We start from the raw sequence: 55,315 nt of genomic DNA on the forward strand, positions 1-55,315 counted from the left end.
TTTTTTCATCACTTAACAGGTGAAAACAAAAAAAGTTTATTTAGACTGCCGTTAGGCAGTTTCAAACGCTTTAAAGAAAAAGTATGAATTATTCAGGAATTATATAATATGCGCCAAAGTATTAAGATTACTTAAAGCGACTTACCATCTTTTGTTTAACTTAGGTAGGCTATTGAATAGGCTAGTGATCAATAGTACGATGCCCATCCCTATCGCTATGAAAAGATAGCTTCTTGTGGCATAAAAATAAGCTTCAAATGCGCGGCCTTCATCCAAGGCTATTCCTCCCTGATAAAGAAGCTGTCCTAAACATACGAGCAGTAGTACACTCGCTAACAATTGAAGCCAAATTAATTTAGTCATATTTAATCTCCTTGAACAATTAGTTTATAAACCTGTATGTCATTACTCACAGTGAAACGTCAAGTCGCTTAGTAAACGATAGCTAATAGAACAGAAGTGAACAGTAGCAAAATAATAGTGACTAAAAAATTTACACCCAGCACACTCAAGTAAAACGAATCTGTCTTTTTTGAAATAGCCAGTTTATTTACAATGTAATAGGCAATAGAAAAGCCAATCACTGACATGGCGATTAAGTAATAATAAAGCGGACTAACATCCGAAAAGACGCCTCCTGCATTATAAAGTTCCCGGAATAAAGGGAATAGATTCCCAGCAGTAGCAATTATGAACACACTGAAGAGATTCCATTTGGGAGAATATTTTTTCCTCGTTTTTTCACTCATCTTTAGTCCTCGTTCCAATGCTTGACATTTAGTTAAATAATAACATATATATTAGGACCTATATACATTTAGAAATAACTAAAAACGGTAAGCAGTTCTATACTGCCTACCGTTTTTGCATAGTTTAAAAGTAAGTGATGAGCTAACTTAATCCTGCACTTCTGTTTTAGTAATTAAGAGATAATAAAGTCCAAGCATTCCAGCCATTAGTAAAGCAACGAATATTGCCTGGTAGTCTATGATGAACGAGACTAGATTCATGATTGTATCATTAATTGCTGAATTTCCCGCTGAATCTCCCAACGAACGAAATGCTAGAATGGGTCCAACTGTTATGAATATAAAGAAGGCGATGATGCCGATGATAAATGCCTTTAACTTGAATCGGTAAACGCCTAGAGCCAAGAGAACAAACAGCAGACCTCTTATAAATTGATTGACTATATAGCCTATCGTTAAGTAGTTTGCGCTGATAGTTGAAAAATAACTCGATACGGAATTAGACCATTCAACTTCCGTGAGTCCTGTAGCAAATGCATATAAAAAAGAGAGTATAAGATAAATAATGACTTGGTTGAAGAAGTATTGCTTTCTTGATATCCCAAATCTTAGAGACGTGTCAAAAAACATGAGTCCATCCATAAATGCATATAAAGCTAAAGCAAACGTAAAAGGGATGCTTATGATAGAAATAAGTGCAAGCCACACGGGCTGGTTAAACATAAGCGAGTCAATGTTTGGATTCATTGAGCCGGACACGAAAAATACTAAAAGTAATACTAGTCCCATAATTCCGTAAGCAATCAAAGCTGAGTAAAAAAATGTCTTTTTTAAATTTGATAATTGAAATTTTATCGTACGTTCCATAATATCCTCCTTAGTGAGTTGAGTGTTCAACTAATGCGTTAAAAAGATTTTGTAAATCCAGTGGTTTCACTTCTCCACCGTTCACCTTAATCTGTTGTCTCTCTTCTTCTGATAACTCATCATAAATGACCTGTTCGACACGGCTACCCAAAGCATTTTCACGCACAACCTCTTTATCTTTTAAAGCATAGTTTGTGATGAGGTGGGATTTTGACTGAATGTTTTCCAGCGTATCATCAATCAGCACTTTTGTGTCTTTTAAAATAATGACATCGGTTAAGTAATTTTCCACTTCCTGAATTAAGTGAGTCGATAACATAAACAGACGGGGATGTTTTGCATAATCCTCCATCATGAAACGGAAGAAGTTTTGACGATTGACCGAATCCAATCCATTTGTCGGCTCATCCAAAATAGTAATAGGCGCTCGCGTGGCTAACCCTATTGTATTTTGCACCAAGGTTTTATTCCCGGTAGATAATTTTGAAAACTTATTTTTACCCTTAATATCGAAGCTAGCCAGCATACTTTCGGCATACTCTCTATCAAAAGACTCATACATATTGGTGTATGCTTTAAGTAAGTCTTTTATCTTCCCTTGGAAAAGGCCATTGTATTTATTGACTTCTCCGCCGACATATACGATATGCTTCAGAGCCTCCGTGTTATTTTTAACGTTCTCACCATTTAGTTCGATTTCGCCTTCGTAGCGGGTAATCATATTAAAAATCATTTTCATCAATGTCGTTTTTCCTACACCATTACGTCCTAAAATCCCGTAAACACCTTCTGTATTCTTAAAGTCTAAATCGACACCATCCAGCACTAAATTCTTTCCGTATGCCTTTGTCACATTATCTAGTTTAATCATCGTACTCACTTCCTATCCATTGGATTAATTCTTCCTTACTAATGTTCAGTTGCTTCGCTTCATACAAAAATTCTGGCAGTAATTTATCTTCAAACTGTTTTCTTCGCTTGTCTATCAGGATACTTTTGGCTTCTGGTGTCACGAACATCCCCAGGCCTCTTTTTTTATATAAAATCCCCTGATCAACCAATGCGTTTAGCCCCTTTCCTGCAGTAGCCGGGTTCACATTCAGCTTTTTTGAAAATTCATTCGTTGACGGCACTTTGTCTTCAGCAGTCAAGCGGTTGCTGATTACCTCATTTTCAATGAACTGTGATATTTGTAAGTAAATCGGGATTGATGAATCCAATAAAAGACCTCCTTTAACCGCTTATGTCGATTGGTTAATTAGTTGACTAACTAACTACTTAACGTCAGTATAAGGCCTAACCATTTTTATTGCAAGCTTTTCCATCAAAAAAGATCCAGCTAGATATAAGCCTGGATCTTTCCACTTTATTCAACTGTGACTCACAGATACTCGATACCCTCCGGCAGGGGACCCCTGTCTACTGCATACAAGTCATAGGCCGAAGTTGTTGCCGTCTTGACTCCTTTCAGAGTCAGCTCTGCCCGTTCATTTGCCAGTACACCATAACTTCAGGCGCTGTGCTTGCGATTTTTGTACTGACGGTTATACTTTATACATTCAGCCCACATATCCTGCTGATCCATCAAGTATTCTCCTTCATTCACTGTTTATCTTTTGACGCTCTCCCATCACGGGAAGCTTTGTCTGAGCTGACTTGTATGACCCCCTGAACCAGCTGGCTTATCCCAAAAATGAAAAAGAATACACCCAGTGCACTACTCAGTGAGGGGGTACTGAGCAGTAGGATTCCAATTATTAAACTAACCAAGCCAAATACTAAGCGTTTCATCGCTTCACGTCCCTTCTCTTTATATTTAACTCCAGATTAACATAAAATAAAGAGCTTTCTCTATTCATCCACTGACTTTATGCAAAAGGAGTATAAAAAAAGACCCCCGTTCAGCTGAACAAGGACCTTTCTGCTGGCTTATGGATTTACATCAGCAAACTTAAACTCTGACTGCCTGATAGTCTTCAGAACGGCAAAAGCGGTCTGCTTTTTCATCGTAGACAGAGACGCTGCCTGACTTGATGTCGAAATACCAGCCTTCGATTTCCAACTCGCCTTTTTTCAGTTTCTCCTGAACGATCGGGTAACTTTTCAGATGCTTTACCTGTTCGATTACATTCATCTTTTCCATCAGCCTGGCTTTGGCTTTGGCGTCAGTAATTTCAGGCTCTGCTTCGATTTTTTCCTTTACACAGGCCAGCGGCTTCAAGTACTGCTGGGTAAACGGCAGCTTGTCTAGCTTGCTGCTTTGACCCATTGCGGCTGCACAGCCCCCGCAATTGGAATGCCCGCAGATGACGACTTCCTCGACCCCAAGCACCTCAATAGCGTACTCGATCGACGATACCGTCGGCAAATCATTTTGGCTATTCTCGTAGGCCGGGACAGTATTGGCGATGTTGCGTACCGTAAACACTTCTCCCGGATCACTGTCCAAAAGGATATCCGGACTTACTCTGGAATCTGAACAGCCGATAAAAAGCGTATGCGGATCTTGCGTTGCTTCCAAATCACGGTAAATATGTTCGTACCGCTTATAGGTCACTTCTCTGAATGTTTTTAGGCCCGTCTTTAATCGTTCAAGCATAACATTTTCCTCCGATATAAATCATTAGCCAAACCCCATAATAATAATAAAAGTTACCCATATAAAACCAGTCAACAGCAATAAACTAGAAAGAATATGTACGGCTATATAAAAAAGATTGATTTTGTTGCTCTTAATCGATGCAATCAAAAAAAACCACCCCAATAGCCCCACCAGGTAAGTAGCCATTGCCCCACCCCAATACCAATACAAACTTTCACCCCAGTAAGCCATTCTTTGAAACACGATACTGAGCATATAAACACTTACACCACTAAATAAAGAAATATATAAATACATGCTTGCTTTTGAAATCATTTTTATATTCATTTTATATACCTTCTCACCCTTAAGAGTTTAGACCTGTGCATTCACTAAGTCATTTAGTATGCGCCTTTAATCGTTCAAGCATAACATTTTCCTCCGATATAAATCATTAGCTCTTACTATACCACAACTTCATCCCTTTAAACCAACGGGTGTTTGTTTTAATTTACCTTTTTAAATAGTTTATGTAATTAAGACTATTCAAACATTGACTAGCTATCTTTATCTTTGTTAAGTTGGTGACAGGCAGACTAAAACGGTGTGAAGGAGTCTTTGAATGAGTCGAAAAAGTCCCACGTTCTGGAAAATGTTTTTGGTAGCTATGATTCCGGCAGTCATTTTTGCTCTTTTAGGTGAACAGTCCAATCTATTTGTATTCTTTGGTGTTTTGCTTCTGGTCACTGTCATTGAATCGTCTATCTACCAAGCAGACAAAGAAAAATAAACATGAGCTTATCCCTGATTTATCTACAGGGACAGGCTCACGTTTTATTTATACCCAAACATTGTCGGCAGAGTGCGACGTGAACTCAGTATCAATCGCTGGACACGGACTCGGGTTTATCTATATGGATGTGACGGAATACTATCAAAACACAATATATATTCTTTTCTTAAGTCTATCTTTTGCAGCATAATAGATACAAAGATACGATAAGGAGAGTTTTACATGCTTTATGATAATGGAGTGACTCATGCAGGGAGTTATATAATCAGAAAATCAGGCAACAACGACATTACAACTATTCCAAAGCAAGTGAAAGAGGCACTGGCTCTAGAAACGGGTGATCAGATTGAGTATATTATCGATGCCAAGGGAAATGTCAGCATAAAAAAAAGGTAGAGCAACACGACATTGATGCGTTCATTGAAGAAAGCGTCTCACAGTATTATACTTTACTTAAAGATTTGGTTGATAAGTAATGAAAAACCTTACAGCAGAAGACATCATAAAAATCAACGTATACGTCATCAAAACATTTTCCCCAAAAGAACCTATTAGCGTGAAAGATGCAAGCGCCCTGCAGATGTCGGTAAACCAATTAGATCAGGAAGTATTTGGCAAAGAGTTATTTCCTCCCGTACTGGAAAAAGCTTCTATACTGCTTATCAACTTGACAAAGAGACATCCATTTCATAATGGAAAAAAGCGTACAGCATGGGTTATGACGGATTTGTTTTTAAAAATGGATGGATAGAAAACGTCTTTTCCAACCGAAGCTGGTGTTGATTTTATTCAGAAGGTCACAACATCCAATGAACCTTTTGATGACTTGAAAGAATTCACAGTAGACTACCTCAAAAATAGTGGGTATGTAGTGCAGGGTTAAAAGAATATTAATGAAAAAGGACTATTCTTTATGGATAGTCCTTTTTATTTGTCCATATGTATGATATAGTTTGCATTAAGTTAACTTATTTATTCATTGTGGAGGACTACTATGGGCAAAAACCTTAAAATGAAAGCTGCCAGAGCGGGACTGGACATGTCTCAAAAAGAACTGGCCGATGCTGTTGATGTGACGCGTCAGACCATCAGCGCTATTGAGCGAGGAGACTATAACCCCTCCATCAAACTCTGCATCCGTATCTGTCAAGCTCTTCATGTGACACTAAACGACTTATTTTGGGAGGAAAACTAAATGGATCCATTTGATGAGTACCAGAAATCTCTGCGTCACAAATACGGCTACCATTCTTTTCTAATTATTCTTGTTTTAGGAATAATCAACTTTAACCTTCACCTCTTTTTTGACTTTCAATGGGGTGAGACACAAAGTTTGGAGTTTGTTCTCTTGTTATTTTTCGGCATTGCTTACTTTATAGTCATGAACGTCTATAACGGAGCCTATTTTCCTAAAAAGCAAAAGGCTCTAAGCTTAACTTTACTGTTCGGTTTTGCAGGTATATCTAACATTTATCTTTCTTTTTCACCGCATTCCCCTTTGATAATTAATGGATTACTTACAACAAACAGCTTCATGCTCGTAAGTGGACTAGTCTGGCTGTCTATTCCATCAGCTTATTTTACACGAATACTGATGGAGAAAAGGCGGGAGCGCGAAGAAAACTAATATGTCAAAAGTATACGACTAAACAAAAACATATGCAGGATGATCAACTGATGATATTTAAAAAGAAACCGACAATGCTGGACTTAAAAGTGGGCTATTATTCTTATCAAGTACTGGCTGTTGTACTCATAGTAAACATTGCCCTGAACCTGGGTTTTAATTTCCAGTGGGCAGAAACAGCTACAACTGAATATTTTATTATTCTTATAGCATCTGTAGGTATCACGATGATAGTCGATACATATAATGAGGCTCTGCATCAAACCAGCTCACTTTACGGCTTCTATGTATTTGGACGGATCTTGCTTGGTACATATTTTGTCTATCAGTCCTTTGCTTACGAAAGTCCTTTCGTCGTCAATGGACTCCTGACTGTTTCGGTCGCAATTCTACTCCTCGGTTTGATGTTTATTCTTTTAGCGGTAACTGATTATGTCCGGTCACTGGTAGATAAAGTAACAGGAAACTAAAATCAGCTTTTATGCAATCATGATAAAGTGAAACTGACCACCTTTTAGGAGGAATTCACATGATGAATCAATACGATGAATACCAGAAGTACTTAAACTACAAACACGGTTCACACTCTTTCAACATTCTGATGCTGTCTATCCTTATCAATTCATCATTAGCAACGTTTGACATTCAGTGGGCTGAGACAAGAGAGTTGGAATACGCTTTGCTTGTCTTCCCAGCGCTTTATTATTGCCTATTGATGAACATTTACAAAGGAAGTTACTATAAAAAAAACAATTTATCCATCCTGAACTCTTTCTTTCTTGGCTTATGGGGAGTGATTTTTAGTCTCTGGATTATCTTCATGGGTCCAGATATCTTATCATCCAGTGGACAGGTTACGTCTGGTGTTGTTCCACTTTTATTAGGTCTGATGTGGGTTTGCGGGGCGAGTGTACATGCTATTGCATCACTAATCGAAAATAAGAAAGACTAGGATTTTGTCAGACAAGACCACTACCTTAACTAGGAGGAATTCACATGATGAATCAATACGATGAATACCAAAAACATATGCGCTATAAATACGACTCTTATGCTTTCATGCTGTTGCTTGTTTTGGTTTTTGCCAATTTTGCGCTTACTTTTTTCACTGACTTTCAATGGGCAGACCCTGTCGGCCTGGAATACTTGATGCTGTGTTTTATTGCCGTGGCTTATTCTGTTTTGATGTATGTTTACCGCGGTGCATACTTCACTAAACGTCAGAATGGCAAACTCTATGCCGGACTCTTCTTTAGCGTTGGACTGTTGAATCTCTATACCAGCTTTTCCCCCTCTTCTCCGGCAATCATTGATGACGGAAAACTGACCTTTAATGTGGTCATGCCCTTTGCAGGACTGCTATTCATCCTGATTTCTCTTTCTTATGTCGTTAAGCTGCTGAGTGAAAAACGTAAAGATCAGCAAATGGATGACTCAAAAGACTGAGAGCTGCTAGTTTAATAAAATAGCTATAAAAAACGGTTAGTTGCACAAACATACAAAACACTCGTCCCTGACAAGAAAGGACTGTTTATGAAACACTTAGATGAATACCAGCGTATGAAGCGCTACAAATTGGGATACCATACACTCATTCTGATTGTTGTTTTACAGGCAGTGAATTACTTTTTGAATATAGGCTGGGCAGAAGACCCGCGTTTTGAGTCAGTCTTTATTTTACTGATAGCCAGCTTATACTTTACTGTCACGGCCGTCTATTCCGGGGCTTTTTTCGCCAAATGGGAAAATCCCTTCTTTGCTTCTTTTTTCCATATCCTGTCCGGCACACTCATGCTGTTGTCCACCAATGTGAGTCAGACGCCGCTGGTCGAGAATGGACAAATAACCTGGCAGGCAATTAATATACTTAGTGCCCTGCATCTTTTCTCTATTCCACTGACTTACCTGGTTAGAATGACCGTAGATAAGCGCAGGGATGTAAAGGAAGACAAGCTAGAAATTAAGTAGCAGTTGCCACTTAATTTCTGCTGACTAATACACACTACACCTTAAGATGAAATCTATTGAAGGAGGAATACTTTATGGAAAAATTTGATGAATACCAGAGACACCTCAGGTATAAGTACGGCTCACATGCATTCGCACTCCTTACTTTTCTTAACTTTTTAAATTATATGCTCAGCAGGTTTACTGATTTTCAATGGGTAGAATCAAGAGAAATGGAGTTTATACTGATAAATTTCATAGCCATTTCCTATGCCATTACGATGTATGTCTATCATGGAGCTTACTTTAAAAAACATCAAAGCGGAATGCTTTATGCTTTCGGTTTCTTAATATTTGGTCTAGTAAATGTATTTGAACTCATCTCGCCATATACTGAAACACTATCTGAGGGCAGATTGACCGATAGCGCAGCTATAAATGCCAGTCAGCTTATATGGCTTTTTGGGTCGCTTGCTTACTTTTCCCGATTTTTTGTCGATAAGCGCAGGGATGCGAAAGAAAAAAAGACGGAAGAGTGAGTAGTGAACTATATTTGTTTCACCTCTGGTAAAAATCTAGAACAGCTTAAAAGAAAGGGATACTTATGAATAAATTTGATGAATACCAGAAACACCAGCGCTATAAATTCGGCTATTATGCGATGGTGTTAACGATTATATTGAATGTCATCAATTTCGTTGTAGTCGAAATATACGGTTTTCAGTGGGCAGAAACACCCAGGATTGAACCACTGATGATTATTTTAACCGTAACAGTCTTCTTTACTGTCACCCTTGTATATTCAGGTGCTTATTTTGCTAAACGGGAAAGTGTATTAGTACTTGGAATTCTCTTCTTACTTACTGGAGGCGTCTCTATCGGAACAGCTCTACTTTTTCCGCTTTTTGAGGATGGGCAAGTTACTATATGGATGTCTAATTTTATTGTTGGACTAAATTTTTTAGCCATCCCCGCTACTTACTTAGTTAGAATGACCGTAGATAAATTAAGGGATGCAAATGAGACAAAAGAAGCGTAAACTGAGGGAATCAAATAGATTGAGTTTATAGGGGGAGTTAGTCATGTCAAAGTCAATTTTAGCTATCACGGGGCCGACATCGGGGATTGGACGTGAAGCCGTGAAAATATTAGCCCAGTCTTTTGACTGCATACTGCTGTTGAACCGGAACATGGATAAAGGCGAGAAGCTGAAACAAGACCTTTTGGAAGCACAATCTGATATACAAGTGGATGTCATCAAATGCGAATTGAGCGATTTCAGCTCTGTACAGTCCGCAGCCGAACAAATTAAAGAGCGTTACACCCATATCGACTGCCTAATAAATAATGCCGGCATCATGACCAAGACAAAAAAAGAAAGCCCTGACGGCTTTGAGCTGATGATGGCAACCAATTTTCTGGGGCATTTTCTGCTAACTCATGAGCTGCTGCCGCTGGTGCTGAACAGTCAACGTAAGCAAGTCATCGTTGTGACTTCAAACGCCTATAAGGCTACACCGTTGACTCCGCCTTTTTTCCAGCCGAAGCGCTTTTCTTCTATGAAAGCTTATAGCCAGTCCAAGCTGGCTACTCTTTATCTGGCTCAGGAGCTGCATGAAAGGTATGCTAAAGAAGGCTTAAAGACGACGGCTATCCACCCTGGGCTGATTGCGACAAATATCTTTAAAGAGAGCATCCCACCTAAAATTGAGCACCTGATGTTCAGACTGCTCAAGCCTATTGCCTCCACCCTTGAGGAAGGCGCCTTGACTATCGTCTCAGCAGTCGACGATCCAGATACGTATGCTGGTGTTTTCTCAGACAAAGGAACCGTCAAGCCTGTCCAGAGACACGGGAGTGATTTCGAGACAAGACGTCAGTTTATTGACGCAACACTTAAAGAACTCACACTCCCGGCTTTATAAACGAAAACCAGTCTTTCAAGCATTCAGAATGGATCTGTTCACAGATTTGACTGGATCAATGCCTGTAGTACAGGGATAACTTCTGCTTCAAACCAGGGATTCTTTTTCATCCATCCAGTATTTAACGGACTCGGATGGACCAGAGGCAAATAGTCCGGCAAGTACTGTTGGAACTGGCGTACTGTTTCGGTCAGATTTTTCTCCCTACGGCTGCCTAAATAATGCTTTTGAGCATAGCCTCCAACGACAATAATGGTTTCAATATTAGGCATCTCTTCCATTAGGAGGGGGTGCCATTTTTCTGCAAAGCCCTTGCGCGGCGGCTTGTCTCCAGACTTGGCTTTACCCGGATAGTAAAAATCCATCGGCACATGCGCAACGGAATGGGTATCATAAAATACATCACGGGACAGACCCATCCATTTTCTCAAACGGTCACCACTTGGATCATTCCAGATCAGGTTGGTTTCCTCAGTTTTTCGGCCGGGAGCCTGACTTACTAAGGCAATTCGAGCGTCTTTGGATGCCCGAAACAGCGGCTCCACCCCTCTTTGAGTAAACGCCTCGTTCATGGGGTCCGCCATGATTGCCTGTTTGATTTCTTCAAATACATTCATTGTCTGCTTATTGCTCCTTTGCTTGTGCCTTTGGCGCTTAGACCATGCTGATTGATTGTTCCTGCTTGGAAACCTAATCCTTAATCCCGGGCGATTCGGCTTACTTTGACCTTTAGCCCCTACATTATTTATGATACAGTGAACGATACATCCTTGCCCTGAAGGGACTCGTTGCAATGACTTATAAAAACAAAATGGTTTTCACCAGCAGAGGTTTTTTTATGGGCTGCCTGCTTTTCCTAGTCCATGTCCTAGCCTTTCACCTCATCAGAGGGAGCCTGTTCGACAATCTGCCCAGGACCCTCTTATTCCTTTACCTTTCGTCCTGCATATGGGCCTTTGCCTTCCTGACGAGCATACTGAGCGACCTGGAACAGGACTCCCCATTCATATTTAAAAGCTCACTGCCGGCCATGTTTCTCTTTTCTCCCTTTATTTACTTCTGGGTAAAAAAGTGCCGGTAGGCCGTTAGCGCATATGTCTCAGCAAGCTCACCATTCCTTCGTCCTCAACTCATTTCAGCCCCCTGGTCCGTCTTGACCGGGCTTAATTGAAAGGGACTATCCCTTTTTGCAGCTGAGACGGCCTGCCTTGCATGACTTTAAGAGGACTCAGGGTCTACCGTGTGAAGAGTATGCCATATAAAGACCCGATTTGACAAGTTCGACTGCTTGAAATCATCCAGTCTACCCAAAGACCTCCCGCTTCCGCACACGCTGATGTTTTTTCTCTGTCGACCAGGCTCCATCCCTACTCACCGAAATCGACTATTCCGATGCGCCCTAGCCCCTTTACCGAAGAGCAGCCCTTCATGGTGAAACCCGCTTTTATTTTCCTGCCTTTCAGCCGAAGGCTACATCCAGCACCATCATGACGGTAAAACCGATCATCAGCCAGATGGCCGACAGGTCCTTGTTGCCGTGTTCCTGAGAGCCCGGAATCACTTCTTCTGCCACAACAAAGATCATGGCGCCTGCTGCAAAGGCCAGCGCATAGGGCAGCAGCGGTTCAATCATCGATACGAGCCCTAAACCCAACAAGGCGGAGACCGGTTCAACAAAGCCGGATAGCTGTCCGTACCAGAAGGCCTTGCCTCTGGACATGCCTTCCCGTCTTAGAGGCATCGAAACGGCTGTTCCTTCCGGAAAATTCTGCAGTCCCATGCCGATTGCCAATGTCACTGCCCCTACCAGCTGAGACCGATCTCCCGTCAGAGCCATGGTGCCAAAAGCCACTCCAATGGCAAAGCCTTCCGGGATATTATGCAAGGTGATCGCCAGCACAAGCAGGGTGCTGCGGCGGTAGCTTTGTGGATGCAGACCTTCTGCTCCTCTTTTCTTTGTTCGGGAGCCGGTTTGGCTGAGCGCCGGATGCAGATGAGGCAGCAACTTATCCACGCCCCAAAGGAAAAAACCGCCCGCCATAAAGCCCACCGCAGCGGGCACCCAGGACGGCAGCGGTCCGCTTTCAGCCATTTCGATAGCCGGTTCCAGGAGAGACCAGAAGCTGGCGGCAATCATCACCCCGCCGGCAAAGGCCAGCATACCGTCCATCACCCGCTGTTTCACTTTTTTAGCTGTAAACACCAGACCGGCTCCAGCAGCCGTCATGCCCCAGGTAAATAAAGTAGCCAGCAGCGTCTGGACTGCCGGACTTAAATCCACGAACCTTTCCCACATCGTCTGTCCTCCTCTTGCGTGTCCCCTGTTTTCTTTTATTATACCTTTTTCTCTGTAAAAATCAGTGGAAGCATCCTCATCCGTATGGTTTCATAAACGGGTTCAATGTACCTTTATGCTTGATTGCTTGAAAATCGGTAGACTTTTGTTGAGAGTTTTCGGTACACTGAACACAGATAATAACGCTTACAATTAAGCCAGGAGGTTATGTATGACTACTTTACACTCAATCATTATCGACTCGGATCGGCTCTTTACCGGAGAAGACGTGCCGGCCGCCTATTATGAAGATACTTATGTGAAAGATATTCCCCCAGTTCATGCGGTAGCTTTGCCGGTGAACGAAGAAGAAGTCCAGTCGCTGGTCCGCTATGCCATCGACCGCGATCTGACTATTCTTGCACGAGGAGCTGGAACCGGGGTGGCCGGAGCCCAGGTGCCCCTCAAGGAAGATGCGCTGATCATCGACTTGCATCTGATGAACAGGATCGTCGCACTTGATGAGGAAACACTGACTTTGACTGTGGAACCTGGAGTCCTCGTTGGCGAGATTCACCGCTACGTTGAAAGTCAAGGCTACTTCTATCCGCCGGATCCTGCGTCCAAGCATTCAACAATTGGGGGCAATGTGGCGACTAATGCCGGTGGCCTGCGGGCAGTGAAATACGGTACGACCAGAGACTATGTCCGGTCTCTGACCGCTGTCTTGCCCAGCGCTGAAGTCATAACAATGGGCAGCAGGAACATCAAAAGCAGTTCCGGCTATGATCTGAAAGACCTGTTTATCGGCTCGGAAGGGACGCTGGGAATTACGACCAGGATTCAGCTGAAACTAATCCCCCTGCCGCAAGCCCGTGTGTCTATCCTGCTGGCTTTTGATACTGTCCAGCAGGCTACCGATGCCACTTTGGCCATCCTAACCAGCGGTGCCGACCCGTCCGGTGTAGAACTGTTTGAGCGGCAGGCGCTCAGGTATGCGGAGCAGAACTTAGGGTATCCGCTGAAGTCTCAGGTAGGTGAAGCCTATCTGCTCATGACCCTGGACGGCAATGACCCGAAAGAGCTGGCGATGCGTGCCGAACGCATTGAACAGATTGCCAAAGAAACGGCTTTGGAAAGTCATATCCTGACACCAGAAGAAGCTCTTAGAAATTGGGCTTTAAGAGACAATATCTTACTGGGACTGACCGTCTTTACCGAGTTTGAGCTGCTGGACGAGGTGGTGCCTATCAATAAGTTTGCCGAACTCATTGAAGCCACCAAGCAGATGCAGGCCAAACACAAGCTTAATGTTTTGAATTTTGGCCACGCCGGCGATGGCAACGTCCATACGCTGTTAATGAAAGATGATTTAAGCGAAGAAGAGTGGACGGAAAGACGGGCCGCTCTGCTGAAAGACCTGTACCAGAAAGTGGCAGATCTGGGCGGGCTACCGTCCGCAGAACATGGAATCGGTATCGTGAAAAAAGAGTACATGGAAAAGATGACTGACCCGGTCAATCTGACTTACATGCGGGCGATCAAGCAGGTGTTCGATCCGGACAACCGGCTGAACCCCGGAAAAGTCTTTTAAGGCAGCACGATACACCGCCAGCTTCCAATTTAAAGGAAGCTGGCGGTGTATTAAGTATAGACGCTACCTCTGCAGATACTTTAAATAAGAACTAAAGTGGTTACACTACTTTCTCGGAACTAATGCTTTTTTTTAAGTTTTCTTATATACACAAGCAAGCCAGCTGTACTTCCTGCCCAAACTACCGCTCCGGCTCCGTAATAAATGCCAAGAGACTGTACCCGTTCCTCGCCGTTATGCTCATCATCCGTATCTACCGCTTGCTCATTGATTGCTTCATCTGCTTCTTCTATAGAAAACAGTTCTTCAAATTCCCATACGTGATTGGCATTGAAGACAGTCATTTCCAATCTGTAATCGCCTGCTTGTATTGGACGATTGTTTAAGCTGATGCCGATATCTGCTGTTGAATTAGGTGCCATTCGCCAGTTCTCATATGTTTGTTCGGTGACGAGTTCATTGCTGTCTACTTCATATAACTGTGCTTCAATGGACAAGTCAGCCAGTATTTCCGGTTGAACATTTTCAATTTGGGCTGTAACAGCTGTCCGGTAATTGATCAATTCTGGACCGACTGAAATAAATTCGACCTCAGACATCACCGGCTCATCGTTTTCTGATAATTGGATAGCTGTCACGTAAGCATACTGGTTGGAAAGCATCACACCTTGATTGTCTTCATCTTCATTGACTTTCTCAACGTAAACTCCTCCCAGCTTGATTCCATCAAACGGTTCGATACTGGTGACGTCCAGCCTGATAGTCCCTGTTCCGTTCGCCTCAACAGTTAGCCTGTCTTCTTTAAGAGATATCCAGTCTGTCAGCGGCGTCACCAAACTATCTGCAGGTTCTACAGGCTCATATACGATAAGGCCATTGCGATTAGTTGACGCATTAAATACATGTACCTCCACCGTTAAGGGTTCCGGCTTGTGATTGTACACACTGATTTCTAAAAATTCATCTCTTCCCGGTTCAACTCTCAAATCAAAATAAGACACATCAGGACTGATTTGACTGTTTGAAAGCTGTGCCTTAATCGAAAAACCAACGGACTCTTCGGCTATAGCTGTTTGATGCCCCACCGACAAGGTAATGCTTAACAGTAAAAATAACATTATGCGTTTAGCTCTCATCTCAACACCTCTTTTTCCTCGGTCATCCGTGTCGTCGTCAAACGATGCGTCAATGAAAGGTACTGAGGAGGCTTCACTCTTTCCTCAGTACCTTCATCGACACTTTTACACCTTTTGACTATTCAGGAGCATTAGTCAATATCCAGGTCAATGTTGCCTCGTGGTCACCTACAGTAGCGGCGCCCCCAGGAACAGTAAGTGTGACGTTTGGATTAGGTGTCTCCCCCACAGGCGCAAGCCAACGGGTAAGCCATGTCCCAGCTCCAGTGCCCTCTCCAGCGACGGTTACATTTGCACTCGTTCCATTGGAGTCTAACGCTATTGAACCGGCAAGGCCTTCAGGCGTATTGTCACCTCCAACCCCCGGGGTCACAAGGCTTGCATTTTCCAGGTTAAGCACGGCCCCGGACAATGAAGTTTCACCCTCTTCATCTCTAAACTCACTTAATGAAACAGTCAATGCCCAGCCTTCTCTTGTTCCTCTGCGGTCAGTGACTTGTACAAAGGGACGTAAGGTTAGGGATTCATACTCTTGGGACTGAGCTGAAATCGCCACCGTTCCAAAATCAAGAGAAGAGACAAAGTCCAAAGTCAGTGGCCCTGAAAAGCCGGTAACCGGATCATCTGGGTCCCCCGGGTCACGGTCCCCCGGAGTTACTGGAAACGTAATGGATGGGTCTGTTGGATCGACAACAGTAGGTACATCTGTATCATCTGGGACTATGAACTCAATGGTGACGTCCGACTCTGCTTCGTTCGGATCTGCCATAACTGCCGGTGCCGTCATTACAGAGCAAAACAGGGCGGCTACTGCCGACAAAGCTACTACTTTATAAGATTTTGACATTGTTTTTCCTTCTTTCCTTACTCTCTTTAGCTACGGTCCGTCTGTAAGTGTCCATCTTATGGATGTATCGTAGGATCCCGCATATACTTCACCCCCTTGAATTCTAACCTGCGGGCCGTTCATACTGTCCCAGCCGATTGTAGTGACAGGATTCAGACCTGTTGTACCTGCTAGTATGAGCAGGCTAGTATCGACTGACAACACTTCTGGCGTCCCATCCTTTAAGTAAAACAGCGTATCGGCTAGTTCAAAAGAAGGCGTTTCTGTTCTTCTCAGAGGCCGTGTCAAACGTGCTGTGAGTTCAAACTGACTACCCGCCCCTCGAGTGTCTCGGATGCTAATAGCCTCCACTTGATTGACAATGGAACGTTCAATAATCATCTGCGCAGACTCAATCTTATGCGTACCAAAATCAATCCGTTCAGGGACAAATAAAAGAGTGAGACTACTTTCTTCCACAATTACCGTTGATGTAGGCCCCCTACATACACCGTTACTCTGTGAAAACCTGATTTCATCCCCTGAAATCAGGTCTAGGCCTTCAGGGAGACTGAAGGTAAACCGTCCTTCCTCATCCACCGGGACAAAAAATGTCTGACCCTGAATCTCAATGCGCACAGTCAAATTGGGCGTTCCCGATCCACTGATCATTCGATCATTGCTATAGATAGGCGCATCGACAGTAACCAGCGCAATGTCTGCCGGGGGTAAATTCAAGCTCGCTTGTGCGCGGCTGCCTCCGGGTAAAAGCTGAATATCTAAAACGGGCGTATTGCTCACTCCGCCCAGAAATGCATAGGTTTCTCCGCATTCTAAAGGCAATCCGGATGCAGCTGAATCCGGTGTAATGGTGAGTGTAAATCGCCACTCCGCCAGCAGACTGATATTCAGAATAGACGAAAATTGGAGTCTGACCGTATTCCCGGTGACCTGAATGTCATTTATAGTCCCAGAAGCTCGTCCCAACCCTAATAGCCTGGGAACGCTATAAGTAGCTGAATAGTCGACGCTTGCACCGGAAAACGCTGCCGGCAACTCAAAAAAGATATAGGCCGTACTTAATGCAGACAATCCAATTACGGGTCTAAAGCCATAAGTTAATGAAAGACTGGGTACACCTGTGTTCACACTCGCTGCCAGGCTATGACTTTGAGCTACTTGAATGTTGGCGACATTAAAGGGTTGAAGCTGTATATTTTGGTCAGACTGGCTTTCCTTAACCGAGCGCTCAATTGTCTCGATATCTTCTGTTGCATCGCTAACTATGTTCTCTTTGTCTAATTCAGTTTCATGCTTTAGCTCATCCGATTCTTCAGGTAGGAGCGTGTCGGACGTAGACGATTCATGCTGCTTATTTTCAGGCTTTACAGTCTTTGAGGAGTGTGTGTGGTCATCCGCTAATTCTGCACTGTTTTTAAATGGTTCTGAGTCTGAGTCTGAGTCTGGGTCTGAGTCTGGGTCTGAGTCTGGGCTTGTATCTTCTTCAAGACTATTTTCTTCTAGCAATCGGTCGTCTTCGACAGCGTGAGACTCTTGAGACAGCTCACTTTCAACTGCTGCCTCTTCTTTTATACTTAAGGTATCTTTTGAGATGACTTCATTCGTTTCGGCAGATACATAGTTATCACTAGAAAGAATACCCGCACCTGAACTTGGTAAAATTAATATCAGGATCACAAGTAGCACACTGGTTCTATATCCCTTCTTATGCATACGGTACCCCCCACCATATTAACTCTATTATTTTTTATAACTTGCTTTCCTATTATAAAATTACCACAAATTTATTTTTTTAGCTAAAAATAAACTCAAAATCATGGTTGAATAATCTTTCTGCCCATTGCATATTAATAAAAAAACCCTTCACTACTCAATGAACAGTAGTGAAGGGTTTTTCGGATCCATTTTATTTATTTGTGCAGCGGAAAACGCGCCGTCAGCTTATGAACAGCTGTTTTGATTTCTGACAGTTTGTCTTGGTCGTCCTTGTTATTCAGAGCCTGAACAATCAGTTCGGCAACTTCTCTGCATTCTTCTTCCTTAAAGCCCCGGGTCGTTACAGCGGGGGTTCCAATGCGAATACCACTTGTTTTGAAGGGTCCGAGTGTGTCGAACGGAATGGAGTTTTTGTTGATGGTAATCCCGACTTCATCCAGCAGGGCTTCTGCCTGCTTGCCGTTCATACCAAAGTCCGACACTTCCATCAGCAGCAAGTGATTGTCCGTTCCTCCGCTGATCAGGCGACCTTTTGACGGATTCAATACCTCTGCCATAGCGCGGGCATTGGCTTTGATTTGCTTGGTGTACTCCTTGAATTCCGGCTGTAAAGCTTCTCTGAAGGCGACAGCTTTAGCCGCAATCACATGCTCTAGCGGGCCCCCCTGAATGCCGGGAAAAATGGCACTGTTCAGTTTCTTGCCGAACGCCTCTTTGGCCAGAATCAGACCCCCTCTTGGTCCACGCAGCGTCTTATGGGTCGTGCTTGTCAGCACATCTGCATATGGAACCGGGTCAGGATGTTCACCGGTTGCAATTAAACCGGCAATGTGCGCCATGTCCACCATCAAAATTGCGCCTACTTCGTCCGCAATCTCACGGAACATGGCAAAGTCGATGGCTCTCGGATAGGCACTGTAGCCGGTGATGATCATTTTAGGCCGATGCTTTAGCGCCAGCTGCCTGACCTGGTCATAGTCGATTGTTTCGGTTTGGGGATCCACTCCATAAGGAACGACCTGATATAGCTTACCGCTGAAATTGACTGGAGACCCGTGTGTCAGATGTCCCCCGTGATTCAAATTCATGCCCATATAGGTGTCGCCTGGTTCCATAAAAGTCTGGAACACAGCCATATTCGCCTGGGAACCGGAGTGCGGCTGAACATTCGCATACTCCGCTCCAAACAGTTCCTTGATTCGGTCGATAGCCAGATTCTCGATCTTATCGACAAATTCACAGCCGCCATAGTAGCGCTTGCCGGGATAGCCTTCTGCATATTTATTGGTCAGTACACTGCCCTGCGCCTCCATTACAGCCCGGGACACAAAATTTTCTGACGCAATCAGTTCGATGCTTTCTTCTTGACGCTTCTTTTCCAGTTCAATCGCTTCAAATACTTCCTGATCATAAACGGTTTCCATCATTTCTGATCCACTCCCTAAAAAAATCAATTCGTTTCTAGCAGTATAGCATAGTCACATGGAAAATCAGTTACTTTCATAAGGAAAGACCAAATATTTCCCCTCCTGCTTGTAGTGCCCTCTCCATAGGCTTTGTCTTGACATATTGATGAAGCGGGTATATTCTGTCCTTAACCAAACAGGACAGGAGTGTTATTTGAGCCGATGCGTAACTAATCTCATTTTTCAAGTCGAAAAGAAGTAGAATAAGACTAAAAGGACGGTCTTATTTATCATGCCTTTTCAGACTCAAATGGGATTAACCGACGATTGGGTTAAATACTAAAGACTCCTGTATATTTTTGTCTTTCATTTAATCTGTCTATCTTCCTCCCTTTTTGTCTGAAAACAAAGGGGAGGTTTTTTTGATGAAAAAATGAGCATTCAATCCAGAAACTAAATGGGAAAAGGAATGATTGCTATGCCATTGGTATCACTAAAAAAATTGAAAAAGAGTTATGGAGACCGGCTTTTATTTGATATCGAGAAGCTGCAGATTGAAGACAGCGACCGGATTGGACTGGTCGGTACGAATGGCAGCGGAAAAACGACGCTGTTTCGCTTGATTAAAGGACTGGAAGAGCCGGATGAAGGTGTTATTGAGCGCCAGACGACAGTTGAACTGCTCCCTCAGCTGAAAGACGCCATCGGTCCGAAAAGCGGCGGCGAGGTCACGGCTGACTATATCGTTCAGGCACTGAATAAACGGCCCAAACTCCTTTTAGCAGACGAACCGACCACACACTTGGATATCCGTCACATCGATTGGGTAGAAAAGTCATTTAAACAGTTTAATGGGGCATTTTTAGTGGTCTCCCACGACCGGACCTTTCTCGATCAGGTCTGTACGACAATCTGGGAGCTAGACGGTGAGACCGTTACTGTTTATCCGGGCAACTACACGGCTTATAAGCGGGAAAAAGAACACCAGAACCAGCATCAGCAGACAGAATATGAAAAATACACAAACAAACTCCGTCAGTTGACGCAGGCCAAAGAGAGAAAAGCCCGTCAGGCAGTCAATGCCACTAAGCGCAAGGCAAAAGTGGGCGATTCGGAATACAACTTGAAAGGATCGGCTCCTTATTTTCAGAAAAAGTCAAAAAAACTGCAGCAAGTACAAAAGGCGATGGACAGCCGGATTGAGCAGCTGGAAAAAGTCGACAAGCCTAAGGAGCAGGAAGGCATTACTATTGAACTGCCCGACATGGAAAAAATAGCACGGCGCTTTGTCATCCGAGCGAAAGACAGCTCCGGTGGCTTTCCTGAAAAAACATTATGGACAAAGAGTACTTTTTCACTTAAAGGTGGAGAAAAGGTTGCTTTGATGGGAGCGAACGGCAGCGGCAAGACGACGCTGATCCATAAGCTATTAAACGGTGACGACGCTATTCAAGTGTCTCCCGCATTGAAAATCGGTTATTTCTCTCAGGACTTGAGTACACTGGAAGCATCCGAGTCGATTTTGGAAAATATCAAATTGGATGCCGTTCAGTCCGAAACACTGATCCGTATTATTCTCGCTCAACTCCAGTTCAGAGGAGATGATGTCTACAAGCCGGTTTCTGTCTTGAGTGGCGGCGAACGGGTGAAAGTCGCTCTGGCCAAGTTAATCGCCGGTGACTATAATATGCTGATCCTAGACGAGCCAACCAACTTTTTGGATATCCAAGCCGTTGAAGCTCTTGAAGGATTACTCGCAGGCTATCCGGGAAGCATCCTCTTTGTCTCTCACGACCGGTCATTTGTTAACCGGACTGCGACTAAACTGTGGGTGATTGAGGATCAGAACATACAGGAATTTGAAGGCACCTTGGATATATGGGAAAAGGCCAGACAAAAGCAACCCTCTGTATGTTCCACAGAAGAAGAGCTGATGAGACTTGAAAATAAAACCGCAGAAGTTTTAGGTTCGTTGTCTCTTGCTTTTTCTGAAGAAAAAGACAGGGAGTTTAAAGACCTGCTTCAAAAGAAAAAAGAGCTTCAAGAATAGCAAAAACGCATACGAAAAACCAGGATGGACAGTATCAGCTGTCCATCCTGGTTTTCTCTGTTTCGGTCCGGTTTCCTTTATGTCTTCAAAACCGAAACTTTTCGCTTATCCCTTTTTCAAAGTCAACGCGTGTCCTCGGCAGTTCTGGTGGGCTTTAGCCCCTTTTTCCTGCAGCCTGACGGAACATATCTTCAACGACGATATCAAACATTTCCCCTTGGCTAGCGCAGTATTCCAGCACTTCCCAAGGTTTGTTCGTGTGGAAATGGACTTTCACCAGTGTTTCATCTCCAACCGCCAGCAGACAGTCGCCTTCAAAGGTGTCTGAAATATAGTGATGAATATCGCTTTCAGACAACGCTTCTCCTTCAATCAAAAGCTGCATGTCATAGCGGTAATCTCCTGCATCAATCGACATAGAATCTCCTCCTCATTTGTGTGACGGATTGTTCAAATAATGTTACTCATCGGCTATAAAGTCATTGAACCTCAATCAGAGTCCAGATGAATGCGACTAGCTGTCGCTCCTGTCTGATTTAAATACTTGCCTTGGTAGCCTTCAGTTGTTTTGTCGACCTCTGCAATCACCAGCTGGCAGACACGCATACCTACTTCGAGCTCAACGGGCACCCGGTTAGCATTAAAGAGTTCCAAAGTAATCTCACCTGAAAAGCCCGGATCAATCCAACCGGCATTTTGAATAAAGACACCCAGTCGTCCAATCGAGCTGCGCCCTTCGACAAAGGCGGTGAGGTGCTTGGGTAGGCGGATTGTTTCCTTGGTCGTAGCCAGCAGGAAAGACTGAGGTGGAATGACAACCCGCTCACCGTCTTTGATTGTTTTTTCCACATAGGCCGGCGACGGATCTTTTACAGACAGCATCGGTGTGGACAGCTCATCAATAAGTGAAAAGTGTTCCCCTAAGCGCAAATCAACAGAAGCTGGCTGAAGACTGTGTGCATCAAAAGGGGTGATACTCAACGTTTCATCTTTATGATAGTCGCCTATCGTCTGGCCTGACAAAATCATCACCTTAGCCCCTTTCGTTTGAAATAATCCAGTTGAACGGATCTTCAAACACGGACCAGTCCTGCTTCATCTCTTCATCTGACAGTTCACATGCGGCCAAGCCTTTTTTGATATAATCTGGATCCAAATCCATACCAATAAAGACCAGCTTGCTGTGTCGGTCACCATAAGTGTCATGCCAGGTTTCTTTGACTTCCGGATTTTCTGCTAAAATACTTTCCTGATCTTCTTTAGAGAGGGAAGCAACCCAGTAGGACAAAGGTTCCGCATTGACAGAAGAGCCAGCTTGCGAAAACAGCAGGGCCATGTCGGTGTGCGTCGGACACCAGGCAATTCCTTTCATCCGTACGATATTTTTAGGCAGCTGATTTAGCCAGTCCAAGAGGCGTCTAGTGTGAAGCGGTTTTTCAATTCTTTGAGTATACGAACTGATCCCGTACTCTTCTGTTTCCGGCACATGGTTTTCAACGCCTTCATTTAGTTCCTTAAGCCAGCCGGCTGACTGGCTTGCTTTTTCAAAGTCAAAAAGGTTGGTGTTCATAATTTCTGACGGCTCAACGCGGCTGAACTGAGAATGAATGATTTTGGCTTCAGGCTGTAAGGTTCTGACGACACTTTCCAGCTGTTTTAGCTCTTCTTTGGATACCAGGTCCGTTTTGTTGATGATCAGCACGTCGCAAAATTCAATCTGATCTAAAAGCAGGTCTGCAATGTTGCGCTCGTCTTCTTCGCTGACTCCTTGGCTGCGCTCCAGCAGGCTATCTCCTGAACCAAAATCAGCCCAGAATCGGTGAGCATCCACGACGGTGACCATTGTGTCTAGCCGGCATAAGCTGGCCAGGTCGATGTCCATCTGTTCATCTAAATAAGAAAACGTCTGTGCGACCGGAACCGGCTCACTGATACCGGACGATTCAATTAGAATATAGTCGATGTCGCCTTGCTGTACAAGCTTTTCAACTTCCACAAGCAAGTCCTCTCTCAACGTACAGCAGATGCAGCCATTTGACATCTCGACTAGCTTTTCTTCGGTTCTCGAAAAACTTCCCTGGTTTTGAACCAGCTCACTGTCGATATTGATCTCGCTCATGTCATTGACAATCACTGCGACTTTCATTCCCTCACGGTTGTTGAGTACATGGTTAAGTAATGTCGTTTTACCGGATCCTAAGTAGCCACTTAAGACTGTTACTGGAATTTTTTGCATCATTAATTTTTCTCCTTTTAAATCGTAATCGTTACGATTTAAAACTTTACAGCCTCTCTTGCCTATTGTCAAGGCGAAGAAGCGTATCCCGTTCGTTTAATTGAGAAAATAAGCAGCCTGACGGGCGGAAAAGCGGGAGTCCCCTGCTTTTTCAAAGCAAAAATCAAGGTTGCTCTGCAGCCGATTTCCACTCTTCTTACTCGTGCTTTTCTATTCTTTTCAAAGTTTCTAAAATATCAGTCAGTACGTTCACGCCTTTTCGACAGTAATACACTATAACTATCCCCAGTATTACATAAAAATTAACTTCCACTTCTTTGCTCCTTTCTGTCTGTTCAAAGCTGGCGACTAAGTATCCCCTTCGCGTTGCATTTGTGCCGACTCGGTTAATAATATATACTGATATCATTATTGTTTAATCCACCCTTTATATAAGGGCTAAAGGAGTCTGATATGAATAAGACCATCAAAATCAAGCGGGACCCCTTATTTTTTAGAGGACAGTCTCTGCTTAGCGTATACATAAATGAAGAAAAAGTCAGCAAGCTATCTTCAGGTGAAGAAAAGAAACTGTCTTTCCACACAGAACACGCGTCACTGAGAGTCTCCCTGTTTGGCGAGCGCAGTAATACCCTTGAAGTTTCAGCAAATGACCATATCCGAGTCACAATCGCTTCCTGGGCCATATGGGTCTATCTGTTTAAACTCCTCGTGCTGCCCGTCAGCCTTGTATACTTTGAGCTATTCCCCCCCTTCACGTCCTTGCTTCTTTTGCTGGGGACTTTCAGCTTGTGCCACCTTTTCTTAAAACCTTTCAAACTTTTTAAAGAGTCAGATAACTAACCGCTAGCTAAGGTAAAACTTGCAAAGGCTTCTATGCCTATCCCTTCTGGCTACCTTAAAAATGGGCCACTTGTTTAGTGCCCTGATGACAACAAATATGAAGGCTAAGGGGCTCAATAACCGTATTGAGCCCCTTAGCCTTTGATAGTCAAAAGAACTTGTCACTAAGCCCTTATTGCAGCTGGTTTATTTTACTTTTCAGATCAAGTGGTGCCAAAAGCCTTTTAAACACCACTTCATATTTATTTAAACAACACACTCGTCATTCAATGCGTATAAAAAACCGTTTAAAGACAAGCTTTATGTGACCGGGTCCCCATCGCTAAAATAAAGACATGGTTAAACCCCAGCCTATGAGGGAGCAGGCCTCTCGTCTTCTCCCTCCTGCTGAACGCAAGCGGCCTAGGCTGTTTGCCTCATGGAGAGAGATTTTTATCCTTATTCTGTCTTCCAGTCCTATCGTTTAAACTTCCAACTTTGAAGTCAGTTGACTTTTTCTGTAAACTCTCTTTTCACTTTTTCCAGCAGATCCGGTTGGGTCATTAAATCAAGCGCCGTATGTGTCAAACCCGCTATGGTTTTTTCCATCCCCTCATAAGCTGCTTCGGTCAGCGTGCACTCTCTGAACTCCGTTGTATGGGCGGATACAGCTTTGCCGCTGGTGATTTCAAAGTAAGGGTTGATGGCCGGGACGACCTGGCTGACATTTCCCATATCCATGGATCCCATCGAGTCGCGTTCTTCGGTAAGCATGTCGATGTCAAGCGCCTGCATGTTTTTGTTATAAAGTTCAGACAACGTTTCATTGGTGATTAGGTTTTTATAGGCTGCTTCATAGTGTCCCCACTCCATACGGCAGTCGGCTGCCAGTGCTCCAGCTTCTGCACAGCGGATGACTTTTTCACGCAGTTCATTCAAGTAAGGCATGTCCATGGCTCTCACGTAAAACTCAGCCCGTGTATAGTCAGGGATGACATTCGCTGCTTCCCCGCCGTCCTTGATGACCCCATGTGCCCGGGCGCTTGGATGGAGCTGCTGGCGGAGGGAACTGACATTATTGAAAAAGTTGATGCAGGCATCCAAGGCATTTTTTCCCTTATACGGTGCTGCAGCTGCATGCGCAGTCTGGCCATAAAAACGGAATTCGATGGCTTCCATCGCCATCGAGGTTCCGCTGGCATAATAGCCGTCAGACGGGTGCGTACAAAAAGCCACATCCACATCGTCAAAGGTCCCGGCATCCGCCATCGTCACCTTGTCGCCATTCGTTTCTTCAGCTGGCGTACCTAAAACGACGACCGTTCCGCCCACTTCGTCCACTAATTTGGACAAGGCAATGCCTGCACCCGTGTCTGTGGCTCCAAGCAAGTTGTGCCCGCAGCCATGACCGATTCCGGGCAAGGCGTCATATTCAGATAAGTAAGCCAGAGTGGGGCCTGCTTTTTTCCCTTTATACACCGCTCTGAAAGCCGTCTCGATACCCAGATAAGGATACTCAACCTCAAAACCATGTTTTTTCAGCAGCTCCACATGTGCCTTGGATGACAAGACCTCCTCATGCCCCAGCTCCGGGTTCGCGTAAATATATTCACTCAGCTCCTGGAGCTCCGGTCTGAGTATCTGAATGATTGTTTGGACTTGTTCGTTTCTTATATCTTGCATCTGTATCATCCTCTACTGTCTCTCTTTTTCAGCTTAATATACGATAAAACAACCGGAAATACAAATCGGCCTGTAATACGATAGGTCCTTGTATTAGGCTAACGCTTTCACTATAATGATTCTATCTATATACCAAAGGAGGTGACTCTTTTGAACCCGTCTCTACATAAAGTTTCAATCATGAAAATCACTGCAGTATTTGCTGCCTCTTTCCTGCTCAGTATGGCAGTGGCTTACGTTTTGCTGCCTTTTTTCTCGGAAAGTCTAGTTTCTATTTTTGCGGAACTCATCATCCTTTTGACGCTGGGCCTTTACTTGCTGCACGTCTTGAATAAAGCGCATGTCCCTCTTTATTCCATCACAGGCAAATTATCCATGGATTTAAAAACAACAGTTTTTACCGGTTTTTTAACGGTAGTCAAATTGCTGCTTTATTTTTCTTTTGCTGGACTGCTCTTGCGCCTAGCTTTCCTCTCGCCAAATGTCCTGAATCAGGCTGAATCCTTGCTAGCAAACTCTACAGAACCTGCTGGTCTCAACCTCAGAACCTTTTTTAGTGGCGTACTCCTGGCACCCGTGATGGAAGAATTTATATTTAGAGGTATTATTTTAAACAAATGGGCCGACAAGCGCTCTAATACGCGTGCTCTGGTACTGAGCTCTCTGTTGTTTGGACTGCTTCATATTAATACGCTGATTGTTCCACAGTTTATCGGCGGCCTGTTGTATGGGCTCGTATATTTGAAAACAAAAAGGCTGATTTATTCTATTTTCATGCATATGCTATATAACGCACTTCCTCATTTACTCTTGCTCATTTCAGTGGATGAATCCACTGAAACCATGCCTCTCTCTCATTCCATGTTGGAGGAACTGATGACTGCTTTAAATATCATCAGTTTAGTATTTATTGTGTTGCTTCCCCTATTCCTATTTACACTGCATAAATACAGCAAAAACCTGAACGACGAACAGATACCTTTCACTTACCACATCCTCAACACACCGACCCTTTGAGCCAGTACCTACATGTCTTTAGATAAACAGAACCACGCAACCCTGTATGTTCAGAAGTTGCGTGGTTCTGTTCGCTTTCACAGGGCATTTGCCCTGTTTCTTCACTTACTTCGTTGTTTTGCCTGCAATCACGTCGATTTCAACTAGGGAATTAGCTGAAGTGATTAGCCGTCCCATACGTCAATCCAGCAACCCATCCAGATCCAAGTTGACCATCAATACGTTCACCCCGGGTTCTCCCCAAAAGCCTAGGAAACGGCTTGTTGTATGCCGATCAATAATTTCCTCTACTTCTGCCTGATCTATATTACGTTCGGCTGCAATACGTTCAATTTGAAAGCTAGCTGCTGCTGTAGAAATATGGGGATCCACTCCACTTCCTGATCCGCTCACTAAATCTGCAGGAATCTCTTGCTCGTTTTGTGGATCCATGGTAGTCAGCCATTCAATACGCTCTTGTCTAAGTTCAGATAGTTCAGCGCTATCTGGTGATAAGTTGGTCTCCCACATGGGCCGCCCAATCAGATATTCCGGGCTCGTGAATTCTTGTGCTATAAATTCTGATCCTACTACTTGTTGTGTGCCATCTTCCAAAGTTACCTCTACTAGGCTTCCGTTCGCTTCATTGGGAAAAAAAACTTGTGCCAGTCCTGTAATGGATAAAGTATATACCCCTCCACCCAAAACGGTGAATACCAGTAAGCTTAAAAAAGCAGGTCTTATTGTTTTTATAATGCTGTTCATATTTACTCCCTCCTATACGATGCCTATAAAGGTCAAGAACATATCAATTAGTTTGATAGCAATAAACGGTGCGATCAATCCGCCCAGACCATAGATCAGCATATTGCGCTTCAACAGCTTTTCAGCCGATAGTCCGCGGTATTTGACACCTCTTAATGCTAAAGGAATCAAGGCTATAATGACAAAAGCATTATAGATTATAGCAGACAGGATGGCTGTCGTTGAGCTTGTCAGGTTCATAAAGTTCAACGCTTCCAGTTCAGGGTAAATAGTGAAGAATAGAACTGGAATGATCGCAAAGTATTTTGCGACATCATTGGCGACACTAAAAGTTGTCAATGCTCCCCGTGTGATCAATAGCTGCTTCCCAATTCTTACAATATCGATAAGCTTAGTTGGGTTAGAATCCAAATCGACCATATTACCAGCCTCTTTGGCGGCTTGTGTCCCTGTATTCATAGCCACTGCTACATCGGCTTGAGCAAGTGCTGGGGCATCATTGGTTCCGTCTCCAGTCATAGCCACCAGATGGCCTTCTTTCTGATATTTTTTGATTAATTCAAGTTTTGCTTCTGGTGTTGCCTCAGCCAGAAAATCATCGACACCCGCTTCAGCTGCAATAGCGGCAGCTGTCATCGGATTATCACCTGTAATCATGACTGTTTTAATGCCCATATTGTGTAATTCTCTGAACCGCTCTTTGACTCCGCTTTTGACAATATCCTTTAAATGTATAACACCTAAGACAGCATTGTTTTTAGCTACGACTAAAGGTGTGCCTCCCTCTTTTGCTACCCGGTCCACAGCCTCTTGGCACTCTTGAGGATAGTTTCCACCGTTGTCAATAACAAACGCTTTAACTGAATCGGCGGCTCCTTTTCGTAAGACTTCACCCTGATAATCGACTCCACTCATTCGTGTTTTTGCTGTAAAAGGAACAAATGTAGCATTAAGTTCTGATAAATCTCGCTTTCTTATTCCATACTCGTCTTTCGCCAGTTTGACTATACTTCTCCCTTCCGGCGTTTCGTCTGCAATGGATGACAGTTGGCAAGCCTCGGCAAGACTCTCCTCTGTTACACCTTCAACGGGTATAAATTCACTTGCCTGGCGATTACCTAATGTGATTGTTCCTGTTTTATCAAGCAGCAATACATCCGTATCCCCTGCGGCCTCAATGGCTCGTCCGCTCATCGCAAGAACGTTTGCCTGGTTTAAGCGGCTCATTCCAGCAATACCAATTGAAGACAGTAAGGCACCAATAGTAGTAGGAGCCAAGCAGACTAGTAAAGCTATAACGTTGGTAATTGGAATAGCTGTTCCTGCCCCAACAAATTCACTTGTAAATTGTGTATAAGGCAATAGTGTAGCTGAAACGACTAAAAAGATAATAGTTAAGGTGACGAGTAAAATTTGAAGCGCAATTTCGTTAGGTGTTTTCTTTCTTGATGCACCTTCAACCATAGAAATCATTCTGTCTAAAAAGCTGTTACCAGACTCAACAGTTATTTTAACAATCAGCCAGTCTGAAACTAAAGTCGTTCCTCCAGTGACTGCACTTCTGTCTCCTCCTGATTCTCTGATGACCGGGGCAGATTCTCCTGTAATGGCGCTTTCGTCTACAGAGGCTGCTCCTTCAATGACCTCTCCGTCCATAGGAATCTGCTCACCAGCCACGACATAAACAATGTCCCCTTTTTTCAAGTCAACAGACATGACCTCTTCAAATTCATCTGTATTGTCAGCTGAATAAAGTTTTTTTGTCTTAACATCTTTTCTTGCTTTTTTCAACGTATCTGCCTGTGCTCGTCCTCTTCCTTCAGCTATTGCTTCAGCAAAATTAGCAAACAGGACTGTAAACCAAAGAAATAAAGCAATGGCCAGGACGTAGCCTGCTCTTTCGTCCTGAATTCCCGCAAACGACAAAAAGTACAAGGAAGTAGTCAGTACTGCACCGATATATACAACGAACATGACAGGATTTCTAACTTGAACTAAAGGCGAAAGCTTGACAAAAGACTGATATATAGAATCTTTGAGAATTGATCCACTGATATTTTTATTCTCCATTATTTACCCCTCCTAAAGTGCAGTAAAGAAATCTGCTATTGGCCCCAGTGATAAGGCTGGCAGGAAGCTCAAGGCTCCTATAATAACAATCACACCAATCAACAGGCCAACGAATAAGCTATTAGTAGTAGATAGCGTGCCATCACTGACTGCGACTGTTTTCTTTTTGGCCATATTACCTGCCAGGAAAATGGCTGCCAGCATCGGAATGAAACGGGCAAGCAGCATGATCAAACCCCCAATAACATTCGTGAAAGGCTGATTAGCATCGAAGCCAGCAAAGGCACTCCCGTTATTATTTCCCATAGATGAGTAGGCATACAGAATCTCTGAAAATCCTCTTGCACCTGTATTTGTCAGCTGTTCTTGTACTCCAGGAGTCATCATTTCTGCTGCCGCACCTAAAAGTGTGAGTACAGGTGGGGCCAGGACCAGTAGACAGACCATCTTCATGTCAAAAGGCTCAACTTTTTTACTCAAATATTCAGGTGTTCTTCCGACCATGAGTCCTGCAATAAAGACAGTCAACAAGACAAAGGCCAGCATACCGTAGAGTCCACTTCCGACTCCTCCAAATACAATTTCCCCAATTTGAATAAGGAACATCAGAACCAGTCCCCCTAGGGCAGTATAGCTGTTATGCATGGAGTTGACTGATCCATTGGAAGCGGCTGTTGTAGCTGTTGCCCACAACGAAGAGGTTCCGATTCCGTGTATAACTTCTTTTCCTTCCATATTTCCGACAGTAGCGACTCCATTTACAACGGGACCCATAAATTGTTCGTTGAATGTAACTGCAACAACGGACACAACAAATAAAATCAACATAGCTACATAGATAGCTTTTCCTTGTTTAATATCTTTCACTGCTTTACCGAATGTGACACACAAAGCTGCTGGTATCAATAAAATAGATAACAGCTGGATAAAGTTAGATAAAGCTGTTGGATTTTCTAGTGGGAACGCTGAGTTGACTCCAAAGAATCCACCCCCGTTGGTTCCCAACTGCTTGATCATTATCTGACTAGCTGCTGGCCCCAAAGGAATCGTTTGTTCCACTGCTCCCTCCAGTGTCAGAGCGGTTTGAAAAGGACCGAAAGTTTGAACAACGCCCTGAGATACCAGTATAAGTGCCCCTATAAAGGACAGCGGCAGCAGGATATACAAAAAGATACGAGTGAGATCGACCCAGAAGTTTCCAATTGAACGAATCTGCTTACGTCTAAATCCTCTTGCTAGGGCAAATAAAACGGCAATACCACTTGCAGCTGATGCAAAATTCTGAACGGTCAGACCAATTGACTGGCTGAAGTATGACAAATCTGTTTCTCCGGAATAAGCCTGCCAGTTAGTATTAGAGACAAAGCTTGCAGCAGTGTTGAATGCCAGATGCCAGCTCGTACCTTCAATACCTTCAGGATTAAAAGGGAGCACACCTTGAGAGATTTGCAGAAGGAAAACGACAACCAGCCCCATCAGACTGAACAGTACAACAGAAAGTCCATACCGCTTGGCGTCCATTTCATCCTTCTGGTGTGTTCCCAGTAATTTATAGATACCTTTCTCCAAGGGAGCACCGATTTTTTCAAGCAGGAAAGGCTCTCCGCTCATGACTTTATACATATAAAGTCCAAGAGGTATTGACATCCCAATAAGAACCAGAAGATAAAATAAATTTTGTGTCAGTATATAGTTCATAACTCTTCCCCCCTAAACAGCACATAGAATAGATAAACAAGCAAACATAGTCCAATAATACCCGCTAGTACAGTTATCGTTCCCATACTTTTCAACTCCTCCCAAATTGTTGGCTCCGCAGACATCGATACTGCTCTCTTTATTTGTATTGCAAAGTAAGCATATCTGAAAAGCCATTAAGGTGGGATTAGGGAATTAAAAAAGATATAAAGATAGCATTAAGATGCAAGCCGCTCCATAAAGAAAGCCCCGAGAATCCATTACTGGACCTTTACTCCCTTGAATACTCACACTATCCTGACATGCTCTGTGCTATACTTTCCTTAACCAGTAAATACCCGAGAGAAAGGAGCTGTATTCAGTCAATGCGTAAAGAAAGCGATAACATGCACGTTTATTCAGATATCAGATCAAGGTCTTCATCTGGGGGTGGACAGCTTAAAATTTATCTTGGCTATGCTGCAGGAGTAGGAAAAACTTACGCCATGCTGAAAGATGCTCAAGATTTGATTAAAGAAGGGGTAGATATCGTTGCAGGTTACGTGGAGCCTCATGACCGACCAGAAACGTCAGCATTGCTGGAAGGTTTAGAACACATTCCCCCTTTAGCTGTTCCCTATAAAACGATGACTGTAAAAGAGTTTGATCTCGATGCTGCTTTACAAAGAAAACCACAAGTCATTTTGGTAGATGAATTTGCACACACGAACGTTTCCGGCGTCCGTCATGCTAAGCGGTATCAAGATATACAAGAACTTCTCCGTGCAGGAATAGACGTCTATACAACAGTCAATATCCAGCATATCGAAAGCCTAAATGATCAGATTGCAGCCATTACAGGCGTTTCTGTAAGAGAACGCATACCAGATAAGATCTTTGATTTGGCCCAGCAGATTGAAGTCGTTGATATTGAACCAAAAGATTTGCTGGATCGCTTGAATAAAGGTAGGATCTATAAAGAAAATCAGGTTCCTAAGGCCCTAAAGAACTTTTTTACTCTAGAAAAGCTGATCGCCTTAAGAGAAATCGCATTGCGCCACGCAGCTGACCATGTGAACAGAATTGCCCTGGATAATATTGAACTGGCCCGCAAATACAATACTGCTACTAGTGAACATATATTAGTTTGTTTGTCTGCATCTCCCTCAAATACTAAAGTCATTCGAACGGCGTCCAGAATGGCAAAAGCTTTCAATGCAAAATTTACTGCACTCTACGTCGAGAGTACAAATGACCAGTATCAGGACAGCAAAAAAGAAGCTTCCCTGAGAGCAGCGATGCATCTAGCTGATCAGCTAGGTGCAGAAATCGTCACCGTTTACGGGAATGATATTGTTCGTCAGATTTTTGAATACGCTAGGGCTAGCCGAGTCACAAAAATTGTGGTCGGCCGATCAGTTCAGTCAAAAAGATGGCCGAGAAAACGCAGTATCGTGGATAAGCTTTCTGATAACGAAGTAGATATTGATATTCATGTGATTCCCGATAGCCAGTCCACACCACAAACAGAAAAAAAGAATATTTTATCCAGGATTCAATTTTCATTGTCCGAAACATTCCTGACTCTTTTCATACTCACTATAACTACATTGATAGGTACTCTATTTGATAACTTGAACTTCAGTGAAGCAAATATTATTACGGTCTACATTCTTGGTGTATTACTCATTGCCATGCTTTCCAGGCAGAGAAGCACCAGTTTGCTCTCTTCCGGTCTTGCAGTATTGGCCTTTAACTTCTTTTTTACAGAGCCCCGCTTTACTTTTGTTGTTTACGACTTAGGTTACATTACTACCTTTATTATCATGCTTGCAGCCGGTCTGGTGACATCCACTCTGACTCAGCAAGTTCAAATGCAAGCTGAAGAATCTTCCAGAAAAGCCTACTATACGGAAATACTTTTTCAAACAAGTAAAAAGCTGCAAAGCGCCTCCACCCGTCAGGAGATTATTGACCGGACAGCTGAGCAGATCACCAAACTCCTTGACTTACCTTTAATTATATATCCTTCGTCAAATGGTGCTCTTCTGGAGCCTTTAACTTATGATACGCCAAGGAAAGCGACAGATTGGCCAACATTACTTTCTCCAAACGAACTGGCAGTAGCCAGATGGGCGTTTACAAATAATCAGCAAGCCGGATCCAACACTCAAACATTATCAAGTTCACAAGGGTCCTACTTGGTTATTAGAGGAGCACAAGGTCCTTTAGGTGTGTTAGGTATTGTCGCAGATGAATCCAAGAAATTACAAAAATTTGAAAAAAACCTATTGATTGCAATCTTGGACGAATGCAGTCTGGCATGGGAAAAAAATGATTCCAATGAACTGCAAAAAGAACTGCATGCACAAATTCAAAAAGAAAAACTTCGTTCTAACCTTCTTAGGGCTATTTCTCATGACTTGAGAGTTCCATTGACAAGTATTTCAGGAAACAGCACTTTGTTGATAAATAACCACAAGCAATTGGATGAAGAGAAACAGCTGGCTTTATACTCAAATATTTACACGGATTCAATCTGGCTGATAAACTTAGTTGAAAATTTACTCTCACTAACAAAGCTAGAAAATGGCAGTCTTAAACTGAATTTGGAAGCAGAACTGATAGAAGAAGTTATTGCAGAGGCATTGGATCACGCAGATCCAAACCTTGCAAATTATAAAGTAAATGTAAGCATCGACAGTGACTTTTTGATGCTCCTGATGGACACCCAGCTGATTGTTCAGGTCATTGTCAATATCGTAAATAATGCGGTTCATTATACCCCAGCAGGCTCTAGCATTTCCATATCGGTAAAAAATGAAGGCCGTACCGCTCGCATAGAAATAGCTGATAACGGACCTGGCATTCCCAAAAAAGATAAGGAACGTATATTCGATATGTTTTATACCTCTGACAGTAACAGTGCTGACGGGCGCAGAGGTATGGGTCTTGGCTTGTTTTTGTGTAAATCTATATTGGAAGCACATGGCAGCTCTATTTATATAAATAATAACTACCCAAATGGAACGATTATAGGTTTTACACTCGAAGTACTGGAGGTAAGTACACATGAATAAACACTCTATTTTGGTTGTTGAAGATGACCGAGCTGTTCAAAAGTTGATAACGACTACTTTAGATTTGCAAGGCTATGCACATAGAACTGCTTCAGATGGAGAACAAGCGCTAATGGAGCTAGTGACCAAGCAGCCTGATGTATTAATTTTAGATCTCGGCTTGCCCGATACCGACGGCTTGTCTATTATCAAAAAAGTACGAGAGTGGTCAACCATGCCAATTATTATTGTCAGTGCACGCAGCGAGGACCAGGACAAAATCCAGGCTTTGGATGCAGGTGCTGATGATTACCTTACCAAACCTTTCAGTGTCGAAGAACTTCTCGCCAGGTTAAGAGTCATGCTAAGAAGAGTTAACTATGATAGACATAACGCTCAAGCCAACTCTTCCATATTTTTGAATGGTCCATTAAAAATCGACTACTCTTCTGGCTCTGTATGGCTCGGTGAGGAAGAAATTCACTTTACGCCCATTGAGTATAAACTTCTATGCTTGCTGTCTAAAAATGTTGGTAAAGTATTGACACACAACTACATTTTGTATGAAGTGTGGGGTAAGTATTATGAAGAAGTATCGGTACTCAGAGTATTTATGGCATCCGTAAGAAAGAAAATTGACCGTAACCGTTCTGCAATCCCCTTCATACAGACAAGAGTAGGTGTGGGCTACAGAATGATGAATGTAGAGTATAAAGAGAATGGAGATGATTAAAAAAGGAGCTTTTTTTGTTATATATTATGTAAAGAAAATCGGTCATGCATAAAAAATACGCTTCATTTCTGCCCTCCAAAAAGTTAGCTTTTTCTCTAACTTTTTTGGTGGGCAGAAATGTTTGCCTAACAAGAGAATTTAAATTGAGTACGGTAGAGGAATACAATCAAGGTCTACTGGAATATGAATTTCCAGCCCAAAAATATAGCCTGGCGGTCCGTAGCTTACAAGAATATCATTCTAATCACTTCAGATCATATATGATCTTTTAAACGATCATAGACTTTTATCACGAGCAAGCTAATGTATTCACTTTCCGCGGCGACTCCGCTGACTTCTCCTCGCAGTTGCGCCCCAAAAGTCACTTCAGAGGCAGCTCAAAAGAAAATCGGCTGGAGTTGCTCCACCCCAACGGCTGTTCCAGGCAAATGGTTCACACCCACTCGTTTTACGCTATGGTCCTATGTAAAAAAGCGAACCGCGCAGCTCCTGAACATGCAGAGCTCCGTGGTTCGCTTCCTTTTCAAGGGGCTTTTGCCCTATTATTCACTTACTTCGCTGATTTACCTGCAATCACGCCGATTTCAACTAGGGCTCCAGCTGGAAGAGCAGCCACTTCATAGGCGATACGAGCTGGGAACGGCTCCTTGAAAAACTCAGCATAGACCGTGTTCATCTCCTGGAAATGCTCAATATCACTGAGTAAAACAGTCACTTTCAGCACATCTGACAAATCCAGTCCTTCTTCAGCTAAAATATGCTGAATATTTATCAGTGACTGGCGGGTCTGCTCGCCGGCGCTTTCTGCCGTAATCTTGCCTGCCTCGGCATCAATTGGCAGCTGTCCGGATACATAAACGGTGTCTCCAAAGGAAACAGCCTGTGAATACGGACCAATCGCTGCCGGTGCCTTTTTAGAATTAACAATGTGCTTGTCTGATGTCGTCATGATAGATTCTCCTCTTGTTTCTCTTTTTCATTTGTACTTGTGTATAACTGCTTACAGCCAGCCGGTACTTTCGTGCCGACAAGATCCATTATATCATCAAATCGTTTCGACGCGAACGGTACTGCCGTTTGTGGTCCGCTCCACCAGGATATGTGAAGGAATGCGCGTCTTTAGTTCATCCACGTGAGAAATGATTCCAACAAGCCGGCCTCTTTCCTGCAAGTCAAGCAAAGTCTCAATTGCCTTATCCAGCGAGTCCGCATCCAGCGTTCCGAAGCCTTCATCGATAAAGAGGGTGTCTACACTGACGCCGCCGCTCTGGCTCTGGATCACGTCACTCAAGCCCAAGGCCAGGGCTAGAGAAGCCTTAAAAGATTCTCCGCCCGAGAGCGTATTGACGCCTCTCAGCTTACCGGTTTCATAGTCAAAGACATCCATGTCCAGACCTTTAGGCTTATTGCCTTTGGCTGCGTCCATCTTCCGCCGCAGCTCATAGCGGTGATGGGTCATGTCTCCAAAGCGGGCATTGGCTGCCAGCAGGATTTCGTCAAAATAAATCCCTAAAACATAACGTTCAAAAGAGACCCGGTCCGTTTCCGTACTGGTTCCGCCAGCCATCACAGCCAGCTCCGAGTAGACTCTGAAGTCCTGCTCCAGCGCCTGGCTCTTGCTCTGATGGGTCCGGATCGATTCTGTAGCCCGAGTATTCTGCCCTATAGAGGTAATCAGCTCGTCCCGCTGTCTTTCTAGCTCAGGCAGGCGCTGACTGATTTCCTGTGAACGACTCTGATAAGCCTCAACAGACTGCAGTTCCTGGACTTCAGCGAGTTGCGCATCTAAGTCTCTCAATTGCTCAGCGAGACTATGGCGGGCTTTTTCATGCTCACTAATGGCCTGCTCGTGTGACTGAATCCCTTGTTCAGCTAAAATAAAGTCGGCAAAGTCTGTAGCCAGCTGGCTGGCTTCGAGCAACTGGTCGAAACCTTCTACTGCCTGTTGTTCTTTGTCCAGCAGCTTGTGACTCTGCTCAGCTGTCAGCTCGATTGCCTGATGATTGGCGCTCTGCTTGCTCTTCAGTGCCTGCATCTTCTCACGCTCAGCTGCCGCTTGGGCCTCCGTTTCCTTGACCTGTGTTTCCTTGGAGCTAATTGCTTTTTGAAGGGCTTCTTCATCGTCAAAAGACAAGGACGCTTGAAGCTCTCGTGCCTCGTTTTTCAGACTCTCTATCTGTTTTTTCTGATGTTGCTGGTCTGACTTCAGCTCCAGCAGGCTCTGAGACAGCTCCCGTTCTTTTTGCTGGTGGACTTCCAGCTGCCTGGACAGCTCCGCTTCTTTCTCGACCCGCTTCTGCTTCTGCTTTAAATCCTCTTCCAGCTGATCGACTTTCCGGCTGACCTGCTGACTGTATTCCTTTGTCTGCCTGAAAACTTGATCCGCTTCCCTGTGATCGATTTCCAACTCCTCGCAGCGCTGGCTCACCGTGTCTGACAGCTGCTTCAGCTGGGCCATGACGGTATGGTAGTCACTTTCCTTTGCCGCTTTTTGCGCTTCCAGCTGATCCACTGTGTCCTTGGAGACCGTCTCTGATGAAGGCTGCGCTTTTTGGGGATGCGCTTTGCTTCCGCACACCGGACAAGGGGTTTCAGCCTCTAAATCCCCGGCCAGAACGACCGCCATATTGCCGTAGTATACTTTTCTAGCCTGTTCTAGCTGCTCACTGACTTGACCCAAGGCGTCGCCAGCCCTTACGTAGGCCTGCTTAACTTTCGTTCCCTGCTCTCTCAGCCGGCACAGCTCTTCCAGCTTCTCCAGCTTCTGCAAGGCCACTGTTTTCTCCTCTTTTAACTGGCCGATCTGCTCATACTGTCTGGAAAAACTATCCTTAAGCTTCTGCAGCTCTTTCAGCTCCGCCTGCTCTTGTTGGATTACTATTTTCAGCTGCTCTTCCTCTTTTTCAAGTCTGCCTTGGTTAAGCGCCTTGGTTTGCTGCTCTTTTTCAGCTTGCTTGACCGCTTCATACCTGGTTTGCATGTCCTGCAGACGGCTTTGTTCCTGCTTCAACTGCTGGATAGTCTCCCGGACCTGATCAAGCTGCTGCAGACTCTCTTCCCTGTTTTTCAAGTCTTTTTCTGCCGACTCCACCTGACGCACAAGTGTATGCTGAACATGCTTCAGCTCCTGAAGTTTGGCTTCAGCTTCCTTTCTTTCCTGCTGCAGCGCTTCGGCCTGCTGCTTGGCTTCCAGCAGTTGTCTCGCTTCCTTGTTCTGCTCCAGCTGCTTTTTAAACCCTCTGATCTGCTCTTCTTTCCCGTTCAGCTGCCCTTGTTTTTGCTTTAACAGACGCTGCTTCTCCAGCTGCTCGATCAGGCGCTGGCAGTCTGTCTGTTCTTTCTGCAACAAACGGATTTGGGTTCTCGCGTCCTCGAGCTTTTGCGTGTCTACAGCTATCAGCTTGTCCGCTTCTTCCAGTACCTTTGAGATGTCAAACTGCTTGACCGCCTTGTCCAGGGCTTCCACTCCCTGTGTATCCAGAGCTTCAAAAGCCATACTGACTGCCTGTTCATAGCCGTCCCGCTTCTGTTTCAGCTCCTTGGCCTTTTCTTTCAAGGTCTCCTGAAACGCCTCAAACGGACGCGTCTGAAAAATATTACGGAAGATTTTTTCCTTGTCGGTGCTGTTGGAATCCAGCATCCGCTTGAAATCCCCTTGGGGCAGCATCACAATCTGACGGAACTGGTCATGACTCAAGCCTAAAAGAGCCTCGATTTCCTTGTTGGCTTCATTGATTTTGGTCGTGACCTGATCCCCCTGGTGAAACTCCACGCTGGCTCCGATCTGCTTCGTGCGGGAACGGGTCCCCGGACCGGTCTGGTTCGGCATCCGGCGGACAGTGTAGCGCTTTTGACCCAGTTCAAACTCCAGTTCCACATAACACAGGTCAGTATCTCCAGCATGGTCAGACTTGTAGGTATCCTTTTCCCTGCCGTCTTTTGAGGGCTTGTCAAAAAGGGCATAGGCAATGGCATCAAAAATCGTCGTCTTGCCGGCACCGGTCGGGCCACTCACGAGAAAGAGGGCCGACTGGCTGAATGCGGTAAAATCGATTGCCACCTCTCCCTTGTAAGGACCAAAGGCACTCATTTTCAGTTTCAATGGCCGCATCGCTACTCTCCCCCTTTCTGAACCGTTTCCCAGATTGCCTGAACGGCCTGCCTGCGTTCGTCATCCAGAGGCTGGTCCTTGAAGTTACTGTAAAAATCATCAAACAGCTCCAGCACATTTTTCCGGTCAGCCAGCTCATGCGTCCGGCTGTCGGCTTTGGACTGCCGCTCTTTTTTAGCAAGATATTCCAGTCCCATAGCATAAGGATAGCGCCGTCTCAGCTGATTCATCGCATCGATCACATAGTCCTTATCTTCCAGTTCAAAAAAGATATAATCTTCAGACTCTCCCTGCATCAGCTCGTCAAAATGCCCTTTCAGTATCCGCAGATCCCGCTTCGGCTCAGTCGGAATCGACTCCACTGTGATTGACTCCTTACTGAGGTCGACCAGCAGATGCTGCTTTTTATGCCGAGCTTCCGATTTGGAATACTTGATTGGTGATCCGCTGTAGCGCACCCGATCAGTCTTGACCTTCTGGGCTTTATGCAGATGGCCCAAGGCCACATAATCAAAAGCCTCAAACAGCTCCACGTCCACATACTCGGTCGTCCCGATACTGAGCGGCCGTTCGGACTCTGAATCTTCCACTGACTCCTTGCCCCCATTGACCACATATCCATGGGCAATCAGCACATTCACGGCCTCCGGGTCCATCTCGGCCTGAATACTATCAAGCTGCACCCGGGTCGCATCCTGCAGATCTCTGATCTCTTCCTTGTCCAAGAGCTTGCGGATTGAAACGTGGTCGCCAAAAGGTAGCAGGTAAAAATGCGTGCCTTTGATAGTGACTTTGCGGACTTTCTGCTTGACCGTCCCTTCAATATGCAGATCACTCGTTGAGAGCAGCTGCGCCCCGTATTCCAGGCGCTCATTGCTGTCGTGGTTTCCAGCAATCGCTAGGACCGGAATCCCCGCTTCCTTAACTAAACGGGTAAAAATATCTGTCGCCAGAACGACCGCTTCTTTCGGCGGCACCGCCCGGTCATACAAATCCCCCGCCATGATCAAAACGTCTACCTCCAGCTCTTTCACCTGATCGACCAGCCGGTGTAAAACCTCTGCCTGCTCCTCCAGCATCGAAAACTCATTGACGATTTTCCCGATGTGCCAGTCTGCTGTATGTAAAATACGCATGTTACCGCCCTTTCTCTTGCTTCCTCTTCTTTATCATTCTCTGTCATTATAACAAATCCACCCGCTCATAACAGACTTAGGTCATAAAAGCTTCCCGGCCAAAAAATCAGGAGCCCCTCTGCCTCAGTCAGGCCGCATCCAGGTGTAAAGCTCTGGATTCAGCGTCTCGCGTTTGGAGCAAACCGCTGCATGAGCCAGCTAATCAGCCGCACACTTTTTCCTACAAAAAAATCGTGCCCCCCCCTTTATATAAAGAGAGAACACGATAAAGTGCACGCGCAGGCGGCTTTTGCTTTGCCGACCGCTTCTGTTATAATTAATGGCCAGAGAGGGAGTCGAACCCTCACGAGCGTTGCGCTCACTAGATTCTGAGTCTAGCGTGTCTACCGTTCCACCACCTAGCCGTAACAAAGATTAGTATAGCACATTGGGATGCATCTGTTAATACTTATTTTAACAATCAGATATTAATTTCTCTCCCTAAATTATAAGCTTGTCCTGTAATAAATCACTATAGTTATGAATTATCCTGGTGCATGGTATAATAAAATTAACGTCCGACAGAAAAGAACGGAGTGATCACATGGGAAAATATGAAACGCCTGATTACGAAGTACACCTGAAAGAAAAAGACTGCGAGATCCGCCGCTATACTGATTTTTATGTCGTGGAATATGAGAATCTGGATGATCACGACTTGCGCAGCGGCTTCGGTACCCTCTTTAAATATATTTCCAGCGACAATCAAGCTGATCAGAAAATACCGATGACCGTGCCGGTGATCAAGGAAGAAACGACTGGTACTCAGCGCATGGCTTTTGTCGTTCCCAAGAAGTTCCGGGGTCAGATCCCTGAGCCGAACAGCCCGAACCTGAAAATTCAGAAGTTTGACGAAGGTCTGTTCGCTGCGATACGCTATACAGGTAGGACAAGTGAATCCAAGGAATTGAAGATGAAAAGACGGCTGGCCCGATGGCTGCAAGTTAAAGGGTATGAGCAGCAGTCCGATTTTATGCAAGCCTTCTTCAGCGGACCTTTCACGCCGCCTATGCTGAAACATAATGAAATCTGGGTACGCGTATCTAAAAGTTGACGTCGTAGCCAGCTTTTGGAAGACCCCCTGTTCGGTTCTGTTCTGTACATTACTTTCTCAGTTACTCATACACCGTGTCCTCTGGATAAAATCAGCTCCAAGACACTGACACAAAGCCCAAGTGAAAAAATGTTCACTTTTCTCGATACTTCTAGGAGGCCCTTATTTGGAAGCTGATAAAATAAACAAGTTTAAAACTACACTGATCCTTCCCAAACTGATTATTTTTGGATTTTTGGTAGTCAATATCTATGTCTTTGCTACAACGACATCAAATCTGGCTTTATTTTTAGCCAGCCTGTCGTTTATCGGGTTTTCTGTTCTGCTGCTTGCTTTGATTTTTAAGAAACCTAAAAAGCCAGCAGGCTGACTGCCTGAAGGCAGATACATTAAAAAAGGCACAGCCCTGTGAGGCTGTGCCTTTTTGGTCCGCATAAAGCAGACTCTTCCTATCAGTACTTTTTCATCTTCCTGATGCCTTCTTCGAGGATTTCAATCTGGCGGATTGTCTGCTGATCTTTGACCAGCTTATCCCTGCCGTTCACCACCGTCTGGTAGAGCACTTCATAAAATCGGCTGTAGCTGCCGGTTTCCGACACGACTTTTTCCTCATGGTAGACTCCCGCCTCATCCATATAGGTCAACGTTCCATAATGCTCCGGTAAATCCTGGCCGAAATCCTGCTGCGTCGGCAGGTAAAACATTTTCAGGTGTTCTTCCTGTCGGTCTTTCTTTTCTTTTACAAACGTTCCTCTTGTGCCGTAAACAATGAAGCTCGGGCGTTCCTTGAGCCTGAAATAACTGGATTTGACGGATACTTTCAGATTGTTTGGATAGTAAAAGTCCAGATCAAAATAGTCATTCATCCGGCCTTTGCCTAAAAGCTGGCGGACATCGTAGTGAATCGTGTCTGGATCTCCAAAGTAAGACAGCACTTGGTCCACTGTATGGCAGGCATGGGAGTATAAAAAGCTGCCCATCTGATCAAAATCATGGATCCTTTCGGGAATCTCAGGACGGTAATAGTCAAAATGCATCTCCACTTCTAGAATGTCTCCGAGTCTTCCACTGTCGATCACCTGCTGGACGGTTAAAAAGTCCGAATCAAACCGGCGGTTCTGGTAGCACTGCAGGTGCAGGCCTTTGGCTTTTGCCAGTTCAAAGAGTTCTCTGGCTTCGTCGGCCGTTTCCGTGAAAGGTTTTTCGCACAGGACATGCTTGCCGTTTTCCAGTGCTTCTTTTGTCAGGTCATAGTGCGTATGGGGCGGTGTAGAAAGGACGACCAGATCGATTGCGTCGTCTTGCCACAAGCGGTCGATGTCATGGACATACTCGACTCCCTCAATCTGCGCCCAGTCTGACTGCTGGCTTCTGGAGTAGATGGTCTTGATTCGGATGTCTTGTACCTGGCTGGAAAAAGGGATGTGGTAGCGGTTGGTGCTCTTACCGTTTCCGATATATGCGATTGTTAACATAGTCGTCCTCCTGTTTGTTAGCTGAATCAGTATGCTCTTTTATTAAAGCATGACTGGACGGGAAAGACAATCTTAAGCCTGACCGTTTAGGGTACGGTATGATTGTTGCTGCCGAACTGCCTTGACTGTCCAACCGATATAAAGGAAGATTGAAAGGGACACAGAATAACTTTAAGCCTGCGGGGACCTCCCTGCTCACAAAGGAGACACTCAGAATGGATCTGAAAGAGAAAAACAAGCATAAAAATAGCGTTATCGTATTACTTGTAATCCTCTGCTTTGGCCTGTCAGGCTACATTACATACAAAGAGACTCAGCCCCAAACCAGTCTGGAGCTGATGATGGAACTGACCACGGAAGAATCGGTTGAGGACCTGCCCTTTGCACCGGGTTCTGGAAGTGAGCTAGAGAAGGCTTTACTGAAAGAGTACCTCCCTTCCAGCAACAGCACTTGGCGGGTCAGCCAGTATTTTACTGTCAGCTCCTCAAGCGATTCTCCCCCGCTTTTGGTGGAAACCTCTGCGGCGCTCCGTGGCGGCAAGCTTGAAATCATCCGCGTCAAACCCATCGGCCAGGACTTTTTAAACTTACTCGAAAAGTAAAAAACCAGTCCGCTCAGATCATAGCTGAAGGCGTCTTTCTGCCTGCAGTTTTGTCAGAACGGACTGGTTTTTAATTAAAACAATACGGCCACAAAGCTTAAGACAAAAGGAGCCAGAATAACTACAACAATCCCGGTCAAAATGATGGACAGGCCGGACATCGCTGCCTGGACATCCCCCAGTTCAATCGCTTTGGCTGTCCCCATGGCGTGAGAACCGGATCCCAAAGCAACACCCTGAGCGACCGGATCATCAATCTTAAGCAGGGCAAAAATGGGCGGTCCGACAATGGTTCCCAAAACACCGGTAAAGACGACAATCGCTACCGTCAGTGAAACAATCCCACCGATAGAGTCCGAGACACCGACGGCAATCGCTGTGGTAATGGCTTTGGGGAAGAGGGTCGCGACCAGCTCTTCATTGAAGCGGAACATCAAGCTCACTACCAGCAAGACGCCGGTATGAAACAGCACGCCCAGAGCAATCCCCGACAAAATGGCAGTGTAGTATTTCTTCAGATACACAAAGTTTTTTTCCAGCTTAATTGCCAGGGCAACGGTTGCCGGTGTAATCCACATGTTGATGAACTGGCCACCTTGATTGTAGTCATCATAAGCAATCCCGGTTGTCATCAGCAAAATAATGATGCTCGTGATGGCAAACACGAGCGGATTGAAAATCAGAATCGGCCAACGTCTGTGCAGCATCGTTCCCAGCATGAAAAAGAAGAAAGTCACAAATATACCAAAATACAAATTAGTCGACAAATCGGTCAGCATCTTAGATCATCTCCTCTTTCCCGGAAACAGCGCTGTGCTGCTTTTCTGCTTGCTGGTGTTTATCTTTCCTGTCTTTTCTACGCTTGAGCCACTGGACAATCAGCCCAACAAAGGCAATCATCAAGCTTGTCGTAATAATGACTGTCACTAGCAGCTGCCACCAGATATCTCCCAGTATATTGAAATTTGTCATGAGCGCGACCCCCGCCGGCACAAAGAAAATTGCCATATTGTCTGTCAGCCAGCTGCCGACTTCTTCGACTTGGACCATCTTGATCCATTTGTAATGCAGGGCCAAAAACAGCAGCACCATACCGATTACGCTCCCCGGTATGGCTACCGGACTGACCAGCGATAAAAATTCGCCAATAAACGAAAACATAAATATCCAAAAAAATTGTTTCAGCCGTTTCAAGACAGTTCCTCCTATCACTTATTCCGTTTTATTTTAAACCAAATTCCGGACTGTTAAAAGGGATATTGTGCATCTTCTAACTTGAATACGTTTTATTGATGCTCAACTGTTCACGTTTTTGTCGCTTGCCTACTGATGCGATCACTAGGCAGCCTTAAAATCCGCTTCCCTGTTGTTTTCAGGCAAACAGACTTGACAGATGCCGAGTCTGAACCGTCTGCGATGCAACTCCAGCAGCTTTCTCACCCACTTGACGTGCAAACTTCTTTTCCGGCGCAACTCCAGCGGCTTTCTCACTCACTTGACGCGCAAACGCCTTTTCCGGCGCAACTCCGGCAGCTTTCTCACCCACTTGACGCGCAAACGCCTTTTCCGGCGCAACTCCAGCAGCTTTCTCACCCACTTGACGTGCAAACTTCTTTTCCGGCGCAACTCCAGGGGATACCTTTCCGAGCTGAGTAGATAAGCCGGACTCAATTGGTTCTCAGTTAAAACACTTCATTCAAGGCTTTAGATCGGGTCATACTCGTCTATCGACGAGTATGCTCTGCTTCAGCTTTATTTCTGTTGTCAAAAAGAGACTTTCCCGCAGGAAAGTCTCTTTTCATCAGAAGGTGTGTTCAGTTGATCAAATCGAAGCGGGCTTCCAGTATGTCCTGGGTCACCGGTCCGACAACACGCTCGTAGACGGTCCCGTCGCTGCCGATGAAATATGAGGTGGGCAGGGACTCGATGCGGTACAGACTGGTCATCTCATCGACACCTTTCAGGTTTAAAAAGGTCAGACCGAGCTCTTCCACATAAGCCAAGACATTGTCGGGACTGCTTTCGGAAGATACAACATTGACACCGATGACGACTACATCTTCGTTATCTTCATGAAACCCCTGCATGTTAGGCAGCGTAGCCCGGCAGGAAGGACACCAGCTGGCCCAGAAATTCAAGAAAACCGGCCGGCCTCTAAAATCTGAAAAGCGGACTGTATTCCCGTCCATGTCTTCCAGCTGAAAGTCATAGGCCCTATTGCCGGCCCTAAGACCATAGTCGGCATCCGAGACTTGAGCCTTGTCGATAGCGTCACTGTTGCCCGCTTCCAGAAGAGCTTCTCTCTCCTCGTCAGTCAAGTCTACGTCTTCTTCCATCAGCTGCTCCTGCACCTGTAGACCCGCCTGGTTTCTGACTTCTGCTTCCTGGTTCAGACCGGTCACAAAATCATAAAGGACAAAGGCCAAAACCAGTCCAAGTACCAGCCAAATTACTTTTTTCATCATTTGCATGCTCCTTGTTCTATGTGTGACATTACGGTATTTCCGCTTAGTAACTATAGGGTTTAGCCCAGTTGTTCAAAAGGTGTTCCTTGAAGCCACTGAGCTAGCCATTCCGACAAGGCTTCCAGTGTCCCCGTAAACAACAGAATACCCATCAAGACCATCAGTATGCCTCCCCATTTCATCAGCTTCTGACTATGCTGCAGGACCCGGTCCATTTTGCCTACAAAGAAAGAGGCCAGCAGAAACGGCAGCGCAAAACCGATGACATACAAACTCAAGTAAAGGGCGGGCGGTGAGCCGGTAGACAAGCCGATCAGCAGAATTGATGAAAAAATCGGGCCGATACATGGGGTCCAGCCGGCTGCAAAACCCAGGCCGATCAGATAGCTCGAAAGGACACTGGATGAGCGTCTGGCTGCCATTTTTCGCGTGTCCTTGAGCAGAGCTGGAATATGCAGCCAGCCGGCCGTTGCCAGTCCTAGCATGACAATCAGCAGACCGGCGATACGCTGGAGAAAGACGCTGGTGGCCCCCGTCATGAGAGAGCTAAAAAGTTCACCCAGATAGGTGATCCCCAGCCCCAGACTGATGTACACCGTTGACACCCCTAGCAGGAAAAAGACAGAATGCAGCATCATGTTTCTTCTGAACATCAGCGTCTGATCTTCTTTAATTTCCCTGACACTTTTTCCTGTGATATAGGATAAATACAGCGGCAGAAGCGGCAACGTGCATGGCGATAAAAAAGACAGAGCGCCGGCCGCCAGGGCCATCAGGGCTGTCAGTTCAGTTGTGATAGGCCCGTCCCCCTTCTAACAAAAATGATTCCGCTGGTGACTGCAAAAATCAGCAGAAGCGGCAACGGATGAAAAACAAAATTAAAATAAATTACAGAGCGTCCGCCCATGAGCAAAACATGACTGACGCCAAAGCCTGAAAACAGCAGCAGACCGTTCAGTTTTTTTCGCAGGCCCGAAACAGACAGCAGGCCAAGGGTCAAGGCAAACAAAAGGACAAATCTGAGCGAATAGGCCGAGCCAAACAGATAATAAATATAGAGATGGTTGACCAGTCCTACCGCTGTATATAAAAGAGCGATGCTGAGTGTTTTCTCCGGTTTCTCAAACAAAAAGCGCCCATACTTAAAAGCCAGGAAGCCGGCAGTCAGTAGAGTGGCTAGAAAGACGACTTCGGAAGAAAAAAGCAGCAGCCCGTAAGGCACTTCGATGATATCCCTCACGTTGACTAGACCATTGATTCCAAACAGGACCAGTACAAAATAAAACACGCTGTCTAAAAACAAAGAAAAGGTCTGCTTTTTGCCCTCTTTCTCTTCTTCCGACAAGCCATACCACAAGGCCGAACCAGCTAAAAGACTGACGATTGAGCTGAACATGGGATTGGAAATGATAGATGACAAGGTGAACACTCCTTAACAGTGACGTAAAACCTATTCAATACACGTATACCCCTAGGGGTTATTAGTGTTTAGCTTACACTTCTTGGCTAGTGTCGTCAAGTATGGATGAGCTCTATTGCCTCCACCACCTCTTTGTTCCCGCTTGGCCTTTGGATGAAAGGGTCTAAATTGTATCTTTTTTCCTGTTCAATCTGTTTTAAATAGCGCTAAAAGGCTTTTCTCACACTGATCCTGCCCTGTTTGTATTCTCAAACTGCTTATTTTTCATCTAGGGATTGTGTGGTATGATAGGGGCGATACTACATAACGTATGAGTTGGAAGGAGATCAAATGTCAGTGATAGTTTTAGCAGGGATGATCGGAGCGGGGAAGAGTACGTATACGACTCTGATCTCAGAGGAACTGAATAGTACGGCTTTTTATGAGCAGGTCAAGGATAATGCCATCCTGGAGAAATTTTACGACAACCCGAAGCGCTGGGCTTTTTCGTTGCAGATTTTCTTCTTGAATACGCGCTTCAAGAGCATCAAGAAGGCGCTGGTTCACCGTCATAATGTGCTGGACCGTTCGATTTACGAAGACGCTTTGTTTACCCGTATCAATTACGAACAGGGAAACATGAGTGAAGCGGAGATGAAGCTGTATACTGATCTGCTGGACAACATGATGGAAGAAATCGACGGGATGCCGAAAAAAGGACCGGATCTGCTGATTTATTTGAGAGGGTCCCTGGACACGCATCTGGAGCGGATACAAAAGCGCGGCCGTCCGTTTGAACAGATTGAAGGCAATCCGGAGCTGATGGATTACTACACCAAACTCCACAGCCGTTATGACGACTGGTTTGCCTCATATGACAAGAGTCCGACACTCGTCATCGATATCGACGAAATCAACCTGGAACTGCCCGGACATCAGGAACGGGTCATGCAGACAATCAAAGAAGCGCTGCTTGAAACGCAAAAAGTCTGATCAGAGCCTTTAGTTCCCGCACCAAAGCAGCCGCTCCTCCTTGTCAGGCGTTAAGGAGAAGCGGCTGCTTATTTATTTAGCCAGTAGAATCAACCAGGGGATGAACAGTAGAAAAGTCAAGGTCGTCGGGACCAGCAAGTAATCGTACCGGCTGAAGGTTCTAGCCTTAAAGAGGCAAGTCGTTACGCCAAGCAGTGCCATCAGCCACCAGATTAGATCAAAGGTCAGGCTTCTAGCCGGTGTATAGGGCAGCCTGCCGAACAAGCCACTGAAAAAAAGAGTCAGTATGGTGAGATGCAACAGCAACAGACTTTTGGTTTTCTTGCTATCAGAAGGAAACGCACGGCCCATCAAAAAGAGCCCGGCCGAGAATACAGCCAGCAGTATGAAGCGCAGTATGACAGGATCAGTATGCATCAGCCTTGCCCCCTTTTCTCTTTGCTTACATTATACTCCAGACTGGACGTTTTATGTTGTGGAATCAACTGGCTTGCCTCTATAAACGGCTGCTCAGTTTTGACCATCAGCTGGTATCCTCAATCTGGCGAAAAACAGGTTCGCTGTTGCGTTCTGTTTCAACTAACCACCCCTAAGCCCCTGTAAGACAAGGAGAATCAACATGAGCAAACAAACCGGCTACTACACTGTGTTTGAACACACGCCCTGGCGTTTTTACATTGCTGCTACCAATCTGGGACTCTGCTTTGTCGGTTCCATGCCTGCATCCAAAGAGGAGTGTCTGAACTGGACAAGCAGATTCCGGCCTGACTATGTATTTGAAGAAAATTCACTACAGTTGAGCCTTTATCTTGAAGCTTTTAGCGCTTACCTTTCAGGCCAGGTCCTGACAATCGATGTCCCTTTGGATCTGACTGGAACCCCTTTTCAGCAGAAGATCTGGGAAGCCCTTCGGCACATCCCCTACGGCGAGACTGTCAGTTACAGCGAGCTGGCCAGTCAAAGCGGACTGGACAGCAAGGCTGCCCGAGCGGTCGGGACCGCCGTCGGTAAAAATCCTCTACTGATTGTCTATCCCTGCCATCGGGTTTTGACCAAAAACGGCAAACTGGGCGGCTACAGGGGTAGCCTGCCTATGAAAGAGCAGTTGTTGAAGCTGGAGCAGCTCACTTTTAAAACATAAGAGCACGGACAGCAGTTGAGGCGCCCTTATAACGCCCTGAATAGGCAGATCGGACGGTCTTTCTGATTTCTCTTTCAGATAGAGGGTAAGACAAAGACGCATTGAAATCGGTCATGAGCTCAATGCAGGTGTCTTGATCCAGGTTAGACGAATAGCAAGCCAAAGAAGCGGTGAATAGGGCTGAATTTCGGCCTAATATCCCTTTTCCACCTTTGATCTCTGTTTGATTCAATAAATTCTTGAACCAGCTTGTTTGCGTCTGTTTGAAGTCACTTGTCTTAAACTGTTTCATGAATTGGTCTTGTTGTTCCTGGTGGTGATCGTCACTCACTTTCATGGACCAGGTCATGAGTGTTTTAAAGTCAAAGTAATTGTCTGGTTCATAAAATACGATATTTTGTTCGTTAGGGAATCGAAATATCCCGAAAGGATTGCAGCCAAAATCAACACCATCTATCTCTTTTGAGAAAGCTACTTTCAAGGAGTGAGCAATAGCCTTATTCGTTCGTAAAGACTTAAAATCATTAGCTTTGGAAATAAAACTCGGCTGATCTAGGATAAAATAAGCTTGATAGCCATTTGGTGACTCCACAATTAACGTTGGTGTGACGCCTAAGTCAATCCCGGCCAATAAAATGTCGTCGCTGCTCACCACTTCCTTACAACAATCAATGTCTATGACATAGGTATTAATCTGCATTAAATTCTCCTCAAAGAACCCCATAACGTGGTGTCGTTTTGCGTCGACGTAGCCTCCCCAGCTATAAACGTTAGGTGTCCAATGGGACAATGTGTCTTTATTCTCTTGAATGGCTTCTTCTGATGTGACAATAAAGCCTCGCGCATTGGCCATCTGTGCTTTGCTTCTGAAGACAAAGCTGACGCCCTTTTTACCCGCTTTTTCTTCGTAATTCGTTGGACGGGTGTGACTGTGTTTAAATTTATAGCGCTGTAATCCGTTTTTCAATATGTAAGTGTATAGGTTATTTGTTTTAAACATGAGTTATCCTTCCTACAAAAAAGAGGACACATCTGTGTATGTGTCCTCTTCTGTAGGAGAGTGCCTGCTCTATTTCAGGTAGTGAATATAGAGTGTCCTAATATTGAAGTGCGCGCCTGTTTATGCTAGAATCAATTACGAACGGATCATGATCCGTCCATAATTTAAAAGTCATAAGTGGCTACCAACCACTTATAAACCTTAGAGGCGAGCGGGAGCACATAACTGTGGATTATGTGATTCTGAAGCATTTGATTTTATCGAATCAAATGCTTCCGTCTCTTTTTTGTTGTTATGTATGCACACCTTAACCGAGAATCACTTTAGTGTAAACAAAAAAACAAAAAAAAATTTTTAGGAGAAAACTCTCCTTTTCTCCTAAGTTCATTATTAAGAGAAAAAGAGAATTTTCTCTTTTTCTCTTTTTCAAATTTAAACTATTTAACTTTGAAAAAGTTCTCCTAAATACAATTTGTAGTTGTAAGTTATCATATTTCTTGTTACAATTCATTTAGGAGAATTTTTACATTTATTGGAGGTGTGACATGTTGATTAAACATAAATTAGCAAAAGTTATTATCAATGCAAACCAAAAAGGAGGAGTTGGTAAGACAACCTCAACTTGCTTTGAAGCTATAATTGCCTCATTACCTAACCGAGAATTTAACAATAAATGTTTATTGATAGATTTTGATAAGCAAGCAAATGCGACGAGTATAATGGGAAAAACGTTTGATAAAAATTTCCCAGCTACCGTGGTTAGTGCCATCAAGAAGAATGATCTTCAGAGTGCAATTGTTGAGTTGACACCCAATTTACATATGATAGCGGGTGGTGGTGATATGGCAAAATATGGATTGTTTTTAGAATTATTATACCCTTTAAAGAATGATACTTCATCTCACGTATCTGAAACTACTAAACAACGTACATTTCATTTTTCTAAATTATTGGAACCATTAAAAGAATTATATGATTATATTTGGATTGATGTTGGACCGAGTACCGATATCAAAGTAGATAATGCAATGGTCTGTGCAGATTACTTTGTTATTCCACAAGAGACCAAAACCTATTCTTTTGAAGGTTCTCTCGATATTATAAATGTCTACCTTCAAACATTAATAGACGATTTTGGAGACGATTTTAAAGGTGAGGTTTTGGGGCTGCTTCCTTTCTTGTTACAGCCTAAAAGAGAGTTACACGAATCCATAATTGCTCAAACAAAGGAAGCGTTTGGAGAAAATTTCACATTTAATGCCATAGTTAATAATCAAAAAAGAATTGACGATTACCCAGAATATGGAATCACTGCAATTGATCATCACGATAGAAAGGTTTTTGCCTTGTTTGCTGACATATTTAGTGAATTAGAGAATAGAATAAAGTTATTTGAAGAACAAGGCGATATACCAAAAAACTACACCTACGAGCCTAAGTACTTAAATGGTAACAAACTAACAGATTATTCGAGAAATCTAAACTTGATTCAGTTTGAATCGAAAGCGGGTGACGAAATTGGCTCTAACTAATAGAAAAAAGAAGGATCGCCCTACAGTAGAAACACCTGTTTCAGAATCACGATTCGATGATTCAAAGGAAATTCGTGACGGAAAAAATGGAAATAATTTACAGGTAGCAGAAAATTCTTCAAAAAATTACTCGAAGTTAGCAACAGACGTTACTACAATTGACTTTGATACTCAATATTCTGCTAAAGATAGAAAAACAATAAAAGCAGACCCAGATATCAAATCATTAATTGAAATTTTTTCAGATTTTGAAGGGACAAAAGCCTATGAAACTTTGAGGCAAATGACACAATACTACTATGAGAATAATTACGATGAAAGAGCTCAAAGAATCATAGCTAGTATTCAAAATAATAAGTTTCTGGGGTAATTAAAAAGAGCAAGATACAACTTAAATTGTAATACTAGTACAATTTAAAAGGAGAGCCATTTGTAAAATGGCTCTCCTTTTTCTACTTTCACACCTTATAATGTTACAGAACTAAATAAAATAACCATATTAATTGTATACCCAGTATGTTATAATTTGTCAAAATAATAATAGTACTAGGAGTGAACATCATGGGTTTTTGGTACATTTTAATTGCTCTAATAAGTCTGTTTTTTTTAGTGGTAAATATAGTTAAGTATACAGAAAAACAAAGACACATTCTATTAATCTACATACTTATTAGCATTGGTATGCTAGCTTTGATGATTTATATATTATTCAATGGAATCCCTTTTATCGAGTAATATTCCTTCTTTTATTTCAATAACTCTATCTGCATATTGTGTAAGACTATTATCGTGCGTAACCATCAAAATTGTTTTTCCAAATGATTTGAGTTTTTTTAGTTCTTCAATTAGCAGATTAGCCGTATCTTTATCTAATGCTCCTGTAGGTTCATCAGCTAAAATAATATCCGGGTTATTAATTAAGGCTCTGGCAATAGCTACTCGCTGTCTTTGACCTCCTGACAAATTATACGCATATTCATCCAATTTATTGTCAACATTTAACAGGCTTAGGGTAGCTTTAATGAGTGCTTCTTTTTCAAGTTTAGTGTTTTTTTGAACAGTGTTATACTCGAAAGGCAACATCAAATTTTCTTTTACTGTATATTTCTCTATCAATGCATATTCTTGTACTATAAAGCCAAATTTATTAGCTCTAAGTAATGCTCTATATTTTGATTTTTTTGGTACCTCTCTTCCATCTAATAAATATGTTCCCCTACAAGGATTTTCTAATAATCCTAATATATTCAACAAAGTAGACTTCCCTGCTCCAGAAGCACCCACTACTGCAATCCATTCACCTTTATTAATTTTTAAATTTACATTTTTTAGTACCTTATTAAACCCTTTTTTTTGTCTATACTTTTTATCTATTCCGTTTAACTCTATAACACAGTTACTATTCATAATTTTCTCTCCTATTCAAATTTGAAATGTTTCCGTTTCGAAAAATGGAATATGGATATACCTGAACTATACATGCAATCATAATAGTAGTTAGTATTAATATTAAATATGAAAAAGACGAATTGTTATTTTTAACAGTCAAGTCCATAATATTGTGTAAAATACAGCACACTGTTTTCGTGTCTTAACCTTGCGGTCAAAATTGAATATATTTTCGAGTTGAACTTAGCCAGTCTTCATGACAGTCGATAAGAACTGCACCAATTAATCGGTTGGCAGAGCCGTGGTTGGGAAAGATTCGAATCACTTTCTCTCTGCGTCTAATTTCTTGGTTTAACCGTTCAAGCAGGTTCGTGCTCTTTAATCTTGATTGAGCCTGCCCAACCACTAAGTATTGGAAGGCATCTTCGAAAGCTTCGTCCAGCTTTTCACAGGCTTTTTGGTATTTCGGTTGTTCTATATAGTCCTTGACCAAAGTATTCTTTACCTTTCGGGCCATTTCAATATCCGTCAATTTAAACAGTGCCTTAATCGCTTCTCTGAAAGGTTTTGATTCTTTCTTAGGAATAGAGCTAAGGATATTGCGCATAAAGTGTACCTGACATCGTTGCCATGAAGCATGAGTAAATGACTGTTTGATTGCTTTAACTAAGCCCTTGTGGGCATCAGAGATCACTAGTTTTACGCCGTTTAACCCTCTGGTTTTGAGGTGATCGAAGAAGAGAGACCAGGTTTCATCACTTTCGTTATCTTGTATCATAAAGCCGATGATTTCTCGCTCGCCATCTTTAGATATGCCAACAGCTATATGGCAGCTTTTAGATACCACACGACGATGTTCTCTAATCTTAATGTAAATGACGTCGGTCATAATGTAAGGAAATACTTTGCTCGATAGAGAGCGGTTTTGCCACTCGGAGACCAGCGGGTCTAGTTCTTCAGTTAAGCTAGAAACAAAAGATTTAGAGACTGATTTACCGCACAGTTCCTCAACAATTTGAGACACTTTTCGAGTGGATACACCAGAGATATACATTTCTAACATAGAAGCTATAAGAGCTTTCTCGTTACGCTGATATCGTTCAAATACAGTCGGAGAAAATTCACCGTCACGCGTGCGAGGGACGTTCAACTCTAGCGTACCCACACGAGTCGTCAACTCTCTGTTATAATAGCCGTTACGCTGACTAGTGCGGTCATCTGATCGTTCGTAGCTACTGACTTGAATGTACTCCGTACGCTGCTCTTCCATTAATCTGTTAAAAACGGTTTGTAGGATTTGCTTGGCTGCATTATCTTTGACCGAATGGTCAATTAAGTTTTGAATATCTTCTGTTTCCAGTGTAAAATGTACTTGGGTCATGTAAAGTCCTCCTGGGTATGTTTTTGTGGTTAAAAACATTGTAC

The 55,315-nt window shown here is 43.9% G+C and carries 61 protein-coding genes, 1 tRNA gene and 1 pseudogene; 25 read left to right on the forward strand and 38 right to left on the reverse strand.

Going from position 1 to position 55,315, the window contains the following annotated elements; genetic code table 11:
- Window positions 1-141: 141 nt before the first annotated feature.
- The 9 genes and pseudogenes from ADIAL_RS00275 to ADIAL_RS00310 all read right to left on the reverse strand — a co-directional run bounded on the left by ADIAL_RS00275 (window position 142) and on the right by ADIAL_RS00310 (window position 4,545).
- Window positions 142-363: a hypothetical protein gene (locus ADIAL_RS00275; RefSeq protein WP_034298515.1), complete on the reverse strand. Its 222-nt coding sequence runs from the start codon at window positions 361-363 to the stop codon at window positions 142-144.
- Window positions 364-431: 68 nt separating this feature from the next.
- Window positions 432-749 (reverse strand): hypothetical protein, encoded by a 318-nt coding sequence (locus tag ADIAL_RS00280; RefSeq protein ID WP_034298517.1) that lies wholly within the window; start codon window positions 747-749, stop codon window positions 432-434.
- A 147-nt stretch (window positions 750-896) separates the two neighbouring features.
- Window positions 897-1,616 (reverse strand): hypothetical protein, encoded by a 720-nt coding sequence (locus ADIAL_RS00285; RefSeq protein ID WP_034298521.1) that lies wholly within the window; start codon window positions 1,614-1,616, stop codon window positions 897-899.
- Window positions 1,617-1,626: 10 nt separating this feature from the next.
- Complete coding sequence (locus tag ADIAL_RS00290) at window positions 1,627-2,487, reverse strand: ATP-binding cassette domain-containing protein (protein WP_034298525.1); 861 nt, start codon at window positions 2,485-2,487, stop codon at window positions 1,627-1,629.
- Window positions 2,480-2,836, reverse strand: a complete 357-nt coding sequence (locus ADIAL_RS00295) for a GntR family transcriptional regulator (protein ID WP_034298529.1) — start codon at window positions 2,834-2,836, stop codon at window positions 2,480-2,482. Before ADIAL_RS00295 ends, ADIAL_RS00290 begins: the two co-directional genes overlap by 8 nt.
- 167 nt (window positions 2,837-3,003) lie before the next feature.
- Window positions 3,004-3,099, reverse strand: a pseudogene (locus tag ADIAL_RS11645) (ASCH domain-containing protein); the annotation flags it as partial.
- 119 nt (window positions 3,100-3,218) lie between these two features.
- Window positions 3,219-3,407: a hypothetical protein gene (locus ADIAL_RS00300; RefSeq protein WP_034298532.1), complete on the reverse strand. Its 189-nt coding sequence runs from the start codon at window positions 3,405-3,407 to the stop codon at window positions 3,219-3,221.
- A gap of 160 nt (window positions 3,408-3,567) precedes the next feature.
- Window positions 3,568-4,215, reverse strand: coding sequence for a carbonic anhydrase (locus ADIAL_RS00305; RefSeq protein WP_034298535.1), 648 nt, complete (start codon window positions 4,213-4,215; stop codon window positions 3,568-3,570).
- 24 nt (window positions 4,216-4,239) lie between these two features.
- On the reverse strand, window positions 4,240-4,545 hold the full coding sequence (locus ADIAL_RS00310; RefSeq protein ID WP_051503614.1) for a hypothetical protein: 306 nt from the start codon (window positions 4,543-4,545) through the stop codon (window positions 4,240-4,242).
- A gap of 274 nt (window positions 4,546-4,819) precedes the next feature.
- On the opposite strand from ADIAL_RS00310, the gene ADIAL_RS11295 reads away from it, so the two are divergent.
- The 12 genes from ADIAL_RS11295 to ADIAL_RS00365 all read left to right on the forward strand — a co-directional run bounded on the left by ADIAL_RS11295 (window position 4,820) and on the right by ADIAL_RS00365 (window position 10,489).
- The gene (locus tag ADIAL_RS11295) at window positions 4,820-4,987 is read left to right on the forward strand and encodes a hypothetical protein (RefSeq protein ID WP_155849136.1); all 168 of its coding nucleotides are present in this window, start codon (window positions 4,820-4,822) and stop codon (window positions 4,985-4,987) included.
- A gap of 225 nt (window positions 4,988-5,212) precedes the next feature.
- Window positions 5,213-5,386: a hypothetical protein gene (locus tag ADIAL_RS11300; RefSeq protein ID WP_155849137.1), complete on the forward strand. Its 174-nt coding sequence runs from the start codon at window positions 5,213-5,215 to the stop codon at window positions 5,384-5,386.
- A gap of 79 nt (window positions 5,387-5,465) precedes the next feature.
- Entirely contained in the window at window positions 5,466-5,741 is a 276-nt protein-coding gene (locus ADIAL_RS00320) for a type II toxin-antitoxin system death-on-curing family toxin (RefSeq protein ID WP_231492024.1), read from the forward strand.
- 243 nt (window positions 5,742-5,984) lie between these two features.
- Complete coding sequence (locus ADIAL_RS00325) at window positions 5,985-6,185, forward strand: helix-turn-helix transcriptional regulator (protein WP_034298537.1); 201 nt, start codon at window positions 5,985-5,987, stop codon at window positions 6,183-6,185.
- Window positions 6,186-6,617, forward strand: a complete 432-nt coding sequence (locus ADIAL_RS00330; protein ID WP_034298539.1) for a hypothetical protein — start codon at window positions 6,186-6,188, stop codon at window positions 6,615-6,617.
- 50 nt (window positions 6,618-6,667) lie between these two features.
- Entirely contained in the window at window positions 6,668-7,087 is a 420-nt protein-coding gene (locus ADIAL_RS00335) for a hypothetical protein (protein ID WP_034298541.1), read from the forward strand.
- A 59-nt stretch (window positions 7,088-7,146) separates the two neighbouring features.
- A complete protein-coding gene (locus tag ADIAL_RS00340; RefSeq protein ID WP_034298543.1) occupies window positions 7,147-7,569 on the forward strand; it encodes a hypothetical protein in 423 nt (140 codons plus the stop codon).
- Between the two features lie 44 nt (window positions 7,570-7,613).
- Window positions 7,614-8,063 (forward strand): hypothetical protein, encoded by a 450-nt coding sequence (locus tag ADIAL_RS00345; protein WP_034298546.1) that lies wholly within the window; start codon window positions 7,614-7,616, stop codon window positions 8,061-8,063.
- 87 nt (window positions 8,064-8,150) lie between these two features.
- Window positions 8,151-8,585, forward strand: coding sequence for a hypothetical protein (locus ADIAL_RS00350; protein WP_034298548.1), 435 nt, complete (start codon window positions 8,151-8,153; stop codon window positions 8,583-8,585).
- Between the two features lie 74 nt (window positions 8,586-8,659).
- A complete protein-coding gene (locus ADIAL_RS00355) occupies window positions 8,660-9,103 on the forward strand; it encodes a hypothetical protein (RefSeq protein ID WP_034298551.1) in 444 nt (147 codons plus the stop codon).
- A 65-nt stretch (window positions 9,104-9,168) separates the two neighbouring features.
- Window positions 9,169-9,603, forward strand: coding sequence for a hypothetical protein (locus tag ADIAL_RS00360; RefSeq protein ID WP_034298553.1), 435 nt, complete (start codon window positions 9,169-9,171; stop codon window positions 9,601-9,603).
- A gap of 43 nt (window positions 9,604-9,646) precedes the next feature.
- On the forward strand, window positions 9,647-10,489 hold the full coding sequence (locus tag ADIAL_RS00365; RefSeq protein ID WP_034298556.1) for an SDR family NAD(P)-dependent oxidoreductase: 843 nt from the start codon (window positions 9,647-9,649) through the stop codon (window positions 10,487-10,489).
- A gap of 38 nt (window positions 10,490-10,527) precedes the next feature.
- On the opposite strand, the gene ADIAL_RS00370 is transcribed toward ADIAL_RS00365, so the two are convergent.
- Window positions 10,528-11,106: a uracil-DNA glycosylase family protein gene (locus ADIAL_RS00370; protein ID WP_034298558.1), complete on the reverse strand. Its 579-nt coding sequence runs from the start codon at window positions 11,104-11,106 to the stop codon at window positions 10,528-10,530.
- 842 nt (window positions 11,107-11,948) lie between these two features.
- Window positions 11,949-12,785, reverse strand: coding sequence for a ZIP family metal transporter (locus tag ADIAL_RS00380; protein ID WP_034298562.1), 837 nt, complete (start codon window positions 12,783-12,785; stop codon window positions 11,949-11,951).
- Between the two features lie 211 nt (window positions 12,786-12,996).
- Here ADIAL_RS00380 and ADIAL_RS00385 point away from each other — a divergent pair, with 211 nt between their 5' ends.
- Window positions 12,997-14,358, forward strand: coding sequence for an FAD-binding oxidoreductase (locus tag ADIAL_RS00385; RefSeq protein WP_034298564.1), 1,362 nt, complete (start codon window positions 12,997-12,999; stop codon window positions 14,356-14,358).
- Window positions 14,359-14,477: 119 nt separating this feature from the next.
- Here ADIAL_RS00385 and ADIAL_RS00390 read toward each other — a convergent pair whose 3' ends face one another.
- From ADIAL_RS00390 to glyA, 4 genes are all read right to left on the reverse strand, one after another.
- Window positions 14,478-15,494 carry a DUF916 and DUF3324 domain-containing protein gene (locus ADIAL_RS00390; RefSeq protein WP_034298566.1) on the reverse strand — a complete coding sequence of 339 codons (1,017 nt, stop codon included), beginning with the start codon at window positions 15,492-15,494 and terminating at the stop codon, window positions 14,478-14,480.
- 118 nt (window positions 15,495-15,612) lie between these two features.
- Entirely contained in the window at window positions 15,613-16,341 is a 729-nt protein-coding gene (locus ADIAL_RS00395; RefSeq protein WP_034298569.1) for a WxL domain-containing protein, read from the reverse strand.
- Window positions 16,342-16,371: 30 nt separating this feature from the next.
- Complete coding sequence (locus tag ADIAL_RS00400) at window positions 16,372-18,054, reverse strand: hypothetical protein (protein WP_034298571.1); 1,683 nt, start codon at window positions 18,052-18,054, stop codon at window positions 16,372-16,374.
- Between the two features lie 197 nt (window positions 18,055-18,251).
- Window positions 18,252-19,484 (reverse strand): serine hydroxymethyltransferase, encoded by a 1,233-nt coding sequence (gene glyA, locus ADIAL_RS00405; protein ID WP_034298575.1) that lies wholly within the window; start codon window positions 19,482-19,484, stop codon window positions 18,252-18,254.
- A gap of 457 nt (window positions 19,485-19,941) precedes the next feature.
- On the opposite strand from glyA, the gene abc-f reads away from it, so the two are divergent.
- Window positions 19,942-21,513, forward strand: coding sequence for a ribosomal protection-like ABC-F family protein (gene abc-f / locus ADIAL_RS00410; protein WP_034298577.1), 1,572 nt, complete (start codon window positions 19,942-19,944; stop codon window positions 21,511-21,513).
- A 154-nt stretch (window positions 21,514-21,667) separates the two neighbouring features.
- Here the strand turns inward: abc-f and ADIAL_RS00415 are convergent, their stop codons facing one another.
- The 3 genes from ADIAL_RS00415 to ADIAL_RS00425 form a co-directional block, all read right to left on the reverse strand.
- Window positions 21,668-21,931, reverse strand: coding sequence for a dihydroxyacetone kinase (locus ADIAL_RS00415; protein ID WP_034298580.1), 264 nt, complete (start codon window positions 21,929-21,931; stop codon window positions 21,668-21,670).
- Window positions 21,932-22,002: 71 nt separating this feature from the next.
- Complete coding sequence (dcd, locus tag ADIAL_RS00420) at window positions 22,003-22,542, reverse strand: dCTP deaminase (RefSeq protein ID WP_034298582.1); 540 nt, start codon at window positions 22,540-22,542, stop codon at window positions 22,003-22,005.
- 4 nt (window positions 22,543-22,546) lie between these two features.
- Window positions 22,547-23,752: a GTP-binding protein gene (locus ADIAL_RS00425; protein WP_034298584.1), complete on the reverse strand. Its 1,206-nt coding sequence runs from the start codon at window positions 23,750-23,752 to the stop codon at window positions 22,547-22,549.
- A 450-nt stretch (window positions 23,753-24,202) separates the two neighbouring features.
- On the opposite strand from ADIAL_RS00425, the gene ADIAL_RS00435 reads away from it, so the two are divergent.
- Complete coding sequence (locus tag ADIAL_RS00435) at window positions 24,203-24,592, forward strand: hypothetical protein (protein WP_034298589.1); 390 nt, start codon at window positions 24,203-24,205, stop codon at window positions 24,590-24,592.
- A 483-nt stretch (window positions 24,593-25,075) separates the two neighbouring features.
- Here ADIAL_RS00435 and ADIAL_RS00440 read toward each other — a convergent pair whose 3' ends face one another.
- Window positions 25,076-26,254 carry a M20 family metallopeptidase gene (locus ADIAL_RS00440; RefSeq protein ID WP_155849138.1) on the reverse strand — a complete coding sequence of 393 codons (1,179 nt, stop codon included), beginning with the start codon at window positions 26,252-26,254 and terminating at the stop codon, window positions 25,076-25,078.
- A 150-nt stretch (window positions 26,255-26,404) separates the two neighbouring features.
- Here ADIAL_RS00440 and ADIAL_RS10975 point away from each other — a divergent pair, with 150 nt between their 5' ends.
- Window positions 26,405-27,271, forward strand: coding sequence for a CPBP family intramembrane glutamic endopeptidase (locus ADIAL_RS10975; protein WP_051503616.1), 867 nt, complete (start codon window positions 26,405-26,407; stop codon window positions 27,269-27,271).
- A 180-nt stretch (window positions 27,272-27,451) separates the two neighbouring features.
- Here the strand turns inward: ADIAL_RS10975 and ADIAL_RS00450 are convergent, their stop codons facing one another.
- From ADIAL_RS00450 to ADIAL_RS11650, 4 genes are read right to left on the reverse strand one after another with little or no spacing between them, the layout of a single operon-like run.
- Entirely contained in the window at window positions 27,452-28,015 is a 564-nt protein-coding gene (locus ADIAL_RS00450; RefSeq protein WP_034298592.1) for a potassium-transporting ATPase subunit C, read from the reverse strand.
- A gap of 12 nt (window positions 28,016-28,027) precedes the next feature.
- Window positions 28,028-30,085, reverse strand: a complete 2,058-nt coding sequence (gene kdpB / locus ADIAL_RS00455; RefSeq protein WP_034298594.1) for a potassium-transporting ATPase subunit KdpB — start codon at window positions 30,083-30,085, stop codon at window positions 28,028-28,030.
- 12 nt (window positions 30,086-30,097) lie between these two features.
- Window positions 30,098-31,783: a potassium-transporting ATPase subunit KdpA gene (gene kdpA, locus ADIAL_RS00460; RefSeq protein WP_034298597.1), complete on the reverse strand. Its 1,686-nt coding sequence runs from the start codon at window positions 31,781-31,783 to the stop codon at window positions 30,098-30,100.
- Entirely contained in the window at window positions 31,780-31,908 is a 129-nt protein-coding gene (locus tag ADIAL_RS11650) for a potassium-transporting ATPase subunit F (protein WP_081757584.1), read from the reverse strand. The genes kdpA and ADIAL_RS11650 overlap by 4 nt, the downstream gene beginning before the upstream one ends.
- A gap of 240 nt (window positions 31,909-32,148) precedes the next feature.
- Between ADIAL_RS11650 and ADIAL_RS00465 the strand changes: the two genes are divergently transcribed.
- Together ADIAL_RS00465 and ADIAL_RS00470 are read left to right on the forward strand one after the other, a co-directional pair.
- Window positions 32,149-34,842 carry a sensor histidine kinase gene (locus ADIAL_RS00465; protein WP_051503617.1) on the forward strand — a complete coding sequence of 898 codons (2,694 nt, stop codon included), beginning with the start codon at window positions 32,149-32,151 and terminating at the stop codon, window positions 34,840-34,842.
- The gene (locus ADIAL_RS00470; protein WP_034298599.1) at window positions 34,835-35,554 is read left to right on the forward strand and encodes a response regulator; all 720 of its coding nucleotides are present in this window, start codon (window positions 34,835-34,837) and stop codon (window positions 35,552-35,554) included. The genes ADIAL_RS00465 and ADIAL_RS00470 overlap by 8 nt, the downstream gene beginning before the upstream one ends.
- A gap of 550 nt (window positions 35,555-36,104) precedes the next feature.
- Here the strand turns inward: ADIAL_RS00470 and ADIAL_RS00475 are convergent.
- The 4 genes from ADIAL_RS00475 to ADIAL_RS00490 form a co-directional block, all read right to left on the reverse strand.
- A complete protein-coding gene (locus ADIAL_RS00475) occupies window positions 36,105-36,503 on the reverse strand; it encodes a Rid family detoxifying hydrolase (protein WP_034298602.1) in 399 nt (132 codons plus the stop codon).
- Window positions 36,504-36,599: 96 nt separating this feature from the next.
- Window positions 36,600-39,665, reverse strand: coding sequence for an AAA family ATPase (locus ADIAL_RS00480; protein WP_034298605.1), 3,066 nt, complete (start codon window positions 39,663-39,665; stop codon window positions 36,600-36,602).
- Window positions 39,666-39,667: 2 nt separating this feature from the next.
- A complete protein-coding gene (locus ADIAL_RS00485; protein ID WP_034298607.1) occupies window positions 39,668-40,801 on the reverse strand; it encodes an exonuclease SbcCD subunit D in 1,134 nt (377 codons plus the stop codon).
- Between the two features lie 320 nt (window positions 40,802-41,121).
- A tRNA-Leu gene (locus ADIAL_RS00490) sits at window positions 41,122-41,205 on the reverse strand.
- Between the two features lie 179 nt (window positions 41,206-41,384).
- On the opposite strand from ADIAL_RS00490, the gene ADIAL_RS00495 reads away from it, so the two are divergent.
- Together ADIAL_RS00495 and ADIAL_RS00500 are read left to right on the forward strand one after the other, a co-directional pair.
- Window positions 41,385-41,894 (forward strand): SOUL family heme-binding protein, encoded by a 510-nt coding sequence (locus ADIAL_RS00495; RefSeq protein ID WP_034298610.1) that lies wholly within the window; start codon window positions 41,385-41,387, stop codon window positions 41,892-41,894.
- Between the two features lie 166 nt (window positions 41,895-42,060).
- Window positions 42,061-42,264: a hypothetical protein gene (locus tag ADIAL_RS00500; protein ID WP_034298612.1), complete on the forward strand. Its 204-nt coding sequence runs from the start codon at window positions 42,061-42,063 to the stop codon at window positions 42,262-42,264.
- An 82-nt stretch (window positions 42,265-42,346) separates the two neighbouring features.
- On the opposite strand, the gene ADIAL_RS00505 is transcribed toward ADIAL_RS00500, so the two are convergent.
- Window positions 42,347-43,369 (reverse strand): Gfo/Idh/MocA family oxidoreductase, encoded by a 1,023-nt coding sequence (locus ADIAL_RS00505; protein WP_034298615.1) that lies wholly within the window; start codon window positions 43,367-43,369, stop codon window positions 42,347-42,349.
- A 215-nt stretch (window positions 43,370-43,584) separates the two neighbouring features.
- Here ADIAL_RS00505 and ADIAL_RS00510 point away from each other — a divergent pair, with 215 nt between their 5' ends.
- On the forward strand, window positions 43,585-43,971 hold the full coding sequence (locus ADIAL_RS00510) for a hypothetical protein (RefSeq protein ID WP_034298617.1): 387 nt from the start codon (window positions 43,585-43,587) through the stop codon (window positions 43,969-43,971).
- A 74-nt stretch (window positions 43,972-44,045) separates the two neighbouring features.
- On the opposite strand, the gene ADIAL_RS00515 is transcribed toward ADIAL_RS00510, so the two are convergent.
- From ADIAL_RS00515 to ADIAL_RS00540, 6 genes are all read right to left on the reverse strand, one after another.
- Complete coding sequence (locus ADIAL_RS00515) at window positions 44,046-44,750, reverse strand: LrgB family protein (protein WP_034298619.1); 705 nt, start codon at window positions 44,748-44,750, stop codon at window positions 44,046-44,048.
- Window position 44,751: 1 nt separating this feature from the next.
- Entirely contained in the window at window positions 44,752-45,165 is a 414-nt protein-coding gene (locus tag ADIAL_RS00520; protein ID WP_051503618.1) for a CidA/LrgA family protein, read from the reverse strand.
- 178 nt (window positions 45,166-45,343) lie between these two features.
- Entirely contained in the window at window positions 45,344-45,517 is a 174-nt protein-coding gene (locus ADIAL_RS00525) for a hypothetical protein (RefSeq protein WP_155849140.1), read from the reverse strand.
- Window positions 45,518-45,785: 268 nt separating this feature from the next.
- A complete protein-coding gene (locus ADIAL_RS00530) occupies window positions 45,786-46,433 on the reverse strand; it encodes a TlpA family protein disulfide reductase (protein ID WP_197017728.1) in 648 nt (215 codons plus the stop codon).
- Between the two features lie 62 nt (window positions 46,434-46,495).
- Window positions 46,496-47,209 carry a cytochrome c biogenesis CcdA family protein gene (locus ADIAL_RS00535; RefSeq protein WP_051503620.1) on the reverse strand — a complete coding sequence of 238 codons (714 nt, stop codon included), beginning with the start codon at window positions 47,207-47,209 and terminating at the stop codon, window positions 46,496-46,498.
- 8 nt (window positions 47,210-47,217) lie between these two features.
- Window positions 47,218-47,856: a hypothetical protein gene (locus tag ADIAL_RS00540; protein WP_034298626.1), complete on the reverse strand. Its 639-nt coding sequence runs from the start codon at window positions 47,854-47,856 to the stop codon at window positions 47,218-47,220.
- Window positions 47,857-48,186: 330 nt separating this feature from the next.
- Here ADIAL_RS00540 and ADIAL_RS00545 point away from each other — a divergent pair, with 330 nt between their 5' ends.
- Window positions 48,187-48,828, forward strand: a complete 642-nt coding sequence (locus ADIAL_RS00545) for a deoxynucleoside kinase (protein WP_197017729.1) — start codon at window positions 48,187-48,189, stop codon at window positions 48,826-48,828.
- A gap of 72 nt (window positions 48,829-48,900) precedes the next feature.
- Here the strand turns inward: ADIAL_RS00545 and ADIAL_RS00550 are convergent, their stop codons facing one another.
- A complete protein-coding gene (locus ADIAL_RS00550; RefSeq protein WP_034298629.1) occupies window positions 48,901-49,245 on the reverse strand; it encodes a hypothetical protein in 345 nt (114 codons plus the stop codon).
- 202 nt (window positions 49,246-49,447) lie between these two features.
- On the opposite strand from ADIAL_RS00550, the gene ADIAL_RS00555 reads away from it, so the two are divergent.
- Window positions 49,448-49,969 carry a methylated-DNA--[protein]-cysteine S-methyltransferase gene (locus ADIAL_RS00555; RefSeq protein ID WP_034298631.1) on the forward strand — a complete coding sequence of 174 codons (522 nt, stop codon included), beginning with the start codon at window positions 49,448-49,450 and terminating at the stop codon, window positions 49,967-49,969.
- On the opposite strand, the gene ADIAL_RS00560 is transcribed toward ADIAL_RS00555, so the two are convergent.
- Window positions 49,959-50,969 carry a primase C-terminal domain-containing protein gene (locus ADIAL_RS00560; RefSeq protein ID WP_051503621.1) on the reverse strand — a complete coding sequence of 337 codons (1,011 nt, stop codon included), beginning with the start codon at window positions 50,967-50,969 and terminating at the stop codon, window positions 49,959-49,961. The two genes, ADIAL_RS00555 and ADIAL_RS00560, sit on opposite strands and share 11 nt — an antisense overlap.
- Before the next feature lie 545 nt (window positions 50,970-51,514).
- Here ADIAL_RS00560 and ADIAL_RS00565 point away from each other — a divergent pair.
- Both ADIAL_RS00565 and ADIAL_RS00570 read left to right on the forward strand, forming a co-directional pair.
- Window positions 51,515-52,501 (forward strand): AAA family ATPase, encoded by a 987-nt coding sequence (locus tag ADIAL_RS00565; RefSeq protein ID WP_034298633.1) that lies wholly within the window; start codon window positions 51,515-51,517, stop codon window positions 52,499-52,501.
- Complete coding sequence (locus ADIAL_RS00570) at window positions 52,488-52,871, forward strand: hypothetical protein (protein WP_034298636.1); 384 nt, start codon at window positions 52,488-52,490, stop codon at window positions 52,869-52,871. The genes ADIAL_RS00565 and ADIAL_RS00570 overlap by 14 nt, the downstream gene beginning before the upstream one ends.
- A gap of 335 nt (window positions 52,872-53,206) precedes the next feature.
- Here ADIAL_RS00570 and ADIAL_RS00575 read toward each other — a convergent pair whose 3' ends face one another.
- Both ADIAL_RS00575 and ADIAL_RS00580 read right to left on the reverse strand, forming a co-directional pair.
- Window positions 53,207-53,908 carry an ABC transporter ATP-binding protein gene (locus ADIAL_RS00575; protein WP_034298639.1) on the reverse strand — a complete coding sequence of 234 codons (702 nt, stop codon included), beginning with the start codon at window positions 53,906-53,908 and terminating at the stop codon, window positions 53,207-53,209.
- A 196-nt stretch (window positions 53,909-54,104) separates the two neighbouring features.
- Window positions 54,105-55,271: an IS256 family transposase gene (locus ADIAL_RS00580; RefSeq protein WP_034298641.1), complete on the reverse strand. Its 1,167-nt coding sequence runs from the start codon at window positions 55,269-55,271 to the stop codon at window positions 54,105-54,107.
- Window positions 55,272-55,315: the final 44 nt, after the last annotated feature.

This window comes from Alkalibacterium sp. AK22, assembly GCF_000585255.1.
Classification (GTDB): Bacteria; Bacillota; Bacilli; order Lactobacillales; family Carnobacteriaceae_A; genus Alkalibacterium.

What these genes read in the sequence shown, in the direction of transcription:
- ADIAL_RS00450 (WP_034298592.1), bottom strand. Translation starts at nt 28,015, where the DNA reads ATGAACAGCATTATAAAAACAATAAGACCTGCTTTTTTAAGCTTACTG.
- ADIAL_RS00335 (WP_034298541.1), top strand. Translation starts at nt 6,668, where the DNA reads ATGATATTTAAAAAGAAACCGACAATGCTGGACTTAAAAGTGGGCTAT.
- ADIAL_RS00365 (WP_034298556.1), top strand. Translation starts at nt 9,647, where the DNA reads ATGTCAAAGTCAATTTTAGCTATCACGGGGCCGACATCGGGGATTGGA.
- ADIAL_RS00535 (WP_051503620.1), bottom strand. Translation starts at nt 47,209, where the DNA reads ATGGCCCTGGCGGCCGGCGCTCTGTCTTTTTTATCGCCATGCACGTTG.
- ADIAL_RS11300 (WP_155849137.1), top strand. Translation starts at nt 5,213, where the DNA reads ATGCTTTATGATAATGGAGTGACTCATGCAGGGAGTTATATAATCAGA.
- ADIAL_RS00330 (WP_034298539.1), top strand. Translation starts at nt 6,186, where the DNA reads ATGGATCCATTTGATGAGTACCAGAAATCTCTGCGTCACAAATACGGC.
- ADIAL_RS00465 (WP_051503617.1), top strand. Translation starts at nt 32,149, where the DNA reads ATGCGTAAAGAAAGCGATAACATGCACGTTTATTCAGATATCAGATCA.
- ADIAL_RS00400 (WP_034298571.1), bottom strand. Translation starts at nt 18,054, where the DNA reads ATGCATAAGAAGGGATATAGAACCAGTGTGCTACTTGTGATCCTGATA.
- ADIAL_RS00470 (WP_034298599.1), top strand. Translation starts at nt 34,835, where the DNA reads ATGAATAAACACTCTATTTTGGTTGTTGAAGATGACCGAGCTGTTCAA.
- ADIAL_RS00290 (WP_034298525.1), bottom strand. Translation starts at nt 2,487, where the DNA reads ATGATTAAACTAGATAATGTGACAAAGGCATACGGAAAGAATTTAGTG.
- ADIAL_RS00280 (WP_034298517.1), bottom strand. Translation starts at nt 749, where the DNA reads ATGAGTGAAAAAACGAGGAAAAAATATTCTCCCAAATGGAATCTCTTC.
- ADIAL_RS00435 (WP_034298589.1), top strand. Translation starts at nt 24,203, where the DNA reads ATGAATAAGACCATCAAAATCAAGCGGGACCCCTTATTTTTTAGAGGA.
- ADIAL_RS00360 (WP_034298553.1), top strand. Translation starts at nt 9,169, where the DNA reads ATGAATAAATTTGATGAATACCAGAAACACCAGCGCTATAAATTCGGC.
- ADIAL_RS00515 (WP_034298619.1), bottom strand. Translation starts at nt 44,750, where the DNA reads ATGCTGACCGATTTGTCGACTAATTTGTATTTTGGTATATTTGTGACT.
- ADIAL_RS00440 (WP_155849138.1), bottom strand. Translation starts at nt 26,254, where the DNA reads ATGCAAGATATAAGAAACGAACAAGTCCAAACAATCATTCAGATACTC.
- ADIAL_RS00495 (WP_034298610.1), top strand. Translation starts at nt 41,385, where the DNA reads ATGGGAAAATATGAAACGCCTGATTACGAAGTACACCTGAAAGAAAAA.
- ADIAL_RS00395 (WP_034298569.1), bottom strand. Translation starts at nt 16,341, where the DNA reads ATGTCAAAATCTTATAAAGTAGTAGCTTTGTCGGCAGTAGCCGCCCTG.
- ADIAL_RS00575 (WP_034298639.1), bottom strand. Translation starts at nt 53,908, where the DNA reads ATGAATAGTAACTGTGTTATAGAGTTAAACGGAATAGATAAAAAGTAT.
- ADIAL_RS11295 (WP_155849136.1), top strand. Translation starts at nt 4,820, where the DNA reads ATGAGTCGAAAAAGTCCCACGTTCTGGAAAATGTTTTTGGTAGCTATG.
- ADIAL_RS00310 (WP_051503614.1), bottom strand. Translation starts at nt 4,545, where the DNA reads ATGAATATAAAAATGATTTCAAAAGCAAGCATGTATTTATATATTTCT.
- ADIAL_RS00320 (WP_231492024.1), top strand. Translation starts at nt 5,466, where the DNA reads ATGAAAAACCTTACAGCAGAAGACATCATAAAAATCAACGTATACGTC.
- ADIAL_RS00390 (WP_034298566.1), bottom strand. Translation starts at nt 15,494, where the DNA reads ATGAGAGCTAAACGCATAATGTTATTTTTACTGTTAAGCATTACCTTG.
- ADIAL_RS00480 (WP_034298605.1), bottom strand. Translation starts at nt 39,665, where the DNA reads ATGCGGCCATTGAAACTGAAAATGAGTGCCTTTGGTCCTTACAAGGGA.
- ADIAL_RS00385 (WP_034298564.1), top strand. Translation starts at nt 12,997, where the DNA reads ATGACTACTTTACACTCAATCATTATCGACTCGGATCGGCTCTTTACC.
- ADIAL_RS00550 (WP_034298629.1), bottom strand. Translation starts at nt 49,245, where the DNA reads ATGCATACTGATCCTGTCATACTGCGCTTCATACTGCTGGCTGTATTC.
- ADIAL_RS00325 (WP_034298537.1), top strand. Translation starts at nt 5,985, where the DNA reads ATGGGCAAAAACCTTAAAATGAAAGCTGCCAGAGCGGGACTGGACATG.
- ADIAL_RS00425 (WP_034298584.1), bottom strand. Translation starts at nt 23,752, where the DNA reads ATGATGCAAAAAATTCCAGTAACAGTCTTAAGTGGCTACTTAGGATCC.
- ADIAL_RS00300 (WP_034298532.1), bottom strand. Translation starts at nt 3,407, where the DNA reads ATGAAACGCTTAGTATTTGGCTTGGTTAGTTTAATAATTGGAATCCTA.
- ADIAL_RS00545 (WP_197017729.1), top strand. Translation starts at nt 48,187, where the DNA reads ATGTCAGTGATAGTTTTAGCAGGGATGATCGGAGCGGGGAAGAGTACG.
- ADIAL_RS00275 (WP_034298515.1), bottom strand. Translation starts at nt 363, where the DNA reads ATGACTAAATTAATTTGGCTTCAATTGTTAGCGAGTGTACTACTGCTC.
- ADIAL_RS00285 (WP_034298521.1), bottom strand. Translation starts at nt 1,616, where the DNA reads ATGGAACGTACGATAAAATTTCAATTATCAAATTTAAAAAAGACATTT.
- ADIAL_RS00510 (WP_034298617.1), top strand. Translation starts at nt 43,585, where the DNA reads ATGGATCTGAAAGAGAAAAACAAGCATAAAAATAGCGTTATCGTATTA.
- ADIAL_RS00415 (WP_034298580.1), bottom strand. Translation starts at nt 21,931, where the DNA reads ATGTCGATTGATGCAGGAGATTACCGCTATGACATGCAGCTTTTGATT.
- ADIAL_RS00485 (WP_034298607.1), bottom strand. Translation starts at nt 40,801, where the DNA reads ATGCGTATTTTACATACAGCAGACTGGCACATCGGGAAAATCGTCAAT.
- ADIAL_RS00355 (WP_034298551.1), top strand. Translation starts at nt 8,660, where the DNA reads ATGGAAAAATTTGATGAATACCAGAGACACCTCAGGTATAAGTACGGC.
- kdpB (WP_034298594.1), bottom strand. Translation starts at nt 30,085, where the DNA reads ATGGAGAATAAAAATATCAGTGGATCAATTCTCAAAGATTCTATATAT.
- ADIAL_RS00565 (WP_034298633.1), top strand. Translation starts at nt 51,515, where the DNA reads ATGTTGATTAAACATAAATTAGCAAAAGTTATTATCAATGCAAACCAA.
- dcd (WP_034298582.1), bottom strand. Translation starts at nt 22,542, where the DNA reads ATGATTTTGTCAGGCCAGACGATAGGCGACTATCATAAAGATGAAACG.
- ADIAL_RS00350 (WP_034298548.1), top strand. Translation starts at nt 8,151, where the DNA reads ATGAAACACTTAGATGAATACCAGCGTATGAAGCGCTACAAATTGGGA.
- ADIAL_RS00505 (WP_034298615.1), bottom strand. Translation starts at nt 43,369, where the DNA reads ATGTTAACAATCGCATATATCGGAAACGGTAAGAGCACCAACCGCTAC.
- ADIAL_RS00345 (WP_034298546.1), top strand. Translation starts at nt 7,614, where the DNA reads ATGATGAATCAATACGATGAATACCAAAAACATATGCGCTATAAATAC.
- kdpA (WP_034298597.1), bottom strand. Translation starts at nt 31,783, where the DNA reads ATGAACTATATACTGACACAAAATTTATTTTATCTTCTGGTTCTTATT.
- ADIAL_RS00475 (WP_034298602.1), bottom strand. Translation starts at nt 36,503, where the DNA reads ATGACGACATCAGACAAGCACATTGTTAATTCTAAAAAGGCACCGGCA.
- ADIAL_RS00530 (WP_197017728.1), bottom strand. Translation starts at nt 46,433, where the DNA reads ATGAAAAAAGTAATTTGGCTGGTACTTGGACTGGTTTTGGCCTTTGTC.
- ADIAL_RS00380 (WP_034298562.1), bottom strand. Translation starts at nt 12,785, where the DNA reads ATGTGGGAAAGGTTCGTGGATTTAAGTCCGGCAGTCCAGACGCTGCTG.
- ADIAL_RS00305 (WP_034298535.1), bottom strand. Translation starts at nt 4,215, where the DNA reads ATGCTTGAACGATTAAAGACGGGCCTAAAAACATTCAGAGAAGTGACC.
- ADIAL_RS11650 (WP_081757584.1), bottom strand. Translation starts at nt 31,908, where the DNA reads ATGTCTGCGGAGCCAACAATTTGGGAGGAGTTGAAAAGTATGGGAACG.
- abc-f (WP_034298577.1), top strand. Translation starts at nt 19,942, where the DNA reads ATGCCATTGGTATCACTAAAAAAATTGAAAAAGAGTTATGGAGACCGG.
- ADIAL_RS00580 (WP_034298641.1), bottom strand. Translation starts at nt 55,271, where the DNA reads ATGACCCAAGTACATTTTACACTGGAAACAGAAGATATTCAAAACTTA.
- ADIAL_RS00340 (WP_034298543.1), top strand. Translation starts at nt 7,147, where the DNA reads ATGATGAATCAATACGATGAATACCAGAAGTACTTAAACTACAAACAC.
- ADIAL_RS00555 (WP_034298631.1), top strand. Translation starts at nt 49,448, where the DNA reads ATGAGCAAACAAACCGGCTACTACACTGTGTTTGAACACACGCCCTGG.
- glyA (WP_034298575.1), bottom strand. Translation starts at nt 19,484, where the DNA reads ATGATGGAAACCGTTTATGATCAGGAAGTATTTGAAGCGATTGAACTG.
- ADIAL_RS00370 (WP_034298558.1), bottom strand. Translation starts at nt 11,106, where the DNA reads ATGAATGTATTTGAAGAAATCAAACAGGCAATCATGGCGGACCCCATG.
- ADIAL_RS00560 (WP_051503621.1), bottom strand. Translation starts at nt 50,969, where the DNA reads ATGTTTAAAACAAATAACCTATACACTTACATATTGAAAAACGGATTA.